Here is a 57,171-nt window from a genome sequence, read left to right on the forward strand (position 1 = left end):
TGAGGGCGATCGCGACCACCTGGCGCACGCTCGCCGAGTCGTCCACGATCATGACCGTCTTGCTCATCTCAACCTCCGGGTCAGAAGAATGTGATATCGGAGGCGCCGCGTCCCTGCGACGCGACGCCCTGGTGATTGTCCAGTTGTTCGGCCATCGTGTAGGTGCGGCGCAACTCGTCAAGCCACAACCCGGCGTCGATGGTCTGCGATTGTGTTCCCTGTTCGCGCTGACGCTGTCTCTCCTCCAGGTGGCCGGCCAGCCGTTCCATGTCGCCCGATGCCTGGCACAGGATCTGCGTCACCCGATCCTGGAACTGAAGCGCCACCAGCACCTCGGCGATCTCACCCTGGACCGCGACACCCACCTCGCGCAGCAGCGCCGCCGAGCCTGAGAGTCCGTCCGCGCCATGCTCGAAGCTGTCGACCACGGCGTGAATCGCCCGCTCGGCACCCTGCACCAGTCGGGCATCCTCTTCCGCGTAACGCGCCGCACTGTTGCGGGTGAGCAGGATGGCGTCGTTGATCGCCCGCACGCGGGCGCTGATCTGCTTGCCGGTTTCGCCCGAGAGTGCTGAGAGATTGCGCACCTCACCCGCGACGATGGCGAAGCCGCGTCCGGCCTCGCCAGCGCGGGCGGCCTCGATGGCGGCGTTGAGTGCGAGCAGATTGGTCTGATCGGCGATGCGGGCGACCGCCGTTGCCATGGCCTGGAGTTCCGACGTGAAGGCCGCCAGATCCTGGACCTGACCGAGCATCTCGTCCTTGGCTTGCAGGGATGCGCGCAGGGATTCAAGCACCAGATCGAGTTCGCGGCGGCTGTCCGCAAGCATGGCCGACAGGCTGCCGGATCCGTCACCGGAGAGGTTGCCTGCTGTCTGATTGGAGAGTGCCATGGCCGATTCCAGCCGGTCATAAATGCCGGCAAATCGCTCGGTCAGACGGGTGATGGCGTCTTCGGTCTGGTGACGCGCGGTCTCCACCTGACGGCCCCAGATGGGCAAGACCTGGACGCAGAGCTGATCCAGCCCTTCGATGCAGAAAGGGGCTGGCGGAATCTCCGCCAGAGTCGTGGCGCGCGTCCGGGCGCAGGCATCCCGCATGGCAACGTGCGTCAGCCAGGCCGTCGCGAGACTGGCGAGGATTCCGCAAAGCATGAGGATGCTGGCTTGAATGATGGGCGTCAAAGCCTGACCGAAGATCAGCAGGCCTGCCCCGAGCAGCCCGATGAGCACAGGAAAGGTGGCCGGCCAAACGCCGCGTCCAAGTCTTTCAGGAACCGACATGCGCTTCTCTCCTCAAGGCGTTGCTCTGACTGAGGCCGTCGTCGCGCAAGTCAGTCAGACGGCTGAAGACCGCGACTTTGCTGCCTGCATTGCAGGCGCGCAGATCCCGTAACAGATCCAGACCGCTGCATCGGGAAGCAAGATGTTCAGCGCGACAGGATCGGGCTCAAAACCCGTCAGAGCGCACCGCGCATTGGCCTGATTGCTGGCTTATAAGCGATAAACGATACGTTGGCAAGATCCCTGAATATCTCGAACAGACGCTGCCAAGCGGCCAGAGTCGTGCACGCGAGTCCGGGAACTCGGTGTTGGCTGGGAGCGCTTTGCAGATGACGCTCACCAGATCAGCGATTTTTTGTTTTGATTCCCCAGGGCGAAAAAACGGACGGGGATCCGTAGCGGAGTCTGGCTTTCAGTGCCGCGCGCCGTCTGGCCCAGCGCCGCGCATCCCGTCGCATCTTCAAGACGACGACGCTCGACAGGATGAGCATCGCACCACTGACGAGGATCAGCAGATGAGAGACGCCGGAGACATCGAAGGCGCTGGCAATCGCGGCGACACCCCCAAGCAGGAAGGCATAGGGCACGGCTTCATACACTGGCTTCGGCATCCACATGGGGCCACCGCTGAATGTTCAGTGTCGTAAAAGCTGGGCGCCCGACGCTGTCATCACATCCCTGGCTGGGTCGGTGCCTGGCGGGATAGGGTCAAAGGCCAGGCGTTGATGAAAACGCCACAGCGAATGCCTGTCTGACGATTTGAGTTGACTGACGTGCAGTCATGCACAGTCAGTCATCAAAATGCTGGTGGCTACGCCCTGACTCGAACAGGGGACCCTCGCATTATGAGTGCGATGCTCTAACCAACTGAGCTACGTAGCCGGGAAAGACGGGCGATTATAGGGAGGCGGCTCAGGGGCGTCAATGGGCCGTGGCGCCCTAAACCGCGTCCAGAGCGAGATACTGAGTTTCCAGTGAGTTCGGCGCTTGGTGCATCCACAGCCCCTGGCGGAGACGCGGTTTAATTTTATATTTCTCTTAAACCGCGCCAGCTCCAACAATCATCGATTCCGCCAAGGCCGGTCCAAACCCAAAACATCGCGTGCCGCACTGGGCGCGGTTTAAACATTGAACCGGAAATGAATGATGTCGCCGTCCTTGACGACATATTCCTTGCCCTCCGAGCGCAGTTTGCCGGCCTCTTTCGCCCCCTGTTCGCCCTTGCAGGCGACGAAGTCCTCATAGGCGATCACTTCGGCACGGATGAAACCGCGCTCGAAATCGGTGTGGATGACGGCGGCGGCCTTGGGCGCTTTGGCATCCTTGGGGATGGTCCAGGCGCGGACCTCTTTGGGGCCGGAGGTGAAATAGGTCTCCAGCCCCAGTAATTGATAGCCCGCGCGCACGACCCGGTTCAGTCCGGGTTCGTCGAGCCCCAGTTCGGCGAGGAATTCATCGCGCTCGGCGTCTTCGAGTTCGACGATGTCGGCCTCGATGGCAGCACAGACCGCCACGACCTCGGCCCCCTCTTCGGCGGCGAGCGCCCTGACCCTGTCCAGGAGCGGATTATCGACAAAGCCGTCCTCGGCCACATTGGCGATGTACATGGTCGGCTTGGCGGTCAGCAGAAAGAGATCGCGCAGCTCCAGCAGCGCCTCTTCGTCCAGCCCCAGTGAGCGTACCGGCCTGCCGGCGTCCAGTTGATCGCGCGCCTGTTCCAGCAGCGCCTTGCGGGTCAGGATCTTTTTATCGCCGGTCTTGGCCGCGCGCTGGGCGCGATCCAGCGCCCGTTCGACCGACTCCAGATCGGCCAGCGCCAGTTCGGTGTTGATGACCTCGATGTCGTGCAGCGGATCGACCCGACCGGCGACATGCACCACGTCGTCGTTTTCAAAACAGCGCACCACATGCGCGATGGCGTCGGTCTCGCGGATGTTGGCGAGGAATTTATTGCCCAGCCCCTCGCCCTTGGAGGCACCTGCGACCAGCCCGGCGATATCGACGAACTGCATGGTGGTCGGCAGCACCTTCTGAGGTTTGGTGATGGCGGCGATCACATCGAGTCGCGGATCGGGCAGCGGCACCACGCCGACATTGGGGTCGATGGTGCAGAAGGGGTAGTTCTCGGCCGCGATGGTGGCCCTGGTGAGAGCGTTAAAAAGGGTCGATTTGCCGACGTTGGGCAGGCCGACGATACCGCATTTGAATCCCATGTCTGATTTAAACCGCGTTTGGTGGAGGTGTATGGTTGGGTCGGTGTTGCGTTCAGGATCAGCGCAATCATGCAAGGGCGGCGCTGACGCGGTTTAAATCAATTTAGCAATTTAAACTGCGGCAACGTCTGCGGATTGCGGGGACGCAGTTTAAACCGCGCCCGGTACGGTATGTGATATTTGAGAATTGAGTCAGCCTTGGCAGAATCGACGTCCGTTCGAGCGGGCGCGGTTTAAAATATTAAAAAATATAAAATTTTAAACCGCGTCTCCACTGATGGAGATGACATCTCCAAAGCCAAATACAAACTGAAAATGACGCCTATCGCGCTGGACGCGGTTTAACGGTTGTAACGATCCTCGAAGCGGACGATGTCGTCTTCGCCGAGATAGCTGCCGGACTGCACCTCGATCAGCTCCAGCAGGATGCTGCCGGGATTCTCCAGCCGATGCGTGGCGCCGACGGGGATATAGGCGGACTGATTCTCCGTCAGCAGAAAGGAGCGCTCGTCGCAGGTCACGCGCGCGGTGCCGGAGACGACGATCCAGTGCTCGGCGCGATGGTGGTGCATCTGGAGCGACAGCGACTCGCCCGCCTTCACGATCAGTCGCTTGACCTGATAACGCGCGCCCTGGCCGATGGCTTCGTAAGACCCCCAGGGACGATGGACCTGTTGATGATGACGGTATTCGTTGCGCTGTTCGCGTTGCAGAAACTGGGTGACGGTCTTCACATCCTGGGCACTTTCCTTGCTCGCCACCAGTACCGCGTCCGGGGTCTCCACCACGATCAGATCATTGACGCCGATGGCTGCCACCATGCGATGCTGGGCGATCAGCAGATTGTTGTGTGCGTCGTGCACGAAGGTGTCGCCATCGAGCACGTTACCGCCCGCGTCCTGCTCGCGAACCTCCCACAGCGCCGACCAAGCGCCGACATCCGACCAGCCGGCATCCAGCGGCACCACGACCGCTGGAGGCAGATCGGCGGTGTCTCCGGCCAGATGCTCCATCACCGCATAGTCGATTGAGTCGCTGGGGCAGGCGCCGAAGAGATCGGGATCGAGTCGCAGGAAAGCGCCGTCCACGCGGGCGCCGGCAAAGGCACTGGCGGCGGCCTGGGCGATGTCGGGGCGGAAGCGTTCGATCAGCGCGAGCCAGAGCGATGCCTTGAGCACGAAGATGCCGCTGTTCCAGAGATAACCGCCGGAGGCCAGATACTCCTGCGCGGTACTGGCGTTCGGTTTTTCGACGAATCCAGACAGCACATAAGCGTGGCCGGTCAGACCTTCGATCTCATAGGTCGATCCCTGACGGATATAACCGTAACCGGTTTCGGGCTTGGTCGGGACGATGCCGAAGGTCACGACTGCGCCGGTGCGGGCGATGACGCACGCATCGGCCACGGCAGCGCGAAAAGCAGGCTCGTGACGGATGCTGTGATCCGCCGGCATCACCAGCAGGATCGGATCGATGTCCGACCGGGTTGCCGCCAGCGCGGCCAGCGTCAGGGCCGGGGCCGTGTTGCGACCCTTGGGTTCGAGGATAATCCCGGCGGAATGCCGTTCGATGAGCCGCAACTGTTCGGCGACCAGAAAACGATGGTCCTCGTTGCAGACCACCAGCGGATCCAACAGTGCAAGCGCCTGGCGCGGATGCTCCGCGTCCAGCCCATCGAGCCGCCGCACCGTTTCCTGGAGCATGGTGTGCTCGCTGGCCAGAGGCAGGAACTGTTTCGGATAGGCCTCGCGGGACAACGGCCAGAGCCGTGTTCCTGAGCCGCCGGAGAGGATCACGGGTTGCAGGGGCATCGTAAACTACCTGGACGGATGAGTGGGACGGGAGAAACCGCCCGATTAGAGCAACACGGCCCCATTGAGGTCAAATGAACCGCCGGAGGTTGGACGCAAACCATGCTGAATCCCGAACTCGATTTCCTGACTGCGTTACTGCGCGACATCGCTGCAACCGAGATCATGCCGCGCTTTCACTGTGCGCGAACCGAACGGAAGGCCGATGGTAGTCTTGTGACCGCCACGGATCTCGCGGTGCAGACCCGATTGGTCGCCGCCCTGGACCGTGCCTTTCCCGGCATCCCGCTGCTCGGTGAAGAGATGAGCGGCACGGAGCAGGCGCGTCTGCTCGCCGCCGCCGATCAGCGAGTCTGGGTGCTGGATCCGTTGGACGGCACCAGCAACTATGCGCTCGGCTTTCCCGGCTTCGCCATCTCGCTGGCGCTAATCGAACAGGGACGGACGGTGCTGGGTATCGTCTTCGACCCGGTGCGGGACGAATGCTTTACCGCCGCGCGCGGCCTGGGCGCCTGGTTGAATGGCGAGCCGCTCCGCCCTGTCCTCAATGGACAGCCGGGCACGCTCGGCAGCGATCTCGAACTCAGCGACTGTCTCGCCATGATCGATCTGAAACGACTGCCGCCCGCCGCGCTGCCCGCGCTCTTTCGTCCCGGCGGCTTCCGCTCGCAGCGCAACCTGGGGTCGGTCGCGCTGGACTGGTGCTGGCTGGCGGCGGGACGTTTTCAGCTCTATCTGCACGGCAACCAGCGACTCTGGGACTATGCCGCCGGTCGGCTGATCGCCGACGAGGCCGGCGTGCCCTCGCGACACTATCAGACCGATGGCGTCACGCCAGCCAGGGAACCGAGTCTGGAACCGCGACTGGCGGTTGCGGCGATGAGCGACGCGCTGCTGGAACGCTGGCTCGCCTTCCTGGATCTGCCCTGGCGCGCGCATTGAAGCGCGTGGCGGACGACCATTGGTTATTCCTGAATCAGGCACTTCAAGATGAGCGACAACATCGACAGTCTCGATATGGATCTCGCCAGCGGCATCGCCGCCTTCGAGTCCAAGCAGTTCTCGCGGGCAGCGGGCCTCCTTGCTCCGCTCGCCGAGCAGGGCCATGCGGAGGCCCGCTACCGCATGGCGATCATGGCCCAGAACGGACTGGGGATGCTGCCCAATCCCGCGCTGGCCTACAGTTACATGAAAAGCGCCGCCGAGGCCGGTCTTGGATTCGCCCAGCATGGCCTCGGCTTCATGTACATGGAGGGCGAATGCACCGACCGGAATCCAGCTCAGGCCGTCATCTGGCTCAGGAAAGCCGCAGACCAGGGACTCGTTGGCTCGCTGACCACACTGGCGATGCTGTATGAAGAAGGGCGCGGCGTCGAACGGGATCTGGATGAGGCGCGGCGGCTTTATCGCCTCGCCGGGTTTGATGAAGTTTGAACCCCTGTTTGGTGCTGGCTTCGGTGAGGCGTGTGCAGATCACCGATGCCGAAGATTGGCATTAGGGCAAAGTGCCGCCAAAGGCCTTGACGGTCTCTTCGCTGTCGCGTCCCGAGACGGTTTTGCCTGTGGCATTTTCGATCAGCCCGAGCAGGGCCGATGCTCGGTGGCGGATGAATACGTCGAAGTGATCCGCGCGAAATTCAGCCACAGGAATGGCGTGTGAAATCAAAAACCCGTCAAGGTTTCCACTGCTTACCTGTTTGTTTTTCTCAATGCGTGCCAGATAAACGCTCGGCGCATCCCCGCTGATAAATCGATTGGTGCCTGCTGCCAGCGGTGCCTTGTTGACCACGCTGTTCCATTTGTCTCGCGGCAGCTTGTTGGCCTCACACCAGACCCGTGGAAAGAGATGGTGGATATCGATGGCATTGTTGAAGTAGGTATTGAGGTCAATGGGCGTGCCACTGATGAAATCCTGACTCCCGTGTTTCATCAGCAATGCCGCCAAACCCTTGTAGGCGGCGGCTAACCTGGATTGCAGTGAGAGTAAACGGGTCGGGGCGAAATTGGCATCCCGAATCGTGCGCGGCTCCAGACCACCGCCGATCCACTGAATCATCTCCGGTAGATCCATGGCGAAGCGGGTTTCATTGGCACCGCCGTAGAGTTCGCCGAACACGCCGCTCCAATACCAACGCAGCAATTGCTGCTTCACACCATGCTGCGTCACGCTGCTCGCCAGTTGAGCGCAAATGGTCGCCAGCGGGATCAGTTGCGTGGCGTATGGAAGCCCCTTGGTGTCGAAGATTTTCTCCTCGGCAAGCAATTCCGCCGCCTTTTTGAATCCCTCCTCGACATGCCCCTGAAGTCGTGTGAAATCGGCAAGTTCGAGACGCAGAACATCCGCACGCTTGCAGGAAACGGCCGTCTTGCTGTTCAAATGCCGTTGATAACTGGCAAGCAGCGTCACAGCCGTCAAGAAGCTGGTGCCATCGACTGCTTTGAGGATTTCATGCTTGGCGGTCAGACGCACACGGCGGGCGTCCCAATCTTCCCTCAGATTGAAATCGCTTGCCGCAAAGGTGGCCGTCATCAACTCAAAGACCGTGAGCGTGACACCACCGGTATTGACCTTCTCGAACACCTGACAGACCGCTTCACGCGGCGTATCCTGTGTAAGCTCAATAGCCGGTACCTTGAACTGCTGGAAGCGTAGCCAGATCTCGTTGCGGAACCGCTGCATAAACTGCATGGCTTCCGAGTCGAACTTGAAGTAGGCGCTGAAACCGCTTTCCCAGTGCATGAAGCCCTGGATATCGAACACTAACGCCACTGGGAAGAACCGCTGCGCAGCGCGAGGTACATGGATGTCAGGCGCTGTTGCCCGTCCAGTACGAAGGTCTTCGGTATCGGTGCCGGTTGTAGCGTCACCCCTGCGAACAAACGCGGTTTGAAAGGAACACCGCCAGCTTCAAGAAACATCACGGCCCCGATGGGGTAAGACAACGACAGGCTGGCGATCAGCGATTTGATGTGCATGTCGTCCCAGACCCAGCCACGCTGAAAATCCGGTAACTGTGTCTCGCCTTTGGCGATCGCATCCAAAACGTCTTTCAGGGCAGGCTCTGCGGTTTTGAAACTCATGATTTAGCGATCTCTTGGCTGATTCCGTCAGTACGAGTGCCATTGAATTAGGTGAAATTAGCGGCGGTGACGGACAAATATCGGTGCGTCACGATTTACCTGTTGGCAAGTGGTGGCGCCCACCTAAAATGGCGCCGAAACCGAACGCGGCTGGCCATTCTTGTCCACGGCGACATAGGTGAACTGGGCCACGGCGACCTGCTGACGGCTCTGCGGATCGGGTTCACGCTGCGCCCAGATCTGAATCTCGACCGTCATGGAGGTGCGACCGACATGGAGCAGTCGCGCAAAGGCTTCCACCAGATCGCCGACCAGGACCGGGGCGAGAAAGCGGAATTCCTTGACCGCCACGGTGGCGACCCGCCCTCCGGCAACCTGGATGGCGATGGTCGCCCCGGCCAGATCGGCCTGCGACAGCAGCCAGCCGCCGAAGATGTCGCCATAGGCGTTGGTTTCGCTCGGCATGGCGATGACCCGGGTGGCCAGTTGCCAGGTCTTGGGATCGATGTCACGCGGGATGCTTGGATCGGCTCTATCCACGGTCAGATTCGCTCCCGGCAGGACAGTGGGCTGGAAGAGGGTTTCAGTCTGTCGGTCATGGCGTCCATATTTTCATGAAATTGAAAGGCGATGTTGAACCGCAAAGAACACGAAGAATGTCAGAATCCTGTGCTGTCCGACGGCTTTAGCGGCGGATGCAGCACAGCAGAAGAGTCACATGTTGTTTTTTACTTTGCGTCCTTTACGCCTTTGCGGTTCAAACTGCGGGATTGAGGTTTATAGGGTTCCATCAATTGGCGACCAACGATAACCCAACGAACGCTGTGATGCCGTTTCCTGTGACCTGCGAGATCCCCTACCGTCCTGACAGCGCCGGGCTGTTCGCGGCGCTGCGCACCGCTTCCTGGCCGGTCTTTCTCGACAGCGGGCGTCCACTCAGCATTCAGGGCCGTTATGACATCCTCACCGCCGATCCGGTCAGGACGCTGGTCACGCGCGGAGCCTGGACCGAGATCCGCACGGCGGACGGCGTCCGGATCTCAGCGGACGATCCATTTGCGCTGCTGGCCGAGGCGCTTGGCCCTGTCCGACCCGCCTGTCATGGACTGCCGTTCGCTGGCGGCGCCATCGGTTATTTCGGCTACGACCTGGCGCGCCGTCTGCTGCCGCTGCCAAACCTTGCGCAGGATGCCGAGAATCTCCCGGAGATGGCGGTCGGCATCTATGACTGGGCGCTGGTCGTGGATCATGTCGATCGGCGGACCCGGCTGGTCGCGCCGGACGCATCCAGCCTGAGCGCACGCGCGGATCAGTTGGCGGCGGTGCTGGCCGGGCGGCCGGAAGCGCCGGGTGGCGGATCCTTCCGGGTGCTCGACCGGGTGCGTCCGAACATGAGCCACGAACGCTATCTGCAATCCATCGCACGAATCAAGGCTTATCTGCACGCCGGTGACTGTTATCAGGTCAATCTCGCCCGCCGTTTCGCCGCGCCCGCCGTGGGCGATCCCTGGCCGGCCTATCGTCTGTTGCGCACACTCAACGCAGCACCGTTCGGCGCCTATCTGGAGACGCCCGACTGGCAGATTCTCTGCTCGTCCCCGGAGCTGTTTCTGTACGTGCGCGACGGCGAGGTCGAGACCCGGCCCATCAAGGGCACCTGTCCACGCAGCCCGGATGCTGACGCGGACCGGCGACTGGCGAATGCCCTGCGTCTCAGTCCCAAGGACCGCGCCGAGAATCTCATGATCGTCGATCTGCTGCGCAACGATCTGGGCCAGGTCTGCGCCACCGGCAGCGTACAGGCGCCCCGGCTGTTCGCGATCGAGACCTTCGCCCGTGTGCATCATCTGGTCAGCACCGTGACTGGGCGGCTGGCGGCGGGGCGGACGGCGGTGGATCTGCTGCGCGCCTGTTTCCCCGGCGGTTCCATCACGGGTGCGCCCAAGCGGCGTGCAATGGAGATCATTGAGGAACTGGAGCCGCACCGGCGCGGCGTCTACTGCGGGTCGATCGGCTATCTGGGATTCGACGGCGCCATGCAGACCAATATCACCATCCGCACCCTGGTGCAGTCAGCCGGGATCATCCGGCTATGGGCGGGCGGCGGCATCGTCGCCGATTCCGACCCCGAATCCGAATACCGTGAGACCTGTCATAAGGCCGGCCCGCTGCTCGATCTGCTCGCCAGGAATGCGGCGGGGATGAGCGCGAATCGGGCAAAGATCTCCGCATAATGGACAGCGGAAAACAATAAGGTCTTTGTGTTAAAGTTCCGTGCCGTTTTGGCGACCGACCGCGCATGTGGCTGGGTTTGGCGACGTGACAGTCGGCACCGATACTATTCGGCACATACCAACACAACCCACAACGGGGGATCTACATGACAGGTTTTGCCCTTTCGTTCGCCATCATCGCGGGGATCGCGGCCGTCGTCTACGGCTTGGTCGTCGTCGCCTGGATCAATAAACAGTCCGCCGGATCAGGACGCATGCAGGACATCGCGGCGGCCATCCAGGCCGGCGCCCAGGCCTATCTCAATCGGCAGTACACCACCATCGGCATCGTCGGTGCCGCGCTCTTTCTCGTCCTCTGGTTCGCGCTCGGCATGGCGACCGCCGGCGGTTTCGCGGTTGGCGCCATTCTCTCCGGTCTCGCCGGCTATATCGGTATGAACGTGTCGGTGCGCGCCAATGTCCGCACCGCGCAGGCCGCGACCGTGAGTCTCGATTCCGCGCTCGCCATCGCCTTCCGTGGCGGCGCCGTCACCGGCATGCTGGTGGTGGGCCTGGGCCTGCTCGGCGTGGCCGGTTATTTCGCCTTCCTCGGCGCCAATGAAGCGGCGCTGCATGCGCTGATCGGTCTGGCCTTCGGTGGCTCGCTGATCTCGATCTTCGCCCGTCTTGGCGGCGGTATCTTCACCAAGGGCGCCGACGTGGGCGCGGATCTGGTCGGCAAGGTCGAGGCCGGTATCCCTGAGGACGATCCACGCAATCCGGCTGTCATCGCCGACAACGTGGGCGACAACGTCGGCGACTGCGCCGGTATGGCCGCTGACCTTTTCGAGACCTACGCGGTCACCATCGTCGCCACCATGGTTCTCGGCGGACTCCTCTCCAAGGCCGCTGGCGGTTTCGATATCGACTATGTCCTCTATCCGCTGGTGCTGGGCGCGGTCTCCATCATCGCCTCCATCATCGGTTCCTACCAGGTGAAGATGGCGCCGGGCGGCAAGATCATGGGCGCGCTCTATCGCGGCATGATCGTTTCAGGCGCTTTGGCCTTTGTTGGCTTCGCCGTCGTGACCGCGCTGTTCATGTGGGATCATCTCTTTGCGATGCTCTTCTGCACCCTGATCGGCTTAGCGCTCACCGCTGCGCTGGTGGTCATCACCGAGTACTACACCGCGACCGAATTCCATCCGGTTCGTTATGTCGCTGAAGCCTCGCAAACCGGCCACGCCACCAACGTCATCGCCGGTCTCGCGGTCTCCATGAAGTCCACCGCGCTGCCGGTGCTGGCGGTCTGTCTGGCGATCTGGGCCTCCTATGCGGTCGGCGACCTCTACGGCATTGCCATCGCCGCCACCGCCATGCTCTCCATGGCCGGCATGGTCGTCGCCCTCGACGCCTATGGCCCGATCACCGATAACGCTGGCGGCATCGCCGAAATGTCCGGTCTGCCCAAGGAAGTGCGCCAGATCACCGACGCACTGGATGCGGTCGGCAACACCACCAAGGCCGTCACCAAAGGCTACGCCATCGGCTCCGCCGGTCTGGCGGCGCTGGTGCTGTTCGCGGACTACACCCATAACCTTGAAGCCGCTGGCAAGCTGGAAGTCTTCAGCCTGTCCGACCCGGCTGTCATCATCGGTCTCTTCATCGGCGGCTTAGTGCCGTATCTCTTCGGCGCCATGGCGATGGAAGCCGTCGGTCGCGCCGCGAGCTCGGTCGTGATCGAGGTTCGCCGTCAGTTCAAAGAGATCAAGGGCATCATGGAAGGCACGGCCAAGCCGGACTATTCGCGCGCCGTTGACCTGCTGACCAAGGCCGCCATCAAAGAGATGGTCATTCCCTCGCTGCTGCCGATCCTGGTGCCCGTCGTGGTCGCGGTCAGCATGAACATCCTCATGGGTGATGGCGCCGGCATCCGCGCACTCGGCGGTCTGCTGATCGGCACTATCGTCACCGGTCTCTTCGTCGCCATTTCCATGTGCACCGGCGGCGGTGCCTGGGACAACGCCAAGAAGTACATTGAGGAAGGCAACTTCGGTGGCAAGGGTTCGGAGGCGCACAAGGCGGCCGTCACGGGCGACACCGTCGGCGACCCCTACAAGGATACCGCCGGTCCTGCCATCAACCCGCTGATCAAGATCATCAACATCGTGGCCCTGTTGCTGGTGCCGTTGCTCTGATCGCGAGCGGTCTGAAGGCCCGGGTCAGTCAAACCGGGCCAGGATGACCAAAAAGGCGCGGCATTGGCCGCGCCTTTTTTATGTGACACATGGCAAAATGCGTTCCCGGTATGTACCGGCCTGCAAGCGGGTTGCCGGCTTGGTCGGTCTATTCGCTCATCCTGTTCCAGTGACGCTCGATAACAGCGACAGACACGGAGATTGCTATGCGTGCATCCGAATTGCTGCGGACCAAGGCGATCAATGCCGATCATGTTGCTCACGGTAGTGGGTTGCGGCGGATCCTGGGTCCGCTGGACCTGACCCTGCTTGGTATCGGCGCCGTCATCGGTGCGGGCATCTTCGTCCTGACCGGTGTCGCTGCCGCGACCAAGGCAGGGCCGGCCATTGTTCTGTCCTATGTCGTCGCCGGATTTGCCTGTGCCTTTGCCGCCATGGCCTACGCCGAATTGGCTGCTGCCATCGGTGGCTGCGGCAGCGCTTACGGCTACACCTACGCCGGCATGGGTGAACTGATCGCCTGGGTCATCGGGTGGGATCTGATCCTGGAGTATTCGGTTGCGGTCTCGGCGGTTGCCATCGGCTGGTCGGGTTATGCGAATACCGCCCTTGAGGCAGTCGGTCTGGGGTTGCCGCCGGAGTTGCTCAGGGGGCCGCTGGAGGGCGGGCTGGTCAACCTGCCAGCGTTCGTCATCGTGCTGGTTCTCGGCCTGCTGCTGGCCGTGGGTGTGCGCGAGAGTGCGCGGGTCAACGCGGCCATGGTCTTCATCAAGCTTCTGGCGATCACGGTTTTCGTCGTTATTGCCTCCTCCCATGTGGAGCCGGCTAACTGGACCCCTTTTATGCCATTCGGCTGGGGCGGCATGATGGGTGGGGCGGCGCTGGTCATCTTCGCCTATCTGGGATTCGACGCGGTCTCGACTGCCGCCGAGGAGGCCCGCAACCCCCAGCGCGATCTGCCGATCGGCATCCTGGCCTCGCTCGCGGTCTGCACCCTGCTCTATATCCTGGTCGCCGGACTGCTGACCGGCGTCGCTCACTACTCGACCCTCAACGTGTCCGACCCCGTGGCGGAGGTGATTCTGCGGCTGGGTTATCCCTGGGGTGCCGGGCTGGTGGCGGCCGGGGCGATCGCCGGGCTCACCACGGTGATGCTCGCCATGTATTACGGGCTGACCCGGGTGTTTCTGGCCATTGCCCGTGACGGCCTGCTGCCACCTCTGTTCGCGCGGATCGACCGCCGTACCCAGACACCGTTGACAGTGATCCTCGCGACCGGATTCGCGATGGCCTTCATTGCCGGTTTCACCCCGATCGGTGCGGTCGCGAAGCTGGTGAATCTCGGTACCCTGGCGGCCTTTTTTCTGGTCTCGGTGGGTGTTTTGGTGCTGCGTCGCAGGCACCCTGATCTGCCGCGTCCTTTCCGCATCCCTTTTTCGCCCCTGTTCCCGCTTCTGGGCGCCTTCTTCTGTCTGATCCTGGCGGTGAGCCTGCCCTGGCAGACCTGGGCCGCCTTTGGCGTCTGGCTCGCCATCGGGCTCGTCATCTATTTCGTCTATTCCCGCCACCACAGCGCACTGGCGGTCAATCCTGAATCCCTTGGAAACGATTCGCTCCGCAGCCAGGCAAGTTGACCGTGGTGGCGGGAGGTTCCATGACAACTTTTGATCGAGGCTAATAACGGATGCTGCATGAATTCATCGATTGGATCCTGGCGACGGTCCATGGCTGGGGATATGTCGGGATCTTCATTCTGATGGCGCTGGAGTCCACCGTTCTGCCGGTACCCAGCGAACTGGTGCTGATTCCGGCCGGGTATCTTGCCTATCAGGGAGAGATGAATCTGTTCCTCATTCTGCTCGCCTCAACTATTGGCAGTCTGGCGGGGGCTGGCGTCAATTATGGATTTGCGCTTTGGGTGGGGCGGCCTTTTCTGGATCGTTACGGAAAATATTTCTTCGTGCGGCCCGCGCTTCTGCATAAAACGGATGTCTTCTTCGAGAGGCATGGCGCCATCTCTACGTTCACCGGGCGCCTCATTCCAGGGATCCGACATCTGATCTCGCTTCCTGCCGGGCTGTGTCGCATGCGGTTATCCGTTTTTGTCTTCTATACCTGTCTCGGGGCGGGGATCTGGTCGGCGATCCTGATCGCGCTGGGATATTTCATCGGCGGCAACGAGATGCTGCTGAAAGAGAATCTGCATCTGATGACGCTGGTGGTGCTGGTCTGCGTTGGCCTGATTCTGTCCGGCTATTATCTGTGGCAGCGACGTCAGCCGGCTTAACCGCGAGGCCGGACGCCGGCCTCTGCGGAACCGGATCTTACTCGGTAATATTCAACTCCACCTTCGGACTGGCGAGAATCTTCTGCATCCCTAAGCGTTTTTCGACATTGATGAGGATTGGTCCGGCGATATTGGCGTTCAGGCCGGGTTTCGCGTCCTGGCCGGGCTCCTCCTGCTTCCACAGCATCAGCAGCACCGCCACATCGTCCGGACGCTCGGCCTGAAGCAGCGTCTGTTCGTCGTCGGTCAGCTCCAGTTCATAATTCAGTCCATAGAGTTTGGGATCGACGAAGGTGAAGGTAATCTCGGGGCGGTCTTCCGACTCCATCCAGTAAACCCGTCCGGATTCGGTGTCCGAATGGAACAGGTTATAGCGGGTCTGATCCTCGAAACCGGGGATCCCTCTCGGGAAGACCAGCTTTTGTGTCGATGAATCGGAAGCGGTCTGTTCGGTCATGATCCAATCCTCAATAACGAGCGTGGAAAAGAGTGCCTGAAAATCGCATGGAAATCTCGTGGGATCAAGCTGCTCTGACGGCGAGCGGAGACATCGGCGCGCCGGATGAATCGGGCTCCCGCCGTCACATCATAGACACCCTGATCGAGGCGCGCGATCTGGTCCGGCTCTATCCCGGCGTGCGTGCCGTGGATGGCATCAGCTTTCGGGTTGAGCGCGGCCAGTGTTACGGTCTGCTTGGACCGAACGGAGCGGGCAAGACCACGACCCTAGAGATGCTGGAAGGCATTCAGACGCCCACTTCCGGCGTGGTGCTCTATCGCGGTCAACCCCTGGGGCGCAATTATCGCGAATCCATCGGCATTCAGTTCCAGGCCACCGCCCTTCAGGATTTTCAGACCGTGGGCGAGTCGCTGGCCATGTTCGCCAGCCTCTATCGACGCACGGCGGATCGCGACGAGTTGATCCGGCTCTGCAATCTGTCCGACATCCTGGATCGTGACACCCGCAAGCTTTCAGGCGGTCAGCGCCAGCGTCTGTTGCTGGCGATTGCGCTGGTCAACGATCCCGATCTGGTCTTTCTGGACGAGCCGACCACCGGGCTCGATCCGCAGGCCCGGCGCAATTTCTGGAGCCTGATCGAGCAGGTCCGCCGGCGCGGCACCAGTATTCTGCTGACGACTCATTACATGGAGGAGGCCGAGCGTCTGTGCGACCGGGTTGCGATCATTGATCGCGGGCGGATGATCGTCGAGGGGAGCCCGGCGGCGCTGGTGCGGCAGCATTTTCCGGCCCGTCTCATTCATCTGCCGGACACCGCCTGGCCGGCAACCCTGCCCTTGCCGCCAGAAGCCCTGGTCCGTCATGGTGAAATCGAGATCCAGGCCGAAGACGTGCCGCTCACACTGGCTGAACTGGAACGTCTCGGCGTCGATCTGAGCGCCTTGAGGGTCGCGACGCCCAATCTGGAAGACCTCTTTCTGAAGCTCACCGGACATGCGCTCAGAGCTTAAACCGCGTCCAGCTTAAACCGCGTCCAGCGCGATATGCGTCATTTTCATTTTGTGTTTTGCTTTGTGGATGTCTACGACCTCAGTGGAGACGCGGTTTAAAATGTTAAATTTTTTAACCCCTTAAACCGCGCTCGCTCCAGCAATTGTCGATACTGCCAAGGTTGATCCAATCCAAAAACATTGCATGCCGCACAGGGCGCGGTTTATGTGGTCATGGCCTGGACGATGATCTCCGCCGCTTCCTCCGCCGAGAGACGGGTCGTGTCGATGCGGATCTCGGGCTCTTCGGGCGCTTCATAAGGGCTGTCGATGCCCGTGAAGTTCTTGAGCATTCCCGCCCGCGCCTTGCGGTAGAGCCCCTTGGGATCGCGTGCTTCGGCCACTTCAAGCGGGGTGTCGATGAAGATCTCGATGAACTCGCCGTCCGGCAGCAGTTGCCGCACCATGCGGCGCTCGCTGCGAAAGGGCGAAATGAACGCGGTGAGGACGATCAGGCCGGCATCGGTCATGAGTCTGGCCACCTCGCCGACACGCCGGATGTTCTCCACCCGATCCGCCTCGGTAAAGCCCAGATCCCGGTTCAGCCCGTGGCGGACGTTGTCGCCATCGAGCAGAAAGGTATGGCGTCCCAGTGCGTGGAGCTTCTTTTCAACCAGATTGGCGATGGTCGATTTGCCCGATCCGGACAAGCCGGTGAACCAGAGCAAGCGCGGCTGCTGGTGCTTGAGCGCGGCGTGGGCGGCGCGATTGACCTCAATCGCCTGCCAGTGGATGTTATGGCTGCGCCGCAGGGCGAAATGGATCATGCCGGCACCGACCGTGGCACTGGTCAGACGGTCGATGAGAACAAAACCGCCGAGATCCGGGTTGTCGGTATAAGGCTCGAAGGGCAGCGCCCGATCAAGCGAGAGATTGCAGACGCCGATCCCGTTCAGCCCCAGGGTCTTGGCGGCTTCGTGCGTCAGGGTGTTGACGTTGATCTGATATTTCAGGTCGGTCACGGTCGCCGTGACCACATTGGTCGCGAGCTTGAGCAGATAGGGACGCCCCGGCAGCATCGGTTCGCCGGCCATCCACACCAGCGTGGTCTCGAACTGGTCAGCGACCTCCGGCGGCTGGTCGGCGCGGGCGATGACCTGACCGCGCGAACAGTCGATCTCGTCGGCCAGGGTCAGGGTGACTGACTGACCGGCGCGTGCCTCGTCAAGATCGCCATCGAAGGTGACGATGCGTGTGACAGTGGATGTCTGGCCGCCCGGCAGCACACGTACCGCGTCGCCCGGACGCACCCAACCGCTGGCGATCTGGCCCGAGAAGCCGCGAAAATCCAGATTGGGACGGTTGACCCACTGCACCGCCAGCCGGAACGGATGCTCCTGCATCCGGTCGGCATCGAGATTCACCGTCTCCAGATGCTCCAGCAGCGCCGGGCCGGCGTACCAGGGCATGGCGTCGCTGCGCCTGGTGATGTTGTCGCCCCGGAGCCCCGAGAGTGGGATGGCGGTGAAAGGGCCGATGCCGATCCGGTCGGCAAAGTGGCGATAGTCAGCGACGATGCGCTCAAAGACCGCCTGATCATAATCAACCAGATCCATCTTGTTGATGGCCAGCACCAGGTGTCGGATGCCGACCAGATGGGCGAGATAGCTGTGACGCCGGGTCTGGGTCAGCACACCCTTGCGTGCGTCGATGAGGATCACCGCCAGATCAGCGGTCGAGGCGCCGGTCACCATGTTGCGGGTGTACTGCTCGTGCCCCGGCGTGTCGGCGACGATGAACTTGCGCTTCTCGGTGGCGAAAAAGCGGTAGGCGACATCAATGGTGATGCCCTGTTCGCGCTCGGCGGCCAGACCATCAACCAGCAGCGCGAAATCGATCTCCTGGCCCTGGGTACCGACCCGTTTTGAATCGGCTTCGAGCGCCGCCAGATGATCCTCGAAGATCAGTTTGCTGTCATAGAGCAGACGCCCGATCAGGGTCGATTTGCCGTCGTCCACGCTGCCGCAGGTGATGAAACGCAGCATGGTCTTGTGCCGATGCCGGTCCAGATAGGCATCGATGTCCTGGGCGATCAGGTCATCGGTCTGGTAGATGGGATCGTTCATCAGAAATAGCCTTCCTGCTTTTTCTTTTCCATGCTGGCCGACTGGTCGTGGTCGATGGCGCGCCCCTGACGCTCTGAGGTCGTCGTCAGCAGCATCTCCTGGATGATCTCGGGCAGCGTGCTGGCCGTGCTCTCGACTGCGCCGGTCAGCGGATAGCAGCCGAGGGTGCGGAAGCGGATGGAACGCGGGATCACCTCCTCGCCTGCCTGCAAGGGAAAACGTTCGTCATCGACCATCAGAATCAGACCGTCGCGTACCACGGTCGGACGCGGCGCGCTGAAATAGAGCGGCACGATCTCGATCCCTTCGAGATGGATATACTGCCAGATGTCGAGTTCGGTCCAGTTCGAGATGGGAAAGACGCGGATGCTCTCGCCTTTGGCCTTGCGCGCGTTATAGAGCTTCCAGAGTTCCGGACGCTGATTTTTCGGATCCCAGCGATGATTGGCCGAGCGGAAGGAAAAGATCCGCTCCTTGGCCCGGCTCTTTTCCTCGTCGCGTCGCGCGCCGCCGAAGGCGACATCGAAGCCGTGCAGGTCGAGCGCCTGTTTCAGACCTTCGGTCTTCCAGATGTCGGTGTGCAGTGCGCCGTGATCGAATGGATTGATGCCCCGTGCGAGCGCCTCGGGATTCCGGTAGACGATGAGTTCCATCCCCGCTTCACGCGCGGCCCGGTCGCGCAGTCGGTACATGTCCTGAAATTTCCAGGTGGTATCCACGTGCAGGAGCGGAAAGGGCGGCGGCGAGGGATAAAAGGCCTTTCTGGCCAGATGCAGCATGACCGCCGAATCCTTGCCGATCGAATAGAGCATCACCGGCGTCTCGGCCTCGGCCACGACCTCGCGCAGGATATGGATGCTCTCCGATTCCAGTTGTTCAAGATGTGTCAGTGTTTTCATTGTTATCGATTGACTCGGGAGACCGCTGATGGACACGCCGGGATTGCCCTTTCGCCGATCCTTCTGGATCCTGCCGTTGCTCTGTCTGATCGCCTTGCCGGGAGCGGCGGAATCGCCCGGTCTGTCGGCGGTGGTTCAGGATGCCACCCAGACACCTCAGATCAATCCGGCCAGCTCGGGCAAACCCGCCCTGATGCTGGCGAACACCTATCAGGAAGGCATCGATCTGTCGGTCTATTGGGTGAGTGAAAAGCTCGATGGTGTGCGCGCCTACTGGAATGGTAAGCGACTTGTCAGTCGTGGCGGAAATCCGATTCAGTCGCCCGACTGGTTCACGGCCGGTTTTCCGTCAGAGCCCCTGGATGGCGAACTCTGGATGGGACGCGGCACCTTCGAGCGTCTATCTGGCGCGGTGCGACGACAGACGCCCGATCCCGATGTCTGGCGGACGGTGCGCTTCATGGTCTTCGATCTGCCGGGAGTGGATGCGCCCTTCGGGCAGCGGCTCCAGTCACTCAGGCGGATCCTGGCCGGTTCGCCGAGTCATTATCTGGCGCCGGTCGAGCAGTTCCGGGTTGCCGATCATGCCGAACTGATGGCGCGACTCGATGCCGTCGTCGCGGCTGGCGGCGAAGGACTGATGCTGCACCGGGACGGTTCCAGTTATCGCGCCGGTCGCACCAACGATCTGCTCAAGGTCAAGCCCTATCAGGACGCCGAGGCGCGGGTGATCGGGCACCTGCCCGGTCAGGGCAAATATGCGGGCATGCTCGGCGCCCTGCTGGTCGAGGACCGGGAAGGACGCCGCTTCCGGCTTGGCAGCGGCTTCACCGATGCGCAACGGCGCGATCCCCCGTCCGTTGGCAGTCTGGTGACCTTCAAATATCGGGGTTACACGAATAAGGGAACACCCCGCTTCGCGAGTTTTTTGCGGGTGCGGGCGGAGGAATAGGCCGGCTTCGGGTGATTTCCTGAAAAAACCATACCTGATCGCACGTCTCGAATAGACAGGAGTAACAGGATTTTTCAGGGTGGACAGGATTTCAACCGATTGTTTTGAATCCTGTTAATCCTGAGTCATCCTGTTAATCCTGTCCAATGAGCGGTCTCTCAGGTGGATAAAAACCTTCCCGGAAAGCGCCTAAATCTCTATTTTTGCGCGTTGCGGTTCAATCGCTTTTCAGGATCAAAGCTGACGGCAGGCCGTCAGGGTGACGGGCTGCTGGGGACGACCGGAGCGGGTGCCCTGGGCCTCGACGGCCTTGACCACATCCATGCCCTCGACCACTTTGCCGAAGACGACATGCTTGCCGTCCAGCCAGGGCGTGGCGGCGACCGTGATGAAGAACTGCGAGCCGTTGGTGTTGGGGCCGGCGTTAGCCATGGACAGCATGCCGGCCTCGGTGTGTTTGAGTGTGAAATTCTCGTCGGCAAATTTCTCGCCATAGATCGACTCGCCGCCGGTGCCGTTGCCACGGGTGAAGTCGCCGCCCTGGATCATGAACTCAGGGATGATGCGGTGGAAGGGGCTGCCGGCGTAGGTCAGATCCTTGCCACTCTGGCCCTTGCCCTTCTCACCGGTGCAGAGCGCACGGAAGTTCTCTGCCGTCTTGGGCACCACATCGGCGAAGAGTTCGACGGTGATGGTTCCGGCTGGCTGGTCGCCGATGCTCACATCAAGCGCCACCCTGGGGTTGGCCGCGAGGGTAGGGGTGGCGATGACGGCGGCGAGGATGCCGGCGAGGTAGTTCGACGGATTGGACATGCTGTCTCCTGTGGGAGGTTGAGAAAAATTGCGACGGTAAAACGGTCGGTCAGTCGTCTGTCAGCAGTTCGTGCAGGACTCGACGGGTAGCGCGCGGCGGATCCAGCCCGGTCCGGCCCGCCCGCCGGCCATGCCTTCGCTGACATCGTAGACGTTGGTAAAGCCCTGCCGCTGCAATTCCTGCTGCATGTAACCGCTGCGGTTGCCGGTGCGGCAGATGAGTGCGATGGGCGCTGACTTGTCCCCGCCGACTTCAGCCAGCACCTTGCTGGCGAAGCCGGACGGGCCTTGCGGATCCTGCATGTCGATCCGATGCGCGACCGGGGCAACGCCGGTCTGGCGCCACTCAATCGGGGTGCGGATGTCGATGAGTGTGATCTCGCCAGCACGGGCCTTGTCGAGCGCCTCGGGTGCCGTCAGGGTGGGACCACCGGCCTGTGAGCAGCCGACGCCGAACAGGAATGCGGCACCAAGCAGTACGGAGAAGCGGCGGGGATATTGAGATAGCCTGTTCATGGTTGGGTCCAAAAGGGTTGTTTCTGAGCAATGCCCGCGCTTGATTGAGCGAGTCGCCATGATTTGGTCAGAGGCGCGGAATGCAAGGGACTGCATCGGGGAAAGCTTGAAGCGCCTGGTGCGTGCGGATCGGTTGTGGAAGGTCTGATCCCCGACGCACCGGCGCTGCTTGATGCAATCCATTGCAGCGGCTCACTGAGCCGGTGCGTCAGATCGCTTCAGGCACCATGACAATCGCCCCGCATGGACATTCGGCGTTACAGATGCCGCAGCCCTTGCAGTAGTCGTAATTGACCGCGAAGCGCAGTCCGGGACCGAGCTTGACGATGGCGTTATCCGGGCAGACGCCATAGCAGTTGTCGCACTCGAAACAGTTGCCGCAGGAGAGACAGCGCCGCGCCTCGAAGAGCGCATTGCCCTCGTCGAGACCGCCGACGACCTCGTCGAAGGTGGATTGGCGACGGATCAGATCGAGCGTCGGCTGCACCTGTTTGGGCGCATCGTCGTAGTACCAGGTGTTGAGCCGCTCAGGTGTCGCCAGATCGTGCTTGGGTGCGGGCTCATGGACGACACCGCGCAGCCAAGCGTCGATATGACGCGCGGCCTTCTTGCCATGACCGATGGCGACGGTAACGGTACGTTCGGATGGCACCATGTCGCCACCGGCGAAGATGCCGGGCCGTCCGGTCATCATGTTCTCGCCGACCTGCACCACGCCGTCCCTGATCTCCAGCCCCGGCACATCGTTCAGCAGTGACAGATCCACGTCCTGACCGAGCGCCAGCACCAGCGAATCGGCCTCCAGCGTCTCGACTTCACCGGTCGGCTGGGGGAATCCCTTCTCATCGAGCGCCATCTTCTCGACCGTGAGCGTGCCCTCGTCGGACATGTTCTTGATGGTCGAAAGCCATTTGATGAGGATGCCTTCTTGGAGGGCTTCTTCGACCTCGAAGTCGTGGGCGGGCATCTTCTCGCGGGTACGGCGGTAGACGATGATGGAATCGGTCGCGCCCAGCCGCTTGGCGGTGCGCGCCACATCGAGCGCGGTGTTGCCGCCGCCATAGACCACCACGCGCCGCCCGAGCAGCGGCTGTTCCTCGCCTTCCATGCCGCGCAGCACCTGCATGGCGTCAAGCAGATGGGCCGCCTCGCCAGCGGGGATATAGGCGCGTTTGGCAATGTGCGCGCCGACGGCGAGAAAGGCGGCGTCGAATTGCCCCTCACGCATGGTCTCTTCGATGTTCGCGACCTTGGTGTTGAGCCTGAGGGTGACGCCAAGATCGAGAATGCGCTGAATCTCAGCCTCCAGCACCGCGCGCGGCAGACGGTATTTGGGGATGCCGAAGCGCATCATGCCGCCGGCCATGGGGCCGGCCTCGTGGATGGTCACCCGATGCCCCAGACGCGCCAGATGATAGGCCGCCGAGAGTCCGGACGGACCGGCACCGACCACCAGCACCTGTTTGCCGGAGTCGCTGGCCGGCGGATCGAACGACCAGCCCAGCCGGATCGCCTGATCGCCAAGGAAGCGCTCGACCGCGTTGATGCCGACCGATTGATCCAGGTTCCCGCGATTGCAGGACGATTCGCAGGGGTGATAACAGACCCGGCCCATGACCGCCGGCATGGGATTGTCCTGCACCAGGGCGCGCCACGCCTGCTCGTAGTCGCCCGATTCGGCGTGGAACAGCCAGCCCTGGATGTTCTCCCCAGCGGGACAGGCATGATTGCAGGGCGGCAGACGATCGACATAGACCGGGCGATAGGTGCGCCAGCTCCCGGTCTTGTTGGCGAGCGAGGAACCGACATCGAGTGTGATGGCAAAAGGCTTTTCCATGATCAGTCTCCCATCCCGGTCGTGGCGTCAATCAGTCCGAAGCGCCGGATATTCCGGTCGGCCAGCGCCTGGATCCGGTCAATGGCAGCGGTATTGAGGACCGGCGCAAAGAGGTGCGCGAAGCGTTTCTGTGGTTTCAGATAATCCTCGACCGGCAGTTGCCGGCGGATTTTGGAGACGCCGGTCAACTCGCCATGTTCCGCCTCGATCACCGGGAAGATGCCGGTCTCCTTGGCCAGCCGGGCGATGCGGATGGTGTCCCAGGAATTGGTGCCCCAGCCCAGCGGACAGGGCACGAAGACATGGATGTAACGTGCGCCCCGGATCTCCATCGCGCGCTTGACCTTGGCCTCCAGATCGCGCAGTTCGGACACGATGGCGGTGGCGACATAGGGGATCTCATGCGCCATCGCGATCAATGGCAGGTTCTTGCCCTGACCGAAGACATTGCCGGGTTCCGTACCGACCGCTGGCGTGGTCGCGGTGCGCGCCGCGCCGGGCGTGGCCGAGGAACGCTGCACCCCGGTGTTCATATAAGCCTCGTTGTCGTAGCAGATATAGAGCACGTCATCGTTGCGCTCGAACATCCCCGAGAGGCAGCCGAAACCGATGTCGGTGGTGCCCCCGTCGCCGCCCTGTGCGACCACGCGGACATCCTGGCGACCCTTGACCCGCAGCGCGGCGGCGATGCCGGTCGCGACCGCAGCGGTGTTACCGAACAGCGAATGGATCCAGGGGATCTGCCAGGAGGTTTCGGGATAGGGCGTGGAGAAGACCTCCAGACAGCCGGTCGCGTTGGCCGCGATCAACTGGTTGTCGGTCGCCATCATGGCCGCGTCGATGGCATAGCGTGCGCCGAGCGCCTCGCCGCATCCCTGACAGGCGCGATGGCCCGAGTTGAGCGAGTTGGTGCGCCGCATGTCGGCCTGCACCGAACGCTGCGAGGGATCGAGCAGACGGTTGCCGACGGTGTGGGTGCCGGTCTGATAGAACTTGACGATACTGGCAGTCATGGCGTTCGTCTCCCTTAAACGGCGCCTGCGGCCACGACACCCAGGTCGCGCAGCAGGTTTTCGGCGATCGGTCCCGAGCGGCGCGTCTGGCGCTCGCGTTCCAGTTCGCGGTTGACCGCGTTCCAGTCCAGATCGAGGAAGGTCAGTTGTTCCAGCTCGTCATCCATCGCCTTGAGCAGGAGACCGTGCAGGGAGCTCTTGGTGATGGCGCGCCCGCCGAGCCCGGCGACCACGCCATAGAGCCGCTGGGGACGGTCGCGCATCGCGGTGCGCACGTCGCGCGAGACGATCCCGCCGACACCGACCGCAAAACACTTCTCGACCACCACCACGCGGTGCGCATTGCGGGTCGCATGCCGGATCGCATTGGTCGGGAAGGGGCGGAAGGAGGTGATGCCCAGAACCCCGATCTTATGACCGGCCTCGCGCAGATCGTCCACCGTGTCTTTGATGGTTCCCAGCACCGAGCCCAGGGCCACCACGATGGTCACGGCGTCATCGGTACAATAGGTTCGGATCAGACCGCCCGAGTCACGACCGAACTGCTGCCTGAACTCGGTCGCCAGTTGCGGAATCAGATCCAGCGCCTGCATCTGTCTGGCGTGGGCCAGATAACGCACCTCGGTGAAGGCTTCGGGGCCGACCATCGCCCCGATTGAAACCGGCTCACGGGGATCAAGCACCTGACGCGGTTCATAGGGCGGCAGATAGGCATCGACCTGTTCCTGAGTCGGAATGTCCACCTGTTCGTAGGCATGGGTCAGAATGAAGCCGTCCATGCAGACCATGATCGGCAGCGAGATCTCCTCGGCCAGTCGAAACGCCTGGATATGCAGATCAGCCGCTTCCTGATTGTTCTCGGCGAAGAGCTGGAGCCAGCCTGCATCACGCATCGACATGGCGTCGGTGTGGTCGTTCCAGATGTTGATCGGCGCACCGATGGCGCGGTTGGCGAGTGTCATCACAATCGGCAGACCCAGCCCCGAGGCATTCCAGACCGCCTCCGCCATGAACAGCAGACCCTGGCTCGCGGTTGCCGTATAGGAGCGGGCGCCGGTCGCGGAGGCGCCGATGGCGACCGACATGGCGGCGAATTCGGACTCGACGTTGATGAATTCGCAGCCTTGCAGGGTGCCGTCCCGCACCATTTCGCTCAAGCCTTCGACGATGTGCGTCTGGGGCGAGATCGGATAGGCGCAGATCACCTCTGGCCGGCACAGTGCGACGGTCGCTGCGACCGCATGGGAACCTTCACATTGCTTCAGCACAGGCGTAATCCTCCAGCTCATGTTTGACATAATCGTAGGCGGCACTGGCAGCGGCAATGTTGCCGGCGGCCACCTTGCCGGAGAATTTGGCCCGGATCGCCGCGTGCACCGAGTCGAGCGACACCACGCCGCTCATCGCCGCGAAGGCCGCGAGCAGAATGGCATTGGGCAGCGGACGCCCGATATGTTCCATGGCAATCTCAGTCGCCGGGACGGTGCAGAGATGTGCATGGTTCCAGTTGCTGAAGCGTTCGCTGATACCGAGATCGTCGAAATTCTTCCTGGTGTTGATGAGCACGTAGCCGTCCGGCACCAGGCCGTTGAAGACATCGGCCTGATAGAGCAGGGTGGGATCCTGAATGATGAGCCCGTCGGGCTGCATGATGGGCTCGCGCAGCCGGATCTCGCGGTCGGCGATGCGGCAGAAGGCCACCACCGGCGCGCCGGTACGCTCCGAACCGAAACTCGGAAACGCCTGTGCGCGTTTCCCTTCGAGAAAGGCCGCGATGGAGAGCATTTCCGCCCCCGTCACGCAGCCCTGGCCGCCACGGCCGTGAATACGAACCTGAAACATCATGGTCCTGTCCTCCTTTTATTTTTTATGGTTGGCAAGCGCCTCGCATTATGTAGCAGGCATGCAGCGGTTTTGCATCAAAAATCCTGACCCTGTCGGTCTTTTCTCGACCTGCGGCATCAGCAGGTGCCAGTGCGCTTGCCGGGGAACCAAACCTCGCCTATAGTGACTAACTCGGTTACCTGGGGGCGACATGGCTTCGACGTGGGTCGCAAAACCTGAGGTGCATGCCGAGGCGCGGTTACCTCGTAAATCCATCCGCAAACTTATAGTTGCCAACGACGACAACTACGCTCTCGCTGCTTAACCCAGCGGGCCTCTGACCGTTTCTTGCCTGTGGGCGACGGGTTTCAGGGGTAACATCACATAGGATCGCGGAGACGGGCGTCCGGACCTGATCTGCTAAAACCTAACGGAATCGCCGACTGATCGCCCTGCCTCTCGGGCGTTGGAAGGTTAAAAAAAATAGAACAGGCTAAGCATGTAGGGCCAAGGGCGGAGGGCTTGCGGACGCGGGTTCGATTCCCGCCGCCTCCACCATTTAAGCATCCAAGCACGTCCAGTACGATCCGAGAACCCGCCTAAGTGCGGGTTTTTTTATTGCCTTTTTGGTCGGCATGGGGGTGGCGTTGTCCGTTAGCATCCGCTAACAGGCGGGGTAAGATCAAGAGTGCGCATTGCTAGGTCGCTCAGCAATGCCTGAAGCGTGCCGGTTCCTGGTGGCATGTCGAACATCCCGTCCATCCTGCAAAACCCTGTCCCTTGAAGAGCCTGATGATGCCCTTAAGACCAGCGGACCTCGAAGATGCAGGCCGGGGCGCCGGTGGCATGACAGGCGATTTCGGTCACGAGGCTATCGGGATGCACGAGACGGCGAAAGAGCCGCTCGAAGGTTCCGGCGTAGAAATCGCAGAGCGGCTCAGTGGCCGATGCGCCGCGACAGAGAAGCGAGTCGGTCACGGTCAGCCGGGGGGGATGACTCGGATTGGCCTCGAAGATGCCAGTGCCGACGAAGGTCCAGGCATTGCCACGGATCGCCTTGAGCAGCGCCCGGCTGGCCAGACGCGGCGGCAGAATCGAAAGCAGGGTCTGCGCGGGACGCGGGATGCGGTTCGCCAGCAGGTAATCGCCGGTGCGCAGGCCAGCATCGCGTGCGACCTCGCGCGCCGCCGTGATGCCAAGCTGCTGGCGCAGGGCGGCCTGCAAAGCGGTTACTTCCTGCTCATCGACCATGGCGGTCGGCAGGGCATCGAGATAGCCTTCAAGCCCGGCCAGACGAAACAGATCAATGACGGCGGCGCGATCCTGTCGCGCCTCCAGTGCCTCGGCCACACGAATGATGGCGTTCGGCCCGACCCGTCCGTGATGCTCGCTCCGGATCATGACGGCATACCGAGACAGAGCTGATTCATCTCCCATTTCGCCAGGACGCCCTGTTCCGCACAGAGATCGCGCAGCAGATAACGCCCCTCAGGGGTGATGCGAATACCCTCGTCGGACACCTCAATGAGTCCATCCTGCGCACGGCGGCAGAGACAGGCGTAACCCTCCTGCCCGAGATCTCCAGCCAGACTGGCCGGAAGCCGCAGATTGCACATGAGATAGAGCATTGCCTCACGCCGACGCCGATCCGTCTCGCTCAGACAACGCCCCCAGGCCACCGGCAGGCGTCCGCTGTTCAGGTGCTTTTGCCAGGCATGCAGATCCGTTTCGTTCTGGACCAGGACGCCGTCAACCTCACCGACGCCACTCGGACCAAAGGCCAGCACATCGGTAGCCGGCCTGGGCGTATAACCGATCACATTACGGTAAAGCCCCTCACCGGACTGGGCGGCATAGAGCTCGTCCGTGTCGCGCACAAAGACATCCAGGCCGACCCAGCGATAGCCCGCTGCGGTCAGGGTACTGACGGCATGCTGGAAGAGCGCCAGTTTTTCAGGGGCTTTCGGCAAATGATCAACATTGATGGCATGCTGATGCGGCCGGGCGGCGGGATCGTGTCTGTAACTGAAGCAGGCCACCCGATCCGGATTGAGTTCAAGGATCTGCTCCAGAGTCGATTTGAAACCCTGCCGGGTCTGGAACGGCAGACCATAGATGAGATCAAGATTGATGCTCTCGAAGCCGGTCTCACGTGCGGTCTGAAAGACATCGCGCACCATGTTCAGTGACTGCACGCGACCGATGGCGCGCTGTACATCCGCATTCAGATCCTGCACGCCGAAGCTCACGCGGCGAAAGCCCAGTCCGTACAGAAGCTCCAGTTGACCTGCGGAGGCGCGGCGCGGGTTGCATTCAATCGCAGCACGGGCGTCCGGCGCCAGACGGAAATGATGCTCCACGATTTCCATCAAACGGGCCAGCTGAGGCTCATTGAGATGATTCGGGGTGCCGCCGCCCACATAAAGCTGTTCGATTTCCCGATCACGACCGCAGAGCCGGGTTACCAGCGTCATTTCGCGCTCCAGCGCGTCGAGATACTGATCGACCTTTTCCAGACTGTGGGTAACGGTGGTGTCGCAGGCGCAATAGAGACAGCGCACATGACAGAAGGGAACGTGCACATACACGGCAAGCGGTTCATCCGGACGCTGCCGGAGGCTGTTCAGTGCATCGCGATACTGGGTCTCGACAAAGGGCTTGTCGCCGACAAGCCCGGCGGCTGATAGAGGGCATCCGGCAGAAGAGCGACCACCATGCCCTCCAATGATTTCAAACGGCAGGGATGAAACGAACGAATGCGCCATGATCGAAACCCGCTAGTCAGATTGTACCGCTGTCATTTTGGGATCAACGGCCGACGCTTGCGCCGACGCCTTGTCAAAATCGACTGTCTTGGACACTCATCTTCGTCTCGTCTTAAGCACGCCTTTCAGCACCTGCTCGCGCGTCATGTGCCTGGACTTCATGATCGGCGTCGCAAAATTATACTTGGACTCATCACGAACCTCCACCTTATCGCCGAGCACCTCAAGAGGCCTCGCCAATGACCGCGGCCTGTGCGCCTCGATTGGCATCATGCCCCTGTCATCAGACCGCTTTTCATCCGTGAACTCCGATGGTGCGATGGCATGGGCTTGTTCTTTGCCCGCATCATCACCGCCATCGTAGAGCCATGCGCGGGCACGCTCATCATCGTGGCATCCGGATCACGCGGCGGGATTCCGGAGTCATCGCCAGACTCGCCAGACGGCAGCGCCCAGGCCCAGAGCGCCTCATCGGGAAGCGGCAGAACCAGAAACCAGTGTTCCAGAATCGCCAGCGCCAGCAGGGTTGCGACCAGAATCAGTCCGACAGCCCCGGCCCCGGCCGCCTCAGGCGCCATCGCCCTGAGCACGATCAAAACGGTCACGACCGTCGATAGAGTGACCGATATCGGAAACAGCAGATTCATCCCGCGCTTCACCATGTACGTCTTGAGATAGCGAAGGTGTTCGGGCAGCCACTCTTCATTCAGATTGGGCACACCCAGAAACAGATTCAGCTTGGCGCTCCAGCGCATCAGCCAGAGCACCACAAAGGTCCAGACGCCAACCTGATTGGGTTCACCCCAGGAAAGCATGATCAAGAACAGCCCGGTCGCGATCACGGCCAGCTCATGATAGAGACTGGTCATGATGGCCAGACCGAAGCGTCTCCACTCCGAACAGGCCGGCGGGCAGGGGATCTTGCGCGGGCCGGTCAGGAATCCGGTGAAATAGCTCATTTCGAGCACCCCCCAGATCACCAGACCACAGGAGAAGGCGATATAGGCCGAGAGGATGTCAGTGGATGCGCTGCTCACGACCAGACCGAAGATGGCAAGCGCCAGCACGGTCGCCCCGCCCAGCAGGGTCCAGCGAAAGGTTCGCCCCGGCAGATTGTCGAGATAGAGCACCACGCCGGTGCTGAACCACCAGAGGCCGAGCGCGTACAGAACCGGAAAACCGAAGTCAGACATGGATGAGGCTCCATTCTCGTGCCGCTTCAGACCGGAACGCGCGCAATCGGGTGTGGATGAATGGGTAATCGTCAGCCTTCACGGTGTCGGAGTTGGTCGCGTCGGGACACCGGCGCTCGTCTTGCGAGCGCATCGGGCATGTCGTCATTGAGGGGCGGATGGCGCGGGCAGAAACGGCGCGAAAGCGATCGCATTGGTATGGCCAAAGGCTTTCAGGTCGAGCAGGATGCCGGTCGTTGGATCCTCAAGGGTCATGTTGCCATCCTGGCGGCGGGTCAGATGGAAGGGTTCGGCCAGCGTCGCTTTGTGGCCTTTGCGCTGACGCTCCATGCTTCTGAGCACACCGCGGATGAAACCCTCGCCACCTGGCGGCAGGGTCTGGATCAGGGCGCCGGTGGCAACATCGCGAACCGCCAGCGAGCCATCGGGGAGATCCACGAAACGAATGTCGCGAGACTCCACCACAGGCGGCAGCGGCGCCAGCTCCGCCTTGGTGCCCGTAATCCGGGCATAGCCGACCATGAGGATCATGAATCCCAGCATGACGGCAACGGCGATCAACGGACCCCGTGGAAAGGGGCGGTGAATGAATTCATCGCTCAATGTCGAACCTCGTCAGGATGATGCGCTGCTATGGCTGGAAACCACGCGGGGAACCAATGACTCGGTCGCCTCATCCTCGCTCGCCGCCGGCTCGCTTGATTCCTCGGTGAATGACTTGAGCGCATTCGCCAGAATCTCAGCGACCTGGGAAGCGTCGGGAACAACGCGGAGCATGGGCTCCGGGGGAGAAAAATGCCAGGGACGAACGTGCGGCCAGAAAATCAGATAGGACGGACGCGCACTTTCGGCCAGAAGCAGCGGAATGTCGCCGGTGCCATCGGCATAACGCTTGAAGCCGGCTGAACGGATCTGTTTGAAGGGAAGATTCAGAATCATCGGCAGCGCCACGCCAAAGCGGATCACCACCCGCCGGGAGGTAATGGTGTAGACCGTCGAGCGGGCCATGGCCCAGCCAAGCAGGGTCAGCGCGCCCACAGACAGCAGTCCCAGAAACAGCACCCAGAGCGCGCTTTGCAGCGCAGTCGCCGTGGACGAGTCCGCAGACCAGCCCACAGCGATGCGCCAGACCACGAGCACCGCGAAGTAAATCGCCACCTTCCTCACATGGAAGGCGCGCCGCGCCAGAGCAGTCCAGCGCGGGGCACCCTGCCAGAGCATTTCCTCACCGGGAGGAAGCGGCTCAGGCAGGCCCCGAAGGGGCTCGAAGTCATACTCTCTCACAGGAAAGGCCCAAAACGATCAGGTGTGGCGTAGAGTTTGCCGGCGGCATAGTAGGCGCTCACCTTGTCCTCTTCGTACAGGGTGATCTCATCCGGCTTGGACAGCGTGGGCACATTGACGAAGTGAGCCGCCTTGATGGAGGCCACCTTGACCTTGCGGGCGCGCTTGTCGAAGCGGGCAAAGCCGATCGGCAGCAGTGCCTTCTTCTTGTTGGCAGCGACCTCGACTTCCAGATAACGGATCTGCGGCTCGGCGCGATCAACCCAGACATCGGAGACCGTGCCAGCGACCTCGCCGTCGAGACCGACCACCGTCATGCCGCGCGGATCCGGATCGCCCTCGGCAATCGAGAAGTCGGTGGCGACGCGCATCGGCACGATCTTCGCCTTGCCTTCGAAGGTCAGGTCCAGGTGCTTGGCGCGATCCGGGGAGGCACCAGGACCGACACCGGCCAGCATGGGATCGCCGACCGGATCGAACGGTGCGCCCGGGAAGGGAGCGGCAGGCGTCAGGTTCAGCTTGGTTGCGGGTGCCTCATCGCGCGGCGCATAGACCGTACCGCCGTTGTGCGGGAGCAGGAAGGACTTGGGATCGGCCAGACCGGGGAACCCGATCACCTTGACGCGACCACCCGAACGCTCGGTCCGGTCGGAGTCGAGCGGATAACCTTCCCGCTTGTCCTCGCGACGGAGATAAATGACCAGTCCAGCGAAAAAGAACCAGAAAACCCAGATCGCGATCTGGCCGCCATCGATATAGTGTTCAACAGACATGAATGTAACCTCCGTAGGACAAATTGCTAGCCGGGAAGCCGGCTAGGCCTAAGCGCGATGACCGCCGTGGAACGGGGTCGTTCGCCGAATGCTCAACGCAGAGCAAGTCCACAGCCACAGGGCCGTGGCGACCACGGCGCCCAAAGCGCCCAAACCGCAACGCCCCGCAATCAAATCCGGGGCATTGCACCGCAGCGTCTCATCCTGGAACCAACTCCAATGCCTGAGACGTATAAAAACCAACAGCAACGCGCCGTGTCCGCCTCGGCTGCCAGCCACGAAGCGTCGGATCCGCTGCCAGCAGGCCGGTTAATTTTGCCATGCTGACCGGCACGATGGCCGGTGAGCGGTCGCCGCGCGGAAACCACTGCCCGACCGCATGCATGATCGCCAGCGGGACGGTCCGGGGGGCAAAGGTAAAGAGGATCGAGCCGCTCGTCCGCTCCGCCAGTCCGGCCAGCACCCTGACCACATCCTCCGGCTGATAATGAATCACCGAGTCCATGGCGACCACATGATCGAAGCGGCCATGCGCCGGATCCAGCATATCGCCGGCCTGAAAATCGATGGAACCCGCTCCCAGATCCTTGGGCATGCGCTCGCGTGCAATGGCGATGAGGGTTGGCGCCACATCGATTGCGACCACTTCAGCGCCACGGCGCGCGGCCTCCACCGCCAGTGCACCGGTGCCGCAGCCAGCGTCGAGCAGACGTTTGCCGGTGAGATCGGCGGGCAGCCAGTCGAGCAGCGTATTCCGCATGTCATCCCGCCCGGCGCGAACCGTCGCGCGCACGCGGCTGACCTTGGCGTCCGAGGTCAGCTTGGACCAGGCATCGGCGGCGGTGCGATCAAAATAGGTTTCGATCTCGCCGCGCCGTTCTTGATAGGAAGCCTTGGTCATCAATCAAACCCCAAAAAGTCGAAGATATCGCGATCACGCATGGGCCGCGCCTCCAGCGGCTCGACGCCATCCCAGAGCTGCTGCGCCAGTTGCAGATACTGCTGCTGCGCCTCCTCCAGACCCGAGCCCGGTTCCGGCTCCATCTCGAAGGAGGTCGATTTCTTGAGTCGGCTGCGACGGATGATGTCCAGATCCGGCAGATGCGCCAGTCGCTTGAGCCCGACCGCCTCGACGAAACGGTCGATTTCGTCGGTGTTGCGGCTGCGATTGGCGATGACTCCGCCCAGTCGAACCTTGTAGTGCTTGGACTTGGCCAGGATTGCCGCCGCGATGCGATTCATGGCGAAGATCGAATCGAAGTCGTTCGCGGTGACGATCAGGGCGCGGTCGGCGTGCTGCAAAGGGGTGGCGAAACCGCCGCACACCACGTCGCCCAGCACATCGAAGACCACCACATCAGTGTCGTCGAGCAGATGGTGCTGCTTGAGCAGTTTGACGGTCTGACCCACGACATAGCCGCCGCAACCGGTGCCCGCAGGCGGACCACCGGCCTCGACACACATGACGCCGTTGTAGCCCTCATAGACATAGTCGCTCGGACGCAGCTCTTCGGCATGAAAATCGACCGACTCCAGGATGTCGATGACCGTGGGCACCAGACACTTGGTGAGCGTGAAGGTCGAGTCATGCTTGGGATCGCAGCCGATCTGGAGCACACGCTTGCCGAGCTTGGAGAAGGCGACCGACAGATTCGACGAGGTCGTGCTCTTGCCGATGCCGCCCTTGCCATAGACCGCGAAGACCTTGGCGGTATCGATCCGCAGATCTGGGTCAAGCTGCACCTGCACGCTCCCCTCGCCATCGGGATGCCGGGGCAGATCGAATCTGCCTCCCGGACCGTTCTGCATCGTCACGCCGCTGCCTCCTGAATCACACCTTCAAGCCGGTCTTCCAATTCTTCTCCCGCCCGCCGCAGGGCTTCGAGCGTCGCCTCGTCGGGCGACCAGTAATTGCGTTCATGGGCCTCGATCAGCCGGTTGGCGACCTTGGCCGAAGCGGTGGGATTGAGCTGGGCCAGACGGTTGCGCATCTCTTCATCGAGCACGAAGGTCTCGGTGAGCTGCTGGTAGACCCAGGGCGCAACCTGACCGGTCGTCGCCGACCAGCCCATGGTATTGGTGACATGGACCTCGATCTGGCGCACGCCCTCGTAGCCATGCTTGAGCATGCCTTCATACCACTTGGGATTGAGCATGCGGGTGCGGGTCTCCAGTGCCACCTGCTCGGCCAGGGTGCGGACCACCCCGTCGCCGCGTGTCTGGTCGCCGATATAGACCGGTACCTCGTCGCCCTTGTACTGACCGACCGCGCGGGTGATGCCGCCCAGGGTGTCGAAATAATGATCGACCGTGGTGACGCCCAGCTCGACCGAGTCCAGATTCTGATAGGCCAACTGCACCGTGCCCAGCATGCTCTTCAGCAGCGCCGCCTGCTGTACCGGCTGACCGGAGCGACCATAGGCAAAGCTCTTGCGGCGGGTATAGGTCTCGGCCAGTTCGTCGCCCTCTTCCCAGCTACTGCTGTCGATCAGATAGTTGACGTTCGCGCCATAGGCGCCGTCGGCATTACTGAAGACGCGCAGCGCGGCGGTTTCCAGATCGCAGTCGTGGGCCGCCTGATACTCCAGTGCATGCTTGCGGATGAAATTCCGGTCCAGCGGCTCATCGGCGCAGGCGGCCTGGAAGGCGGCATCGGCCAACAGCTTGGTCTGGAGCGGCAGCAGATCGCGGAAGATGCCCGAGAGCGTCATGACCACGTCAACGCGCGGACGCCCCAGTTCGTCGAGCGGGATCAGGGTGGCACCGGCCAGACGGCCATAGTTGTCGAAACGCGGACGCGCGCCGATCAGGGCCAGCGCCTGACCGATGGGACCGCCCTCGGTCTTGAGGTTGTCGGTCCCCCAGAGCACGATGGCGATGGTCTCCGGGAAAGGATTGCCTTCGACCATGTGGCGCTCGATCACGCGCGCCGCCTGGAGTGCGCCGTCTTTTACCGCATAGAGACTGGGCAGCCGGAAGGGATCGAAACCATGCAGATTGCGGCCCGTCGGCAGAATCGCCGGGGTCCGCAGCAGGTCACCGCCGGGGGCCGGACGGATGAACCGGGCATCGAGCGCACGCAGCATTGCGGGAATCTCGCTGTCCTGCACCAGCAGACGGTCGGTCTCGGCCAGCTCGCGGAACAAAGTGACGTTCTCCTCGCTGGTCGCCATACCGCCGGCCTTCAGCGCCTTTTCGGGCGACTTGCCGGCAACCAGCGCCTCAATCGACTGACGCGCGGGACGGATGTCCTTGGTCGATTCGGCCACCGCCTCCAGCAGATCGATGCGTTCCTCGACGGTCGGCGCCTCGCCGACGACATGCAGACCATGCGGAATAAGGGTGTATTCGAGTTCCAACACCTTTTCGTTGAGCGTGACGATCTCGGATTCAGCGGCATCGCCCCAGGCCGGCTCCAACGGAGCCAGCTCCAGCTCGGCGGCCTGAGCCTGGATGATCTCGGCCAGCGAAGCGCGCTCCTCGGCGTCTTCCGGAGGCAGACTGCGCCAGCGCTCCATCGAGCCCTTCAGGTCGATCAGACCCTTGTACAGACCCGCATGCGCAATCGGCGGGGTCATGTAGCTGATCAGGGTCGCGGCGGCACGGCGCTTGGCGATGGTGCCCTCGGAGGGGTTGTTCGAGGCATAGAGATAGATGTTCGGCAGATCGGTGATCAGCCGATCCGGCCAGCAGGCGCCGGAGAGTCCGGCCTGCTTGCCGGGCATGAATTCGAGCGCGCCGTGGGTGCCGAAGTGCAGCACGGCATGGGCGCCGAAGTCATCGCGGATATAGCGATAGAAGGCGGTAAAGGCGTGCGTCGGGGTAAAGCCCTTCTCGAACAGCAGGCGCATGGGATCGCCTTCGTAGCCGAAGGAGGGCTGGATGCCGACGAAGACATTGCCGAACTGGACACCGAGCACGAAGATCGAACCGCCGTCGCTCTGCTGCTTGCCCGGCGCCGGTCCCCACTGTTTTTCGATCTCGGCCAGATAAGGCTCGCGCCGGACATGGTCGTCAGCCGGAATCCGCACATGGACATTGGCATGGGCGCCGAAACGGGCGGCATTGCCGTTGACGATGCGCTCGCGCAGATCATCCACGCTCTCGGGCAAATCGACCTTGTAGCCTTCCCGGTGCATGGCCAGCAGGGTTCGATAGAGCGAGGCGAAGACCGAGAGATAGGCCGCCGTGCCGGTGTTGCCGGCATTGGGCGGGAAATTGAAGAGCACCACCGCGACCTTGCGCTCGGCGCGCTGGCTGCGACGCAGCCGCACCAGACGCTCCACGCGCGCGGCCAGCGCCTCGGCACGGTCGCGATGCGACTGCATGTCGCGGGCATCGTTCTCGCCGCCGCCATTGCGACCGCCATAGACCATGGAGCCGGTCGCACCGTCGAGTTCCGGGATGGCGACCATCATGGTTGCCTCGACCGGGAGCAGACCCTGACTGGAGCCTTCCCACTGATCCAGGGTTTGGAACTCCACCGCCAGTGTCGAGAGATAGGGCACGTCAAGACGGGTCAGGATCTCTTCAGCGGCCCTGGAGTCGTTGTAGGCGGGACCGCCGACCAGCGAGAAACCGGTGAGCGAGACGACTGCATCGACCGTCGCCCGTCCATCCTGCATGAAGAATTTTTCGATCGCCGGACGTGCGTCGAGTCCGCTAGCGAAGGCCGGCACGACCTGCAAACCGCGTGCTTCGAGCGCCGCGATCACGCCGTCGTAATGCCCGGCATTGCCTGCGAGGACATAGGAGCGCATCAGCAGCAGACCGACCCGGCCATTGGGCTTGGCGTTGACGACCGGAAGCAGGGCGAGCCTGTCTGAAATACGATCCTTCATGCGGGGGTGATAAATGCCCACTTCGGGATATTCGACTGGCGAGGCGACCTTGAGGGTGCCGCGCAGATGGCGGCGCGGGCCATCGGCATAGCGATCCACCAGGAAGCGGATCATGTTGCCGAGATTCTCGTCGGTGCCGGCAAGCCAGTATTGCAGGGTCAGGAAATAGGCGCGGACATCCTGTGCGGTGCCGGGGATGAAGCGCAGCAATTTGGGGATGCGACGCAGCATGGACATCTGCTGGGCGCCAGCGCTCTGGCTGCGCTCCTTGTTGCCGCGCAGCTTCCTGAGCAGGGCCATGGGACCGCCGCTGGACGAACCGTCCATGCTGAAGCCGCCCATGCGGGTCATCTTCATGAGTTCAGCTGCCGACATGCAGACGATCATGGCGTCGCACTGATCACGGCGGGCCGCCAGCGCGGACAGGATCGGCTTGAAGTGATCTTCCATGACCAGCATGGTGACCATAATGATGTCACCTTCGGCGATGTCCGCCAGACAACGCTCAAGCGCCTGGGGCGAGTCGGCCCACTCGGTGGCGGCGTGCAGATTCAGGCGCAAACCCGGCAACTCGCGCTGGACCACCGGCAGCGCTCGCTGCGTGGTTCCGGCCAGATGCCCATCGAGATTGACGATGACGACGCGCACCGGTGTCGCATCGGGGTTGCTGGCGCGCTTGTCAGCGGCCGAAATGCGCTTTGGCATCGTAGAGCGTCTCCACAGTAATGGTCAGGATCCCACGTTCTTGCGCAAACCGCTCGGTGTTGCGACGCGCCTTGCCACGCACGAAAAAGGGGATCTTTTTCAGTTCCTGCTCGGCTTCCGGTGCCCAGGTCATGATTGAATCGTCGGCACGGTCGGTCGTCTCGACCGGCTCGGAGCGGCTCTCCTGCGGACGCCCGGCTCCAGCACCGGCCCCTAGGTGAGACGCTGTCGCGCCATCGTGAAACTCGAAATCCTCCCGGAACATGGTGATCAGGTGCTCTTCGAGCCCCATCATCAGCGGGTGGACCCAGGTATCGAAGATGACGTTTGCGCCCTCGAAGCCCATCTGCGGCGCATAGCGGGACGGAAAGTCCTGGATATGCACCGGCGCCGAAATCACGGCGCAGGGAATGCCCAGCCGCTTGGCGATATGGCGCTCCATCTGGGTGCCCAGCACCAGCTCGGGGTGCGCCTCGGCGACCCGCGACTCCACTTCCAGATAATCGTCCGTAATCAGCGGCTCGACGCCATGGATTTTGGCCGCTTCACGCACATCACGGGCGAATTCACGGGCATAGGTGCCAAGCCCGACGATGGTGAAACCGAGCTCTTCCGACGCAATGCGCGCGGCGGCGACCGCATGGGTCGCATCCCCAAAGATAAAAACCCGCTTGCCCGTGAGATAGGTTGAATCCACAGACCGCGAGTACCACGGCATTCTAGACCAGATCGGGTCTTGGGTGTGAGTGACATCGAGACCGGCGACACGCCCGACTTCGGCCAGAAACTCACGGGTCGCGCCAATGCCGATGGGCACGGTCCTGACCGTTGGCTGACCGAACATGCGCTCCAGCCAGTGACAGGCCTGGTCGGCGAGTTCAGGGTAAAGACAGACGTTGAAATCGGCCTCCGGGATGCGCAGCAGATCCGCCGGACTGGCGCCAAGCGGCGCGACCACATTGACATCCACGCCGATTGAATCGAGCAGGCGGGTGACTTCGATCACATCGTCGCGGCAGCGGAAACCGAGCGCCGAGGGACCGAGCAGATTCGCCAGCGGACGCGCACCCGAGGCGCGCAGTTCACGCTCGCTGCCCGGCGCGGGAACCCGGCTCTTGAGCAGACCGCGAATCAGTTGATAGAAGGTCTCGTTGGCACCCCAGTTTTCCTTTCTGGCATAGGCCGGCAGTTCCAGCGACAGCACCGGGATCGGCAGACCCATTCCCTGTGCAAGCGGGCCGGGCTGATCCTGAATCAGCTCGGCCGTGCAGGATTCGCCGACCAGCAGCACCTGTGGCTTGAAGCGGTCGTAGGTCTCCTGAATGGTGTTTTTGACCAGTTCTGCCGTATCGCTGCCCAGCTCGCGCGCCTGGAAGCTGGTATAGCTCACCGGCGGACGCTGACCGCGACGCTCGATCATGGTGAACAGCAGATCAGCGTAGGTATCGCCCTGAGGCGCATGCAGCACCAGATGCACGCCGTCCATCGAGGCGGCAACCCGCATGGCGCCGATGTGCGGCGGCCCTTCGTAACTCCAAAGCGTCAATTGCATGACATCAAACCCGCAACAGGGCGCCGCGAACCAGAGGCCGCGCAAAAAGTTCAGCCAGATCCGCCGCCTGATCGAAACCATGCACCGGCGTGAACACCAGTTCAATCGACCACTTGGTGCGCAAACCTTCCGCTTCCAGCGGATTGGCCAGACCCAGTCCGCAGACCGTCAGATCGGGGCGGTCAGTCCGCACCCGATCAAGCTGCCGATCGACATCACCGCCTTCGCTCAGACGCACGCCCGACGGCAGCCAGGCCAGTTCTGATTCCATGAGCTGCCGGTCCACGAACGGCGTCGCCACTTCGACCAGCTCCATGCCGCATTCACGCTGCAAAAAGCGGGCGATGGGGATCTCAAGCTGAGAGTCGGGCAGGAACGTGATGCGCTTGCCAGCCAGCAGTTCGCGCTGACGGGCCAGACCACGTTCGGCCCGCGCAATCGCCGGGGCCGTGACCGTCTCCAGACGCGCCGCCGGGATACCCCAGGCATCCGCTGCGGCGCGCAGCCAGCCAAGCGTCCCTTCGATACCGAAGGGATAGGGCGCGGTCAGGAGGGTCGCGCCACGCCGCTGAAGCGCCCGCGCCGTTTCGCCCAGAAAAGGCTGTGCGAGCAGCACGACGGTTGCACTGCCCAGTGGCGGCAGATCGGTTGCGTGACGCGGCGGCAGGAAATGAACCGGACCAATACCCAGTTCAGCGAACAGACGCGCGAACTGATCCTCGACCACATCCGGAAGGGTGCCCAACACCAGTAGCGAACGCTCGCCAGCCGAACCAGCCGGCAGTTCGGGCACCAGCGAGGTCAGACAGGCATCTTCACCCTGTGTGAATGTCGTTTCCAGACCGCTCGCGGAATAATCCAGCACCCGCACACGCCCCCGATAGGCATCCGACAGCCGCTCGGCGGCCTTCGCCAGATCGAGCTTGATGACCTCGGAAGGACAGGAGCCAACGAGGAACAGGGTCTTGATGTCCGGGCGACGTTCCAGGATCTCAGCCGCCACGCGGTCCAGTTCCTGGTTGCAGTCGGCCAGACCGGCCAGATCGCGCTCCTGCAGGATGGCGGTCGCGAAACGCGGCTCGGCAAAGATCATGACCCCCGCCGCCGATTGCAGCAGATGGGCACAGGTGCGCGAGCCGACGACCAGGAAGAAGGCGTCCTGAATCTTGCGATGCAGCCAGACGATCCCGGCCAGACCGCAGAAGACCTGCCGCTGGCCGCGTTCGCGATTGACCTCGGGGAGCCCGCCGGAACAGGCGGTCGCCTGCGTGTCAGTCACGCTCATTCGGCGGCTCCGGCGAGATCGCCACCCTGAGCGGCGCGGCGCTGACCTTCCAGACGCGCCGCACGCAGCTTGATCAGGAACTGACCCGCGTTGATGATATAGGTCGCATAGGCCGCCAAGGCGATGAACATCTGGGCCTGGGCGTCGAGCGTGAAGATCGCGACCAGATAGGCGGTGTGCAGCGCCAGCACCAGCATGCTGAAGACGTCCTCCCAGAAGAAGGACTCGGCAAAGAGGTACTTGCCGAAGACCACCTTCTCCCAGATGGAGCCGGTGATCATAATGGTGTAAAGCACCAGGGTCTTGATGATGACCGAAATGGTCGCGGTGAGATAGCCTTCGCCGGTCGCCAGATAACTCAAGACCAGATAAAGGCTGACTAAAAAGACCACGAATTGAATGGGCGCGAGAATCCCCTGAACCAGAGTCCACGGCGATTCGTCCCGCCGCCGCCGCTCCTCAGGTGTATAGAGGGGGCGACACGGGGTCTGTTGAGAAGGGTGCTGGATCATCTGCTAACCGGACTCGTTCGGGAGATTCGTTCAGGATCCTTTGGATCTTCGCCTAAACCGTATGTAGAAATCTAGTCCGCTTTCAGGCATGCGTCAACCAAACTTTACGTAAACCTGACTTGACAACCTCGCGCAAGCCACCACAATAGGGTTGCGAGCCCAACAGTAGCCGATTCGTCAGTCACAACCATTGGGCGCGCATGGAATCATGCAAGACAGCAGGACGCAGGGCCACCGTGCGCAGTCAATCATGCGCGCATCATTACTATTTTAGGATTTGAGTTCGGCGAGCCTGCCGCTGCGGTCCCCCAGGCGGGTCCACGGGGCGCGCCCATGAGGCAGTGGAGGATCGAGTCGCCGTGAGTCCGTTCAAAGCACCGAGGGAATCCCTCGGCGTCCTTGACGCCGAGACGGCTGCGGCATTGATCGAAGGCGCCGCTGACATTGCCGTGATCGTCGATGAGAGCGGCGTCGTCAGCGACCTCGCCTTTGGCAGCGACGATCTGCTCTCCGATTTCAGCGCTGACTGGATCGGTCAGCCCTGGATCGCCACCGCCCTGCCGGAAAGCCGCGCCAATCTTGAGCTGCTGCTCAAGGAAGCCAATCATCAGGGCGCGACGCGCTGGCGGCAGATCAGCCATACGAGCCTGCACGGGGTCGGGATCCCCATTCAATACCGCGCACTGCGCCTGAGCGAAGGCGGCCCGATCATGGCAATGGGGCGCAGCCTGCAAGGCATGGCGGCGCTCCAGCAGCAACTGGTCGATGCCCAGCAGGCGCTGGAGCGCGACTACTGGCGCTTCCGCCAGGTCGAAACCCGTTACCGTCTCCTGTTCCGGATGGTCTCGGAGGCCATCCTCATCATCGATGCGCCCACTCAGCGCGTGGTCGAGGCCAACCCGGCCGCCGGCCAACTGCTCGGCGAAACGCCCACCCGCGTGATCGGCCGCCCCTTCCCCGAAGGCTTCGATCCCGAGAGCACCCAGGCCATCAATGGCCTGCTGGCAGGGGTGCGGGCCGCCGGGCGCGCCGACGATGTCCGCGCGCGACTCATCGACAGCATGCAGGAATTTCTGGTGTCGGCCTCGCTGCTGCGCCAGGAGAATGTGTCTTTTCTCCTGGTGCGCCTGTCGCCGCTGCTGACCGACAGCGCGTCAACGGCCATGCCCGAAGCCAAGGCCCGCTATCTGCGTGTGCTCGAAAACGCGCCCGACTGCATGGTCATCACCGATGCCGACGGACGGATCCTCACTGCCAACATCACCTTTCTGAATCTGGCGGAACTCGCCACCGAACAGCAGGCCCGTGGCGAATCGCTCGAACGCTGGCTGGGCCGACCGGGGGTGGATCTCAATGTGCTCATGGCCAATCTGCGCCAGCACACCACCGTGCGGCTCTTCGCCACCACCCTGCGCGGCGAATACGGCTCCACCACCGAGGTCGAGATCTCGGCGGCGGCGGTGCGCAACGGCGAACGCCCCTACTTCGGTTTCTTCATCCGCGACGTGGGACGCCGCCTGCATGCCGAGCCGTCCATCAGCCCCGAGCAGACCCGCTGGCTGGATCAACTGACCGACCGCGTCGGACGGGTGCCGCTCAAGGAGCTGGTCCGCGAATCGACCGACACCATCGAGCGGCTCTGCATCGAGGCGGCGCTCAAACTGACCGGGGATAACCGCGCCTCTGCTGCCGAACTGCTGGGCTTGAGTCGGCAAAGTCTGTACGTCAAAATCGACCGCTACGGTATCGCGGCCGACCACACGTCCGAGCCGACGCCGGACACCCAGGTCAAGACGGGCTGACGCACCTTGTCCCGCTCGTATCCGTCTCCAACGCATCCGTCCCCAATGCAGGTTTCCCGCATGAATCGATCGACGCTGTCAACGACCGCGACCTACCCCGCACCCTCGGCGATCTTTGAAGTCCTCCATCCCATCACCTGGTTTCCGCCCATGTGGGCCTTCAGTTGCGGCGTGGTCTCGTCCGGCCAGCCGATCCTGGAGCAGTGGTGGCTGGTCATTGCCGGCATCGTCCTTGCCGGCCCGCTGATGTGCGCCACCAGTCAGGTCGTCAACGACTGGTATGACCGCGATGTCGATGCCATCAACGAACCCGACCGCCCGATTCCCTCGGGACGCATTCCCGGACGCTGGGGATTCTACCTCTCCCTGATCTGGACGGCGGTTTCGCTCGCACTCGCCTATGCACTCGGCCCCTGGGTCTTCGGCATCGCCCTGCTCGGCATGGCCATCGCCTGGGGCTACAGTGCGCCGCCCTTCCGCTTCAAGGGCAACGGCTGGTGGGGCAATCTGGCGGCCGGCATTTCCTACGAGGGTCTGGCCTGGATCACCGGCGCAGCGGTCATGATCGGCGGCGCGCTGCCGGGATGGGAGATTCTCACCCTCGCCCTGCTCTACAGCCTTGGCGCACACGGCATCATGACCCTCAACGACTTCAAGGCCATCGAGGGCGACATCCAGATGGGCGTCCGCTCGCTGCCGGTCCAGCTCGGCGTCGATGGCGCCGCCCGCTTCGCCTGTCTGGCGATGGGACTGCCGCAGGCCGTTGTGATCGGTCTGCTCTTCGCCTGGGACAAACCGGCACACGCCATCGCCGTGGGTGTCATCCTGCTGATCCAGGTTGGCCTGATGGTGCGCTTCCTCGCCAAGCCGGTCGAACGCGCCACCTGGTTCAGCGGACTGGGCGTCAGCGTCTATGTCACCGGCATGATGATCAGCGCCTTTGCCGTGCGCGGGCTGATGACGGCGGCCGGCTGATCCTTAAATAGACAGGATTCACAGGATTTCTCAGGATAGACAGGATTTTTTAATCCATTTTTTAATTCCTGTTAATCCTGTCCATTTCTTCATAGCAAACGTTTCAGCAACGAGATTTCCCATGTCCAACCTCGAAACCTTCGATGTCGTCGTGATCGGCGGCGGACCCGCTGGCGCCACCGCCGCCACCGACCTGGCCAAACTGGGCCGCTCCGTGCTCCTGCTCGACCGCGCCGGGCGGATCAAACCCTGTGGCGGTGCCATCCCGCCTCAGGCGATGCGTGAATTCGACATCCCCGAATCCAGACTGGCGAACCGCGTCTATTCGGCCCGCATGATCTCGCCCTCCGATCGCACGGTCGATATGCCCATCAAAGGCGGCTATGTCGGCATGGTGGATCGCGAACACTTCGACGAATGGCTGCGCGAGCGCGCCGCCGAAACCGGCGCCACCCGCCGCACCGGCACCTTCGAGCGGATCGAGCGCGACACGGACGGCACCGCCATCGTGTGCTACCGGCTGGGACAGGGACGCGATGGCGAATCCGGGCGAGTGCGTGCCCGCGCCATCATCGGGGCTGATGGCGCCAATTCCTTCGTCGGCAAGCACTATGTTCCAGGCTACGAGACAGTCAAATATGTCTCGGCCTATCACGAGATCCTGCGTACCCCGGAAGGTTTCGACAACAGCCGCTGCGATGTCTATTACCAGGGCGACATCTCGCCCGACTTCTACGGCTGGGTCTTCCCGCACGGCGACACCATCAGCGTCGGCGTGGGCACCGCCGTGCCCGGCTTCTCGCTGCGCGCGGCCTGTACCGAACTGAGCCGCCGCGCCGGTCTCGCCGACGCCGAGATCCTGCGTCGCGAGGGCGCGCCCATCCCGCTCGAACCGCTCAAATGCTGGGACAACGGACGTGACATCGTGCTGGCCGGCGATGCCGCCGGCGTGGTCGCCCCGGCCTCCGGCGAGGGCATCTATTACGCCCTGACCGGCGGACGCCTCGCTGGTGAAGCGGTTGAGGCATTCCTTGCCACCGGCAAGGCCAGCGCACTCAAACTGGCCCGCAAGCGATTCATGAAGGCACACGGCAAGGTGTTCTGGGTGCTCGGCATCATGCAGCGTTTCTGGTACTCCAGCGACAAACGGCGCGAGCGGTTCGTCAGTCTCTGCGCCGACCCGGACATCCAGTATCTGACCTGGGAGGCCTACATGAACAAGCGTCTGGTCAAGGCCCGCCCCGGTGCCCATCTGCGCATCTTCCTCAAGGACATGGGCCATCTGCTCGGCATCGTCTCGCCGCGCTCATGATCCATCCTCACGCCAGCGAGACCGTGCAACATGGCTGAGTTCTTCGCCAGCGGCCGCGTCATCGACGTTATCCTGGTCATGATGCTGATCGAGGGTCTGGCCTTGACCCTCTATCACCGCCGAACCGGCAAAGGCATCCCGCCCGCCGGTCTGGCGGGCTTCCTGCTTTCCGGGTTCGTTCTGCTGCTCACGCTGCGCGCCGCACTCACGGGCGCCTGGTGGGGCTGGATCTGCCTCGGCCTCACCGCCTCCCTGTTCACCCATCTGGCCGATCTCTGGCTGCGCTGGCGGAACCCGGGACGAAAGGCCCAGCACCAGGACATCCCGTCTGACCCTCGCTGAAACCCAATCGACGGCATGGCCCCTGACAACGGCCTGCGGTAAACTGCTGCTGACAGGGCGACTTAAATCGCCCCCTGCCCACCACAGCCCTCGTAGCTCAGTTGGATAGAGCGATCGCCTCCTAAGCGGTAGGTCACAGGTTCAATTCCTGTCGAGGGCGCCAAATACCCGTCTCAAGCCATCCGTCAAGACGAGTCCTGGGCCATCTGCTGCTCGGACATGCTGATCAAGGACGAGGACACCGCCAACATCGTCCTCGGCGACACACTGGGTGACGGCAAAACCCGCGACGGCTTCGAGGGCCGGCGTTTCCACTACCTCATGGCCAACCCGCCCTTCGGCGTGGAGTGGAAAGACCAGAAGGATGTCGTCGAGCGCGAGCACCAGACCCTGGGCTTCGCGGGCCGCTTCGGCGCCGGACTGCCGGCGATCAACGACGGCTCGCTGCTGTTCCTCCAGCACATGATCGCCAAGATGCACCCCTATGCGGAGGGAGACGAGGACCGGCCCGGCTCCAGGATCGCCATCGTCTTCAACGGCTCGCCGCTGTTCTCCGGCGACGCCGGATCGGGGCCGTCCAACATCCGCCGCTGGATCATCGAGAACGACTGGCTCGATGCCATCGTCGCCCTGCCGGATCAGCTCTTCTACAACACCGGCATCTTCACCTATGTCTGGCTGGTGACGAACCGCAAGCCACCGGAGCGGCGCGGCAGGGTGCAGCTCATCGACGGCACCCGTTTCTTCATCAAGATGACGGAGAGCGAATACAGGAAGGCGCTCAACAACAAGCGAAACCTCATCACCGAGGAACAGATCCGCCATCTGACCCGCGTCTACGGCAACAACCAGGACGGGGAGATAGCCGAAGTCCAGATCAACGGCGGCACCGAGACCCGCGTCGTCTCGCGCATCTTCGACAACCGAGAATTCGGCTTCCTCAAGGTCACGGTCGAGCGCCCACTGCGCATGAACTTCGAGGCCACCCCCGAGCGCATCGCCCGGCTCGACGACCAGAGCGCGTTCGCCAATCTGGCGACATCGAAGAAGCGCAAGGACGCGGCAGCGGCCGAACGCGAGATCGAGGAGGGGCAGGCGCTTCAGGACGCCATCCGCGACCTGCTGGCGACGCTCGAAGGCAAGGGACGCTACCTGGACCGCGCCGCGTTCGAGGCCGACCTGACGCAGGCCGCGAAACGTGCCGACCTCAAGCTGCCGGCCCCGATCAGGAAGGCCATCTTCGCCGCACTCGGCGAGCGCGACCCGATTGCTGCGATCTGCCGCGACGCCAAGGGCCAGCCGGAGCCCGACAGCGAGCTGCGCGACACCGAGAACATCCCGCTCCCGCCCGGCACCGACTTGCCTTTGCCGATGGACTTCGGACCCGACAAGCCCAACGACCGGCTGATCGCCGCCTTCCGGGGCGAGATCGACGCCTACATGGCGCGCGAGGTGCTGCCCCATGTACCCGACGCCTGGGTGGATGACGACAAGACCAAGATCGGCTACGAGATCCCGATCAACCGGCATTTCTACGTCTACAAACCGCCGCGTCCGCTGGCGGAGATTGAGGCGGACATCGCCCAGCTCGAAGGAGAGATCGCCGGACTGCTGAAGGGGCTCATTGCATGAGTGGGCTTGATCCAAAGCACTACACCTATCGCGTGATCTGGTCCGCCGAAGACGGTGAGTTCGTCGGTCTGTGCGCCGAATTCCCGAGTCTGTCGCATCTGGACGATACCCAGACCAGTGCGCTGGAAGGCATCACCCGCCTGGTTGCCGACGTCGTCGTGGAGATGCAAACGACTGGCGAGACGCCGCCCGCGCCCATTGCCGACCGCGAATATTCGGGGCGATTCCAGGTGCGGATTACGCCGGATCTGCATCGGCGACTCGCCATCCGCGCGGCCGAGACGAATGTCAGCCTGAACCGGATCGTGAGCGACCAGCTTGCGAAGCCTTAGGAGCCATCTCATTTCTACTTTCCGATCCGGAACTGTTGACGAAGCTCCTGCTTCGTCACCCGCGAATGCATGTTCCCCATTGCCTGGAGATATCCATGATTGCGGAAATCACAATTCACCGTAAGGGCGATGCAATGGCGACAACGCTTCCCAAGGAAATGACCGATCGTCTGAACCTGGGCGACGGGGATAGGATCTACGCGGTTGAAACCGAGCAGGGCATTCTGTTGACGACAGTCGATCCCGATCTGACGCGCGTGATGGAGGCGGGGGCGCGAATCAGCGCCCAGTATGAAAATGCCTTGCGTGAACTGGCGAAGTGACGGAACCGCTCTGGCTGAAGCGGGCCTGGGTTGATGCGCTGCACTTTCAGCAGATTCAGCGCTTTGGTGGACTGCATGGAAGGCGCGCTCGCCCGTCCACACCATCATTGGATGTATACGAATGTCCGGGATACGGCCGTGCTCGCCGCTGCCTATGGCTTCGGATTAACGCGAAATCATGGTTACACCGATGGCAACAAACGCATCGGATTCATGGCGACCGCCGTGTTCCTCGATCTCAATGGCTGGACGCTGCAAGCCCCGGAAACCGAGGTCGTCACGATGATGCTTGGCGTGGCGTCCGCAGAGGTTCAGGAAGTCGATCTGGCGCGCTGGCTGAGGTTGCATCTGTATGCCAAGTAGCCCGTCGGGTTAGGCTCACCCTTCGGGGCCTTCCATCTGCGCGGAGCGTCGCGTGCGCCGTAACCCGACATGGCAACGCCTGCGTCGGGTTACGCTTCGCTAATCCGACCTACCCACTGAAGAGGTTGATGGCATGAACACGGTAGTCGAAAAAACACCTACCACGCACAGAGACTTGCCAGAAGGTTGGACGCGTCGCCGACTTCGATTTGACGTGCTCCTGAACCCCAAAAAGTCTTCGCTAGACATGGAGCCAGAAGAAATCGTCTCGTTCGTCCCTATGGACGCTGTCGGCGAGTATGGGGCTTGAAGCTCGACGAAGTTCGAGAACTAGGAGAGGTCTACAACGGCTACACGTATTTCGCGGACGGCGACCTATGTGTCGCGAAGATCACGCCCTGCTTCGAGAATGGAAAAGGCGCACTTGCCGCAGGGCTTACCAATGGTGTGGGGTTTGGAACAACCGAGCTGCATATCGTCAGACCAGGACCAAACATTGACCAGCGATTCTTGTTCTACGTCTCGATCGCTGACGACTTCCGAAAGCTCGGTGAGTCCGAGATGTATGGCGCTGGGGGACAAAAGCGGGTTGATGAGAGTTTCATCAAAGACTGGATGCCTCCTCTACCACCAATCGACACCCAGCGGCGAATTGTGCGGTTTCTGGACGAGAAGACGGCGCGGATCGACGGACTGATCGAGAAGAAGCGCGCGCTGCTGGACCGGCTGGCCGAGAAGCGTCAGGCTCTCCTCACCCGCGCCATCACCAAGGGACTCAACCCCGACGCCGCCATGAAACCCTCTGGCATCGACTGGCTCGGTGACATTCCAGCGCATTGGGATGTGAAGCGATTTAGGTTCACTGCCCGACTAATCTCAGGCTCGACGCCGACCACAACTGTACCTGAATATTGGAATGGGGAAATTCCATGGATTTCTCCAAAAGACGTCAAAACCGATGAGTTGTTTTCGTCGGCAGACCGCGTGACTGAATATGCCGTTTCAGACTATGGATTGAAACTGCACGAAGATGATCATGCGATCATCGTGATTCGAGGCATGATTCTGGCGCGAAAAGTCCCTGTGGCAGTCGCTCGGGGACGATATACGATCAATCAGGACATGAAGGTCATTCAATCAAAGGGCGATGTCACTCCAGAGTTCTTTCAGATGTATCTTTCGTCCATCGAGTCTTTCTTGTTCACGCTCGTTGCAGAAGCGGGGCATGGAACCAAAGCTCTGCGAACCGATGTGTTGTCTGATGTGCCTGTCCTGCTGCCACCAATTGAGGAACAGCGTAGTCTCACCGCAACACTGACTCGGAATCGAGAGGAAACAGACGACGCAGTTGAAAAAGTCCGAAGCTCTATTGAGGGTCTTGCAGAGTACCGCTCAGCGTTGATCACCGCCGCCGTCACCGGCCAGATCGCGGAGCTGCGCTGAGCCTCTGCATACCGAAAACTCACGACCTTGATGCCGACCAAGGAGACCACAGATGCCCGCCGCGACCGTCAATGAATTCGGACAGGTTCAGATTCCGGAAGGGCTGCGGAAACGCCTGGGGATCGCTCAAGGCAGCCGAGTCGCCTTCGATCTGGTCGATGACCATCTGGAGCTGCGTGTCGAGCCGCCCGCGACTGAGGCACCCGCCGCCGGATTTGGCATGCTGAAAAGCCCGCGCCACGCGGTGCCCGCCGACCTCGACCCTGCCACGTTGATTCAACCATGATCGGTCTCGATACCAACGTGCTCGCCCGCTACTACGTCCAAGACGAGAGCGACCGGCCAGCACGAGGCCGCGCGACGGCTGATCGAATCCGGCAAACCGTTGATGGTGGCCCAGATCGTGTTGCTCGAATTGGAGTGGGTCATGCGGGGTTACTATGACTTCTCGACCGAGCAGGTGGCTGCCGTTCTGCGCCACCTATTGTCTTTGCCACAGGTGACCATCGAAAGTTATCACGACTGCGAGCACGTGGCCTCGTTCGATGACCGCAAGTTCGCTCGCCGTGCAAAACGCCTGCAACTCCTGCCACACGTAGCCGTCCCGACCTAGCAGAGCACAACGATGCCCAGCCACACGGAGCGCGATTTCGAGACAGCGATCGAGGCCGGTCTGACGAGCGTGGGCGGTTACGAGAAGCGCGAGCCGAAGGACTACGAGGAATCGCTGGCCCTCTTCCCCGACGATGTCATCGGCTTTCTGAAAGACAGTCAGCCGGCCAAGTGGCAGGCATTGGAGGCGCTGCTCGGGCCGAAGACCGCCGCGACCGTGCTCGACAGTCTGGTCAAGGAGCTGGAGCTGAAGGGCACGCTCCACGTCCTGCGCCACGGGTTCAAGTGCTACGGCAAGACCTTCCGCATGGCCTGGTTCCAGCCGAACACCCGCATGAATCCCGCTGCGGCGGAGAACTACGCCAGGAACCGCCTGACCATCACGCGCCAGGTCGGCTTCACCTCGGTCATGAAGAAGCCAGGCGGAGGACACAGGTGCTGCATCATCGACGTGACCCTGGCCGTCAACGGCATCCCGGTCGTCACCGCCGAGCTGAAGAATCCGCTGACCGGGCAGCGCGCCGCCGATGCGATCCGCCAGTACGAGCATGAGCGGGACGAGCGGGATCTCTTGTTCGCCTTCAAGAAGCGCGCACTGGTCCACTTCGCCGTGGACCCGGACGAGGTCTGGATGACGACCCGGCTGAGCGGCAAGGAGACCCGTTTCCTGCCCTTCAACCGGGGCCACGAGCAGGGCGCGGGCAACCCGCCGGTGGCGGGGAACTGGAAGACCCATTATCTCTGGGACGAGGTGCTGCAGGCCGACAGCCTGCTGGAGATCCTGCAACGCTTCATGCACCTGGAAGTGAGGGAGAAACAGATCGGGACCGACAAGGGCGTGCGCACCCTGCGCAGGGAGACCCTGATCTTTCCGCGCTACCACCAGCTCGACGCGGTCCGCCGACTGGTCGCGCACGCCAAGACCCAGGGCGCGGGCCGGAACTATCTGATCCAGCACTCGGCCGGCTCCGGCAAGTCGAACTCCATCGCCTGGCTCGCGCACCGGCTGGCCAGCCTGCACGACGAACGAGACGAGAAGGTGTTCCACTCGGTCATCGTCGTGACCGACCGGCGGGTGCTCGACCAGCAGTTGCAGGCGACCATCTACCAGTTCGAGCACAAGACCGGCGTGGTCGAGAAGATCGACGAGGACACCCAGCAGCTCGCCCGCGCCCTGTCCCAGGGCACGCCCATCGTCATCACGACCATCCAGAAATTCCCCTTCATCTCCCAGGCGCTCTCGACGCTGGAGAAGAAGGGCGGTGGCGTGACCATCGACACGACAGGCAAACGCTTCGCCGTCATCGTCGACGAGGCGCACTCGTCCCAGAGCGGCGAGACCGCGACGGCGCTGAAGGGCATGCTGAACAGGCACGGGATCGAGTCGGCCATCGCCGCCCAGCTCTCCGGTGAAGAAGACGACGACCTGTCCGAGGAGGCCAGGGCCACCGTGCTGCGCGATGCGCTGCGACGCGCCCGACAGCCGAACCTGAGTTTCTTCGCCTTCACGGCCACGCCGAAATTCAAGACCAAGGCACTGTTCGACGAGCCAGGTCCGTCCGGCGCGTCGCCTTTCCATACGTACTCCATGCGGCAGGCCATCGAGGAAGGCTTCATCCTCGATGTGCTCCAGAACTACATCACCTACAAGCGCTTCTTCGGCCTGATCAAACAGATCGAGCACGACCCCGATGTGCCGCGCAAGAAGGCGGCGAAGGCGCTGACCCGTTATCTGGAGCTGCATCCGGTCAACATCGAGCAGGTCGTTGCGGTCATCGTCGAGCATTTCCGGCTCTATGTGATGCACGAGCTGGGCGGGCGCGCGAAGGCGATGGTGGTCACGGGCGCCCGCCTGGCCGCCGTGAAATACAAGCTCGCCTTCGACCGTTACATCAAGGAGCAGGGTTACAGCGGTATTCGCTCGCTGGTGGCCTTCTCGGGCACGGTCGAAGACCCGGACGACCCCGGATCTTCCTACACCGAGGTGGCGATGAACGGCGGTCTGGCCGAGCGCGAGCTGCCCGAGATCTTCGAGCGCGACGATTACCGGGTACTGCTGGTCGCCGAGAAGTATCAGACCGGCTTCGATCAGCCGCTGTTGCAGACCATGTATGTGGTGAAGCGCCTCGCCGGTGTGCAGGCGGTGCAGACACTCTCGCGGCTCAACCGCATCGCGCCGGGCAAATCGCGCACCTTCGTGCTCGACTTCGCCAACGAGGAGGACGACATCTACCAGGCGTTCAAGCCCTACTACGAGACGACGCCCGTGGGCGAGAACGCCGACCCCCAGCGCCTCTCGGAACTGCAACACCGTCTGCTGGAATGGGCGATCTTCACGCCGACGGACGTGACCGTCTTCGCCGAGGTCTGGTACCGCGCCAAGCGCGACCATTCAGCGAGCGATCATCGGGTGATGAATGCGGTGTTCGATGCCGTCGTGCAGCGCTTCCAAGAGCGGGAGGAAGAAGAGCGCGAGGCGTTTCGCGGCCAGTTGACGGCCTATCGCAACCTCTATGCCTTCCTGTCGCAGATCATCCCCTACCAGGACAGCGACCTCGAACGTCTCTACGCCTTCGTGCGCAACCTGCTGACGAAGCTCCCGCCGCCCGGCGATGGTCAGGGCTTCGTGCTGGATGACGAGGTGGCGTTGCGGTTCTTCCGGCTCCAGCAGATGACCGAGGGCTCCATCGATCTCTCGCAGGGTGAAGCCTATCCGCTGAAAGGGCCGACCGATGTCGGCACCAGCGGCGTGAGAGACGAGCCGGTTGCCCTGTCGAGCCTGATCGACCGCCTCAACGAGCGTTTCGGCACCGACTTCGCCGAGGCGGACCAACTCTTCTTCGACCAGATCCGGGCCTCGGCTGAAGGCAACGAGACCATCGCCGAAGCGGCCCGCGCCAACAACTTCACCAACTTTGCGGCCTATCTGGACCGCATGCTGGACGAGCTGTTCATCGCGCGCATGGAGGGCAACGAGGAGATCTTCTCGCGGGTGATGACGGACAACGAGTTCCGCTTGGCGGCGCACGAACACTTAGCGCGCGAGATCTTCCGCCGTGCGCGTGAGAAAGACGGAGTCCACTGACCGGTCCCTGGCGCGTTTTCGGGCACCTCCAATCCGCCACCCTGCCCCCATCAACAGCAACTGTCATGATGGCTATGCTGCCAATCGTGTTCCTGACCCGCGCTGTCTTTGCCTGGGTTGTCGTGTTGCTGACGTTTGCATTGCTGGCAAAGGCGTGGCTGATCATCTGCTTTCTGAAGAGACTGGAAAAGGCATCAGTGGTAGCGAAACAGGATGGCTGATTCGATCCGTTGATACAGGACGCTACCTTTCTCTAAAACGGCTGGCGCAAAGGAGGCTCTATGTTCTTCACGCATTGGAAAGTGGCAACCCGCATCCGCTTGCTGGTCGGCCTGACGCTGCTGGGTTTGCTCGTGCTCTGCATGGCCGCCCTGTTTCAATTAAAGGGTCACATGCTGGAGGACCGACAGGAGAAGACGAAGAATCTGGTTGAAGTCGGAATGGGTGTATTGGCTCATCAGCAGCAACTCGTCGCAGCGGGGAAACTGTCTCTGGACGAGGCAAAACAAGCGGCAAGGGAGACGTTGCGCGGGATTCGCTATGGAGGAAATGACTACTACTTCATTTTCGATACCAATCACGTCTATGAACTGCTTCCGACCAAGCCAGAGTTCGAAGGTCAGAACAAGAAAGATCTTCAAGACGCCAAGGGTAAATTTCTGATCCAGGAGATGGTCAGGACCGCACAGCAGGGAGGCGGGTTCGTCGATTACTGGTTTCCGCGTGCCGGACAAACCGAACCAGAGCCGAAACTGTCCTACACCGCCCTGTTTGCCCCCTGGGACTGGGTCATCGGTACCGGCATCTACATCGACGATATCGATACCAGATATCGCGGTGGTGCCATCCTGCTTGGCGGTATCTCGGCTGTACTGCTGATCGGACTGGGTCTTGTGGGGTGGCGCATCGGTGTCAGCGTGCTCGTCCAGTTGGGTGGCGAGCCTGTGACGGCCAAGACGATTATGCAGCAGGTCGCACAGGGCGATCTCAGGGTCGAGGTCGGCAATCCACCCCCGGACAGCCTGCTGGCATCATTGAATGCCATGGTGAACTCGCTGCACGAGCTGGTTGCCGAGATCAACACGGAGGCCGACTCACTGGTCTCGGACGCGGAGAAGATCAAGCAGGCATCCGACGAGATCTCCAACGCCTCGCTCCATCAGTCCGCAGCAACCTCCTCAATGGCGGCAGCAATCGAGCAGTTGACCGTCAGCTCAACCCACATTTCAGACAGCGCACGCGAGACCGAGGGCGATTCGCATGGCGCCATGGAGCTTGCCTGCCAGGGACGCGAGCGGGCCGATCAGGCGAGCCAGGCGATTCAGACCATCGCCGCGACGGTGACGGATACCTCCAGCCGGATCAGTGCGCTCGAAGACCGCGCCGTGCAGATCTCCTCGATCGTCGGCGTGATCAAGGACATCGCGGGCCAGACCAATCTGCTCGCCCTCAACGCCGCCATCGAAGCGGCACGCGCGGGCGAGCAGGGGCGCGGTTTCGCGGTGGTTGCCGACGAGGTGCGAAAACTGGCCGAACGCACGTCCCGTGCGACGACGGAGATCGAACAGATGATCACCGGTATTCAGGGCGACACCGGCGCCGCCGTCGCCGCGATGAACAGAGTCCTGCCCGAAGTGGAGGTCGGCGTGAAGCTCGCCAACTTCGCCTCGGAATCGCTTGGCGCGATTGAGGCCGGAGCAAAAGGCACGCTGAGTCGGGTCCGGGAGGTGGCGGACGCGACACGGGAGCAGGCCGCCGCATCAACCTCTATTGCGCAGCATGTGGATGAGATTGCAAACATGGTCGAGGAAACAACGGTCGCGATTCGCGAAACGGCCAGGACGGCCAGTCGGCTCGAAGGGATCGCGCAGAATCTCAAGCAGCAGATCGCTCGATTCCGTGTTTAGGGCAAGTCGCTTCCGCGCATTCCCCGTCAACTCGGATCGCAGACAGACGGATAGGAAGATGAGTCTCTCACCGGCAGACACCTTGTACACTCGCGAAGCGGGAAAGGCTGACCAAATCCTGACCGGTCGCGGGAGGCATCATCCTGCTGCTGGCAGCACTGGCTGCATGGCAATCAGCGCAATTCCTCGAGACACTGATCAAGCGAGATCCGCCAGTCCGGCATCGCCAGCCCGAAGGTCTCCCGGAAGCGGCGATTGTCGAGCACCGAATACAGGGGCCGTTTGGCCGGGGCCGGATAGTCGGTGGACGGAATGGGGATGAGGCTGGACTCCAGCCCGCTCGCTTCCAGGATGGCGCTGGCGAAGCCATACCAACTCACCTGACCCGAGCCGGTGAGGTGATAAAGCCCGCCCACTTCGTCCAGATCCAGTTCGCCGCGCAGGACGCGGTAGAGGATCATCGCCGTCATCTCGGCCAGCATGCGACTCCAGGTGGGCGAGCCGATCTGATCATCGACCACCCGCAGTTCGTCGCGCTCGCGCAGCAGACGCAGCATGGTCAGCAGGAAATTGGCCCCGCGTGCGCCATAGACCCAACTGGTGCGGAAAATCAGCGCCCTGGCGCCCGATTCGAGCAGGGCGCGCTCGCCGCCGAGCTTGGTCTCGCCATAGACGTTGAGCGGAGCCGGCTGGTCGTCTTCGGTATAGGGACGGTCGAGGGTGCCGGGAAAGACGAAGTCAGTCGAATAATGGATGATCGGGGTGCCGCGCGCGGCCAGCAGCGCGCCTAGTTCGCCGACCGCATCGGCGTTGATGCGGCGGGCGGTTTCATGATCGGTCTCCGCCTTATCGACGGCGGTATAGGCGGCGGCGTTGACCACGGCATCAGGCTGCGAATCGGCGATCAGGCGCGCCAGCGAGGCCGGGTCGAGCAGATCAATGACCGGGCCGTATTCGCCTTCCAGCGAGGCGGCAATCACCTCGCCCAGACCGGCGAGGGTGCGACGCAATTCCCAGCCGACCTGACCATTGGCGCCGATCAGGAGGATGCGGGGCCGGTTGCCGGCCATATCGTGCTTCGTCATTGATAGTCCTCATAGCCCGGCAGATGCGCCGCCGGGATGTCTTTCAAAAAAGCGGCTTCGCTGTCTTTACGCGAGAGTTCCGGGGCGCCGTTCAACGGCCAGTCGATGCCGATGTCGGGGTCGTCCCAGCGCACGCTGAATTCGGTCGCCGGGCTGTAATACTCGGTGTTCTTATAGACGAAGAGCGCGCTCTCGCCGGTCACCAGAAAGCCGTGGGCAAAGCCCGGCGGCACCCAGAACTGGCGTTTGTTCTCGCCGGACAGGGTCACGCCGACCCATTTGCCGAAGGTGGGCGAGCCGCGACGGATATCAACCGCCACGTCAAAGACCTCGCCCACGTAGACCTGCACCAGCTTGCCCTGCGCATGCGGATGCTGGACATGCAGCCCGCGCAGCACGCCCTGGCGCGAGAAGGACTGATTGTCCTGCACCATGACGCCCGGAATGCCGTGCTCGGCATAGCGGTTGGCGCGATAGGTCTCCAGAAAATAGCCGCGCTCATCGCCCCAGACCTTGGGCTCGATGATGAGCAC

General features: G+C 62.3%; 51 protein-coding genes, 2 tRNA genes, 1 other RNA gene and 1 pseudogene (1 of these 55 only partly in view). 24 read left to right on the top strand and 31 right to left on the bottom strand.

Translation table 11 applies throughout. The features are described 5' to 3' along the window. Positions 1–80: 80 nt before the first annotated feature. The 5 genes from EDC35_RS17630 to EDC35_RS17650 all read right to left on the bottom strand — a co-directional run bounded on the left by EDC35_RS17630 (position 81) and on the right by EDC35_RS17650 (position 5,307). Positions 81–1,283 carry a methyl-accepting chemotaxis protein gene (locus EDC35_RS17630; RefSeq protein ID WP_132978580.1) on the bottom strand — a complete coding sequence of 401 codons (1,203 nt, stop codon included), beginning with the start codon at positions 1,281–1,283 and terminating at the stop codon, positions 81–83. 344 nt (positions 1,284–1,627) lie between these two features. After that, a complete protein-coding gene (locus EDC35_RS17635) occupies positions 1,628–1,894 on the bottom strand; it encodes a hypothetical protein (RefSeq protein ID WP_132978581.1) in 267 nt (88 codons plus the stop codon). Between the two features lie 194 nt (positions 1,895–2,088). Next, positions 2,089–2,165: transfer RNA gene (locus tag EDC35_RS17640), tRNA-Met, on the bottom strand. Positions 2,166–2,404: 239 nt separating this feature from the next. After that, a complete protein-coding gene (gene ychF, locus EDC35_RS17645; RefSeq protein WP_132978582.1) occupies positions 2,405–3,496 on the bottom strand; it encodes a redox-regulated ATPase YchF in 1,092 nt (363 codons plus the stop codon). A gap of 341 nt (positions 3,497–3,837) precedes the next feature. Next, the gene (locus EDC35_RS17650) at positions 3,838–5,307 is read right to left on the bottom strand and encodes a mannose-1-phosphate guanylyltransferase/mannose-6-phosphate isomerase (RefSeq protein ID WP_132978583.1); all 1,470 of its coding nucleotides are present in this window, start codon (positions 5,305–5,307) and stop codon (positions 3,838–3,840) included. 105 nt (positions 5,308–5,412) lie between these two features. Here EDC35_RS17650 and EDC35_RS17655 point away from each other — a divergent pair, with 105 nt between their 5' ends. Further along, entirely contained in the window at positions 5,413–6,249 is an 837-nt protein-coding gene (locus EDC35_RS17655) for an inositol monophosphatase family protein (protein WP_132978625.1), read from the top strand. 48 nt (positions 6,250–6,297) lie between these two features. Continuing rightward, on the top strand, positions 6,298–6,741 hold the full coding sequence (locus tag EDC35_RS17660; RefSeq protein WP_132978584.1) for a tetratricopeptide repeat protein: 444 nt from the start codon (positions 6,298–6,300) through the stop codon (positions 6,739–6,741). Positions 6,742–6,802: 61 nt separating this feature from the next. Here EDC35_RS17660 and EDC35_RS17665 read toward each other — a convergent pair whose 3' ends face one another. The 3 genes from EDC35_RS17665 to EDC35_RS17670 all read right to left on the bottom strand — a co-directional run bounded on the left by EDC35_RS17665 (position 6,803) and on the right by EDC35_RS17670 (position 8,928). Next, positions 6,803–8,068, bottom strand: a complete 1,266-nt coding sequence (locus EDC35_RS17665) for a hypothetical protein (RefSeq protein WP_243651771.1) — start codon at positions 8,066–8,068, stop codon at positions 6,803–6,805. Further along, positions 8,068–8,388 carry a DUF262 domain-containing protein gene (locus EDC35_RS18935; RefSeq protein WP_243651772.1) on the bottom strand — a complete coding sequence of 107 codons (321 nt, stop codon included), beginning with the start codon at positions 8,386–8,388 and terminating at the stop codon, positions 8,068–8,070. The genes EDC35_RS17665 and EDC35_RS18935 overlap by 1 nt, the downstream gene beginning before the upstream one ends. Positions 8,389–8,511: 123 nt before the next feature. Continuing rightward, a complete protein-coding gene (locus tag EDC35_RS17670; RefSeq protein ID WP_243651773.1) occupies positions 8,512–8,928 on the bottom strand; it encodes an acyl-CoA thioesterase in 417 nt (138 codons plus the stop codon). A gap of 287 nt (positions 8,929–9,215) precedes the next feature. Between EDC35_RS17670 and pabB the strand changes: the two genes are divergently transcribed. From pabB to EDC35_RS17690, 4 genes are all read left to right on the top strand, one after another. Next, the gene (pabB, locus tag EDC35_RS17675; RefSeq protein ID WP_132978585.1) at positions 9,216–10,622 is read left to right on the top strand and encodes an aminodeoxychorismate synthase component I; all 1,407 of its coding nucleotides are present in this window, start codon (positions 9,216–9,218) and stop codon (positions 10,620–10,622) included. Between the two features lie 140 nt (positions 10,623–10,762). Further along, positions 10,763–12,799, top strand: a complete 2,037-nt coding sequence (locus EDC35_RS17680; protein WP_424565302.1) for a sodium-translocating pyrophosphatase — start codon at positions 10,763–10,765, stop codon at positions 12,797–12,799. 206 nt (positions 12,800–13,005) lie between these two features. Then, positions 13,006–14,433: an amino acid permease gene (locus tag EDC35_RS17685; RefSeq protein WP_132978587.1), complete on the top strand. Its 1,428-nt coding sequence runs from the start codon at positions 13,006–13,008 to the stop codon at positions 14,431–14,433. A 50-nt stretch (positions 14,434–14,483) separates the two neighbouring features. Next, positions 14,484–15,086, top strand: a complete 603-nt coding sequence (locus EDC35_RS17690) for a DedA family protein (protein WP_132978588.1) — start codon at positions 14,484–14,486, stop codon at positions 15,084–15,086. 37 nt (positions 15,087–15,123) lie between these two features. On the opposite strand, the gene fliW is transcribed toward EDC35_RS17690, so the two are convergent. Next, positions 15,124–15,543, bottom strand: a complete 420-nt coding sequence (gene fliW / locus EDC35_RS17695; RefSeq protein WP_132978589.1) for a flagellar assembly protein FliW — start codon at positions 15,541–15,543, stop codon at positions 15,124–15,126. 131 nt (positions 15,544–15,674) lie between these two features. On the opposite strand from fliW, the gene EDC35_RS17700 reads away from it, so the two are divergent. Next, positions 15,675–16,556 (top strand): ABC transporter ATP-binding protein, encoded by an 882-nt coding sequence (locus EDC35_RS17700; protein ID WP_132978627.1) that lies wholly within the window; start codon positions 15,675–15,677, stop codon positions 16,554–16,556. A 203-nt stretch (positions 16,557–16,759) separates the two neighbouring features. Here the strand turns inward: EDC35_RS17700 and cysN are convergent, their stop codons facing one another. Further along, positions 16,760–18,661, bottom strand: a complete 1,902-nt coding sequence (cysN, locus tag EDC35_RS17705; RefSeq protein ID WP_132978590.1) for a sulfate adenylyltransferase subunit CysN — start codon at positions 18,659–18,661, stop codon at positions 16,760–16,762. Further along, on the bottom strand, positions 18,661–19,560 hold the full coding sequence (gene cysD / locus EDC35_RS17710; RefSeq protein ID WP_132978591.1) for a sulfate adenylyltransferase subunit CysD: 900 nt from the start codon (positions 19,558–19,560) through the stop codon (positions 18,661–18,663). The genes cysN and cysD overlap by 1 nt, the downstream gene beginning before the upstream one ends. A gap of 28 nt (positions 19,561–19,588) precedes the next feature. Between cysD and EDC35_RS17715 the strand changes: the two genes are divergently transcribed. After that, a complete protein-coding gene (locus tag EDC35_RS17715) occupies positions 19,589–20,512 on the top strand; it encodes a DNA ligase (protein WP_132978592.1) in 924 nt (307 codons plus the stop codon). Positions 20,513–20,746: 234 nt separating this feature from the next. Here EDC35_RS17715 and EDC35_RS17720 read toward each other — a convergent pair whose 3' ends face one another. From EDC35_RS17720 to EDC35_RS17745, 6 genes are all read right to left on the bottom strand, one after another. Next, positions 20,747–21,325 (bottom strand): peptidylprolyl isomerase, encoded by a 579-nt coding sequence (locus tag EDC35_RS17720; RefSeq protein WP_132978593.1) that lies wholly within the window; start codon positions 21,323–21,325, stop codon positions 20,747–20,749. Between the two features lie 60 nt (positions 21,326–21,385). Then, the gene (locus EDC35_RS17725; protein WP_132978594.1) at positions 21,386–21,841 is read right to left on the bottom strand and encodes a rhodanese-like domain-containing protein; all 456 of its coding nucleotides are present in this window, start codon (positions 21,839–21,841) and stop codon (positions 21,386–21,388) included. Positions 21,842–22,049: 208 nt separating this feature from the next. Beyond that, a complete protein-coding gene (locus EDC35_RS17730; protein ID WP_132978595.1) occupies positions 22,050–23,678 on the bottom strand; it encodes an NAD(P)-binding protein in 1,629 nt (542 codons plus the stop codon). Between the two features lie 2 nt (positions 23,679–23,680). Further along, complete coding sequence (locus tag EDC35_RS17735) at positions 23,681–24,691, bottom strand: thiamine pyrophosphate-dependent enzyme (RefSeq protein WP_132978596.1); 1,011 nt, start codon at positions 24,689–24,691, stop codon at positions 23,681–23,683. A 14-nt stretch (positions 24,692–24,705) separates the two neighbouring features. After that, positions 24,706–25,959, bottom strand: coding sequence for a transketolase C-terminal domain-containing protein (locus EDC35_RS17740; protein ID WP_132978597.1), 1,254 nt, complete (start codon positions 25,957–25,959; stop codon positions 24,706–24,708). Continuing rightward, entirely contained in the window at positions 25,943–26,536 is a 594-nt protein-coding gene (locus tag EDC35_RS17745; RefSeq protein WP_243651774.1) for a 2-oxoacid:acceptor oxidoreductase family protein, read from the bottom strand. Before EDC35_RS17745 ends, EDC35_RS17740 begins: the two co-directional genes overlap by 17 nt. Positions 26,537–26,717: 181 nt before the next feature. On the opposite strand from EDC35_RS17745, the gene ssrA reads away from it, so the two are divergent. Beyond that, positions 26,718–27,073: a transfer-messenger RNA gene (gene ssrA, locus EDC35_RS17750) on the top strand. Positions 27,074–27,316: 243 nt separating this feature from the next. Here the strand turns inward: ssrA and bchJ are convergent. From bchJ to bchF, 12 genes are all read right to left on the bottom strand, one after another. Then, positions 27,317–27,916 (bottom strand): bacteriochlorophyll 4-vinyl reductase, encoded by a 600-nt coding sequence (gene bchJ / locus EDC35_RS17755; protein ID WP_132978598.1) that lies wholly within the window; start codon positions 27,914–27,916, stop codon positions 27,317–27,319. Continuing rightward, positions 27,913–29,280 (bottom strand): oxygen-independent coproporphyrinogen III oxidase, encoded by a 1,368-nt coding sequence (gene hemN, locus EDC35_RS17760; RefSeq protein WP_132978599.1) that lies wholly within the window; start codon positions 29,278–29,280, stop codon positions 27,913–27,915. Before hemN ends, bchJ begins: the two co-directional genes overlap by 4 nt. 269 nt (positions 29,281–29,549) lie before the next feature. Next, complete coding sequence (gene puhE, locus EDC35_RS17765; protein ID WP_132978600.1) at positions 29,550–30,473, bottom strand: putative photosynthetic complex assembly protein PuhE; 924 nt, start codon at positions 30,471–30,473, stop codon at positions 29,550–29,552. Between the two features lie 144 nt (positions 30,474–30,617). Continuing rightward, positions 30,618–31,076 carry a photosynthetic complex assembly protein PuhC gene (gene puhC / locus EDC35_RS17770; protein WP_132978601.1) on the bottom strand — a complete coding sequence of 153 codons (459 nt, stop codon included), beginning with the start codon at positions 31,074–31,076 and terminating at the stop codon, positions 30,618–30,620. A 12-nt stretch (positions 31,077–31,088) separates the two neighbouring features. Further along, the gene (gene puhB / locus EDC35_RS17775) at positions 31,089–31,757 is read right to left on the bottom strand and encodes a photosynthetic complex putative assembly protein PuhB (RefSeq protein WP_132978602.1); all 669 of its coding nucleotides are present in this window, start codon (positions 31,755–31,757) and stop codon (positions 31,089–31,091) included. Then, a complete protein-coding gene (puhA, locus tag EDC35_RS17780; RefSeq protein ID WP_132978603.1) occupies positions 31,754–32,530 on the bottom strand; it encodes a photosynthetic reaction center subunit H in 777 nt (258 codons plus the stop codon). The genes puhB and puhA overlap by 4 nt, the downstream gene beginning before the upstream one ends. Before the next feature lie 199 nt (positions 32,531–32,729). Beyond that, positions 32,730–33,431: a magnesium protoporphyrin IX methyltransferase gene (gene bchM, locus EDC35_RS17785; RefSeq protein WP_132978604.1), complete on the bottom strand. Its 702-nt coding sequence runs from the start codon at positions 33,429–33,431 to the stop codon at positions 32,730–32,732. After that, entirely contained in the window at positions 33,431–34,339 is a 909-nt protein-coding gene (gene bchL / locus EDC35_RS17790; RefSeq protein ID WP_132978629.1) for a ferredoxin:protochlorophyllide reductase (ATP-dependent) iron-sulfur ATP-binding protein, read from the bottom strand. The genes bchM and bchL overlap by 1 nt, the downstream gene beginning before the upstream one ends. 2 nt (positions 34,340–34,341) lie before the next feature. Beyond that, entirely contained in the window at positions 34,342–38,076 is a 3,735-nt protein-coding gene (locus tag EDC35_RS17795) for a magnesium chelatase subunit H (RefSeq protein ID WP_132978605.1), read from the bottom strand. Beyond that, on the bottom strand, positions 38,051–39,628 hold the full coding sequence (bchB, locus tag EDC35_RS17800) for a ferredoxin:protochlorophyllide reductase (ATP-dependent) subunit B (RefSeq protein ID WP_132978606.1): 1,578 nt from the start codon (positions 39,626–39,628) through the stop codon (positions 38,051–38,053). The genes EDC35_RS17795 and bchB overlap by 26 nt, the downstream gene beginning before the upstream one ends. A gap of 4 nt (positions 39,629–39,632) precedes the next feature. Further along, entirely contained in the window at positions 39,633–40,913 is a 1,281-nt protein-coding gene (locus tag EDC35_RS17805; protein WP_132978607.1) for a ferredoxin:protochlorophyllide reductase (ATP-dependent) subunit N, read from the bottom strand. Continuing rightward, entirely contained in the window at positions 40,910–41,425 is a 516-nt protein-coding gene (bchF, locus tag EDC35_RS17810; RefSeq protein ID WP_132978608.1) for a 2-vinyl bacteriochlorophyllide hydratase, read from the bottom strand. Before bchF ends, EDC35_RS17805 begins: the two co-directional genes overlap by 4 nt. Positions 41,426–41,784: 359 nt before the next feature. Here bchF and ppsR point away from each other — a divergent pair, with 359 nt between their 5' ends. From ppsR to EDC35_RS17880, 15 genes and pseudogenes are all read left to right on the top strand, one after another. Next, on the top strand, positions 41,785–43,227 hold the full coding sequence (ppsR, locus tag EDC35_RS17815; RefSeq protein WP_132978609.1) for a transcriptional regulator PpsR: 1,443 nt from the start codon (positions 41,785–41,787) through the stop codon (positions 43,225–43,227). A gap of 60 nt (positions 43,228–43,287) precedes the next feature. After that, a complete protein-coding gene (gene chlG / locus EDC35_RS17820; RefSeq protein WP_132978610.1) occupies positions 43,288–44,202 on the top strand; it encodes a chlorophyll synthase ChlG in 915 nt (304 codons plus the stop codon). 121 nt (positions 44,203–44,323) lie between these two features. After that, complete coding sequence (locus EDC35_RS17825) at positions 44,324–45,514, top strand: geranylgeranyl diphosphate reductase (RefSeq protein ID WP_132978611.1); 1,191 nt, start codon at positions 44,324–44,326, stop codon at positions 45,512–45,514. A gap of 30 nt (positions 45,515–45,544) precedes the next feature. Continuing rightward, entirely contained in the window at positions 45,545–45,856 is a 312-nt protein-coding gene (locus EDC35_RS17830; RefSeq protein WP_132978612.1) for a hypothetical protein, read from the top strand. 86 nt (positions 45,857–45,942) lie between these two features. After that, positions 45,943–46,019: transfer RNA gene (locus EDC35_RS17835), tRNA-Arg, on the top strand. Between the two features lie 26 nt (positions 46,020–46,045). Next, a pseudogene (locus tag EDC35_RS17840) lies at positions 46,046–47,488 on the top strand (HsdM family class I SAM-dependent methyltransferase); the annotation flags it as partial. Beyond that, entirely contained in the window at positions 47,485–47,820 is a 336-nt protein-coding gene (locus tag EDC35_RS17845) for a type II toxin-antitoxin system HicB family antitoxin (RefSeq protein WP_132978613.1), read from the top strand. The pseudogene EDC35_RS17840 and the gene EDC35_RS17845, both read left to right, overlap by 4 nt. A gap of 95 nt (positions 47,821–47,915) precedes the next feature. Next, the gene (locus tag EDC35_RS17850) at positions 47,916–48,143 is read left to right on the top strand and encodes an AbrB/MazE/SpoVT family DNA-binding domain-containing protein (protein WP_132978614.1); all 228 of its coding nucleotides are present in this window, start codon (positions 47,916–47,918) and stop codon (positions 48,141–48,143) included. 33 nt (positions 48,144–48,176) lie between these two features. Beyond that, positions 48,177–48,506, top strand: coding sequence for a type II toxin-antitoxin system death-on-curing family toxin (locus EDC35_RS17855; RefSeq protein WP_132978615.1), 330 nt, complete (start codon positions 48,177–48,179; stop codon positions 48,504–48,506). Between the two features lie 306 nt (positions 48,507–48,812). Next, positions 48,813–49,949 carry a restriction endonuclease subunit S gene (locus EDC35_RS17860; RefSeq protein ID WP_132978616.1) on the top strand — a complete coding sequence of 379 codons (1,137 nt, stop codon included), beginning with the start codon at positions 48,813–48,815 and terminating at the stop codon, positions 49,947–49,949. A 52-nt stretch (positions 49,950–50,001) separates the two neighbouring features. Further along, positions 50,002–50,235, top strand: coding sequence for an AbrB/MazE/SpoVT family DNA-binding domain-containing protein (locus tag EDC35_RS17865; RefSeq protein WP_132978617.1), 234 nt, complete (start codon positions 50,002–50,004; stop codon positions 50,233–50,235). A 102-nt stretch (positions 50,236–50,337) separates the two neighbouring features. Beyond that, the gene (locus EDC35_RS17870) at positions 50,338–50,562 is read left to right on the top strand and encodes a PIN domain-containing protein (RefSeq protein ID WP_207896302.1); all 225 of its coding nucleotides are present in this window, start codon (positions 50,338–50,340) and stop codon (positions 50,560–50,562) included. 12 nt (positions 50,563–50,574) lie between these two features. Further along, complete coding sequence (locus EDC35_RS17875; protein ID WP_132978618.1) at positions 50,575–53,646, top strand: type I restriction endonuclease subunit R; 3,072 nt, start codon at positions 50,575–50,577, stop codon at positions 53,644–53,646. A 65-nt stretch (positions 53,647–53,711) separates the two neighbouring features. After that, complete coding sequence (locus EDC35_RS18635; protein ID WP_165903479.1) at positions 53,712–53,867, top strand: hypothetical protein; 156 nt, start codon at positions 53,712–53,714, stop codon at positions 53,865–53,867. 99 nt (positions 53,868–53,966) lie between these two features. Next, a complete protein-coding gene (locus tag EDC35_RS17880) occupies positions 53,967–55,553 on the top strand; it encodes a methyl-accepting chemotaxis protein (protein ID WP_243651776.1) in 1,587 nt (528 codons plus the stop codon). Between the two features lie 173 nt (positions 55,554–55,726). Here the strand turns inward: EDC35_RS17880 and rfbD are convergent, their stop codons facing one another. Both rfbD and rfbC read right to left on the bottom strand, forming a co-directional pair. Further along, positions 55,727–56,638 carry a dTDP-4-dehydrorhamnose reductase gene (gene rfbD / locus EDC35_RS17885; RefSeq protein ID WP_132978620.1) on the bottom strand — a complete coding sequence of 304 codons (912 nt, stop codon included), beginning with the start codon at positions 56,636–56,638 and terminating at the stop codon, positions 55,727–55,729. Next, a protein-coding gene (gene rfbC, locus EDC35_RS17890; protein WP_132978621.1) for a dTDP-4-dehydrorhamnose 3,5-epimerase crosses the window boundary here: on the bottom strand, positions 56,635–57,171 show its 3' portion. 30 nt of this gene lie beyond the right edge of the window; 537 of the gene's 567 nt are visible here — the last part of the coding sequence; the start codon falls outside the window, past its right edge; the stop codon is at positions 56,635–56,637. The genes rfbD and rfbC overlap by 4 nt, the downstream gene beginning before the upstream one ends.

This window comes from Thiobaca trueperi, from assembly GCF_004342175.1.
Classification (GTDB): domain Bacteria; phylum Pseudomonadota; class Gammaproteobacteria; order Chromatiales; family Chromatiaceae; genus Thiobaca; species Thiobaca trueperi.

What these genes read in the sequence shown, in the direction of transcription:
- EDC35_RS17630 (WP_132978580.1), bottom strand. Translation starts at nt 1,283, where the DNA reads ATGTCGGTTCCTGAAAGACTTGGACGCGGCGTTTGGCCGGCCACCTTT.
- EDC35_RS17635 (WP_132978581.1), bottom strand. Translation starts at nt 1,894, where the DNA reads ATGCCGAAGCCAGTGTATGAAGCCGTGCCCTATGCCTTCCTGCTTGGG.
- ychF (WP_132978582.1), bottom strand. Translation starts at nt 3,496, where the DNA reads ATGGGATTCAAATGCGGTATCGTCGGCCTGCCCAACGTCGGCAAATCG.
- EDC35_RS17650 (WP_132978583.1), bottom strand. Translation starts at nt 5,307, where the DNA reads ATGCCCCTGCAACCCGTGATCCTCTCCGGCGGCTCAGGAACACGGCTC.
- EDC35_RS17660 (WP_132978584.1), top strand. Translation starts at nt 6,298, where the DNA reads ATGAGCGACAACATCGACAGTCTCGATATGGATCTCGCCAGCGGCATC.
- EDC35_RS18935 (WP_243651772.1), bottom strand. Translation starts at nt 8,388, where the DNA reads ATGAGTTTCAAAACCGCAGAGCCTGCCCTGAAAGACGTTTTGGATGCG.
- pabB (WP_132978585.1), top strand. Translation starts at nt 9,216, where the DNA reads ATGCCGTTTCCTGTGACCTGCGAGATCCCCTACCGTCCTGACAGCGCC.
- EDC35_RS17685 (WP_132978587.1), top strand. Translation starts at nt 13,006, where the DNA reads ATGCGTGCATCCGAATTGCTGCGGACCAAGGCGATCAATGCCGATCAT.
- EDC35_RS17690 (WP_132978588.1), top strand. Translation starts at nt 14,484, where the DNA reads ATGCTGCATGAATTCATCGATTGGATCCTGGCGACGGTCCATGGCTGG.
- fliW (WP_132978589.1), bottom strand. Translation starts at nt 15,543, where the DNA reads ATGACCGAACAGACCGCTTCCGATTCATCGACACAAAAGCTGGTCTTC.
- cysN (WP_132978590.1), bottom strand. Translation starts at nt 18,661, where the DNA reads ATGAACGATCCCATCTACCAGACCGATGACCTGATCGCCCAGGACATC.
- cysD (WP_132978591.1), bottom strand. Translation starts at nt 19,560, where the DNA reads ATGAAAACACTGACACATCTTGAACAACTGGAATCGGAGAGCATCCAT.
- EDC35_RS17715 (WP_132978592.1), top strand. Translation starts at nt 19,589, where the DNA reads ATGGACACGCCGGGATTGCCCTTTCGCCGATCCTTCTGGATCCTGCCG.
- EDC35_RS17720 (WP_132978593.1), bottom strand. Translation starts at nt 21,325, where the DNA reads ATGTCCAATCCGTCGAACTACCTCGCCGGCATCCTCGCCGCCGTCATC.
- EDC35_RS17725 (WP_132978594.1), bottom strand. Translation starts at nt 21,841, where the DNA reads ATGAACAGGCTATCTCAATATCCCCGCCGCTTCTCCGTACTGCTTGGT.
- EDC35_RS17730 (WP_132978595.1), bottom strand. Translation starts at nt 23,678, where the DNA reads ATGGAAAAGCCTTTTGCCATCACACTCGATGTCGGTTCCTCGCTCGCC.
- EDC35_RS17735 (WP_132978596.1), bottom strand. Translation starts at nt 24,691, where the DNA reads ATGACTGCCAGTATCGTCAAGTTCTATCAGACCGGCACCCACACCGTC.
- EDC35_RS17745 (WP_243651774.1), bottom strand. Translation starts at nt 26,536, where the DNA reads ATGATGTTTCAGGTTCGTATTCACGGCCGTGGCGGCCAGGGCTGCGTG.
- bchJ (WP_132978598.1), bottom strand. Translation starts at nt 27,916, where the DNA reads ATGATCCGGAGCGAGCATCACGGACGGGTCGGGCCGAACGCCATCATT.
- hemN (WP_132978599.1), bottom strand. Translation starts at nt 29,280, where the DNA reads ATGGCGCATTCGTTCGTTTCATCCCTGCCGTTTGAAATCATTGGAGGG.
- puhE (WP_132978600.1), bottom strand. Translation starts at nt 30,473, where the DNA reads ATGTCTGACTTCGGTTTTCCGGTTCTGTACGCGCTCGGCCTCTGGTGG.
- puhA (WP_132978603.1), bottom strand. Translation starts at nt 32,530, where the DNA reads ATGTCTGTTGAACACTATATCGATGGCGGCCAGATCGCGATCTGGGTT.
- bchM (WP_132978604.1), bottom strand. Translation starts at nt 33,431, where the DNA reads ATGACCAAGGCTTCCTATCAAGAACGGCGCGGCGAGATCGAAACCTAT.
- bchL (WP_132978629.1), bottom strand. Translation starts at nt 34,339, where the DNA reads ATGCAGAACGGTCCGGGAGGCAGATTCGATCTGCCCCGGCATCCCGAT.
- EDC35_RS17795 (WP_132978605.1), bottom strand. Translation starts at nt 38,076, where the DNA reads ATGCCAAAGCGCATTTCGGCCGCTGACAAGCGCGCCAGCAACCCCGAT.
- bchB (WP_132978606.1), bottom strand. Translation starts at nt 39,628, where the DNA reads ATGCAATTGACGCTTTGGAGTTACGAAGGGCCGCCGCACATCGGCGCC.
- EDC35_RS17805 (WP_132978607.1), bottom strand. Translation starts at nt 40,913, where the DNA reads ATGAGCGTGACTGACACGCAGGCGACCGCCTGTTCCGGCGGGCTCCCC.
- bchF (WP_132978608.1), bottom strand. Translation starts at nt 41,425, where the DNA reads ATGATCCAGCACCCTTCTCAACAGACCCCGTGTCGCCCCCTCTATACA.
- chlG (WP_132978610.1), top strand. Translation starts at nt 43,288, where the DNA reads ATGAATCGATCGACGCTGTCAACGACCGCGACCTACCCCGCACCCTCG.
- EDC35_RS17825 (WP_132978611.1), top strand. Translation starts at nt 44,324, where the DNA reads ATGTCCAACCTCGAAACCTTCGATGTCGTCGTGATCGGCGGCGGACCC.
- EDC35_RS17830 (WP_132978612.1), top strand. Translation starts at nt 45,545, where the DNA reads ATGGCTGAGTTCTTCGCCAGCGGCCGCGTCATCGACGTTATCCTGGTC.
- EDC35_RS17845 (WP_132978613.1), top strand. Translation starts at nt 47,485, where the DNA reads ATGAGTGGGCTTGATCCAAAGCACTACACCTATCGCGTGATCTGGTCC.
- EDC35_RS17850 (WP_132978614.1), top strand. Translation starts at nt 47,916, where the DNA reads ATGATTGCGGAAATCACAATTCACCGTAAGGGCGATGCAATGGCGACA.
- EDC35_RS17855 (WP_132978615.1), top strand. Translation starts at nt 48,177, where the DNA reads ATGCGCTGCACTTTCAGCAGATTCAGCGCTTTGGTGGACTGCATGGAA.
- EDC35_RS17865 (WP_132978617.1), top strand. Translation starts at nt 50,002, where the DNA reads ATGCCCGCCGCGACCGTCAATGAATTCGGACAGGTTCAGATTCCGGAA.
- EDC35_RS17870 (WP_207896302.1), top strand. Translation starts at nt 50,338, where the DNA reads ATGGTGGCCCAGATCGTGTTGCTCGAATTGGAGTGGGTCATGCGGGGT.
- EDC35_RS17875 (WP_132978618.1), top strand. Translation starts at nt 50,575, where the DNA reads ATGCCCAGCCACACGGAGCGCGATTTCGAGACAGCGATCGAGGCCGGT.
- EDC35_RS18635 (WP_165903479.1), top strand. Translation starts at nt 53,712, where the DNA reads ATGATGGCTATGCTGCCAATCGTGTTCCTGACCCGCGCTGTCTTTGCC.
- rfbD (WP_132978620.1), bottom strand. Translation starts at nt 56,638, where the DNA reads ATGACGAAGCACGATATGGCCGGCAACCGGCCCCGCATCCTCCTGATC.